The organism is Variovorax sp. OV700 (assembly GCF_900099805.1).
In the GTDB taxonomy this organism is placed as follows: domain Bacteria; phylum Pseudomonadota; class Gammaproteobacteria; order Burkholderiales; family Burkholderiaceae_C; genus Variovorax.
Genome location: NZ_FNDR01000003.1, coordinates 54,535 through 110,363, shown reverse-complemented (window position 1 = coordinate 110,363; position 55,829 = coordinate 54,535). Strand labels below are relative to the sequence as shown.

56 protein-coding genes and 1 tRNA gene (2 of these 57 only partly in view) are annotated in these 55,829 nt (G+C 66.2%); 26 read left to right on the top strand and 31 right to left on the bottom strand.

From position 1 onward, the window contains the following. Positions 1-634: the 5' end (the start) of a glycoside hydrolase family 15 protein gene (locus BLR24_RS07670; protein WP_254787206.1), read on the bottom strand. It extends 797 nt beyond the left edge of the window; 634 of the gene's 1,431 nt are visible here — the first part of the coding sequence; it begins with the start codon at positions 632-634; the stop codon falls past the left edge of the window. Positions 635-642: 8 nt separating this feature from the next. After that, on the bottom strand, positions 643-1,938 hold the full coding sequence (locus tag BLR24_RS07665) for a glucoamylase family protein (protein ID WP_093015154.1): 1,296 nt from the start codon (positions 1,936-1,938) through the stop codon (positions 643-645). Positions 1,939-2,070: 132 nt separating this feature from the next. Here BLR24_RS07665 and BLR24_RS07660 point away from each other — a divergent pair, with 132 nt between their 5' ends. Beyond that, entirely contained in the window at positions 2,071-4,215 is a 2,145-nt protein-coding gene (locus tag BLR24_RS07660; RefSeq protein ID WP_093015151.1) for a glycoside hydrolase family 3 N-terminal domain-containing protein, read from the top strand. Here BLR24_RS07660 and BLR24_RS07655 read toward each other — a convergent pair. After that, positions 4,199-5,149: a LysR family transcriptional regulator gene (locus tag BLR24_RS07655; protein WP_093015148.1), complete on the bottom strand. Its 951-nt coding sequence runs from the start codon at positions 5,147-5,149 to the stop codon at positions 4,199-4,201. The genes BLR24_RS07660 and BLR24_RS07655 overlap by 17 nt on opposite strands. 92 nt (positions 5,150-5,241) lie before the next feature. On the opposite strand from BLR24_RS07655, the gene BLR24_RS07650 reads away from it, so the two are divergent. Next, positions 5,242-6,222: an MBL fold metallo-hydrolase gene (locus BLR24_RS07650; RefSeq protein WP_093015145.1), complete on the top strand. Its 981-nt coding sequence runs from the start codon at positions 5,242-5,244 to the stop codon at positions 6,220-6,222. Between the two features lie 18 nt (positions 6,223-6,240). On the opposite strand, the gene BLR24_RS07645 is transcribed toward BLR24_RS07650, so the two are convergent. From BLR24_RS07645 to BLR24_RS07585, 13 genes are all read right to left on the bottom strand, one after another. Further along, entirely contained in the window at positions 6,241-6,882 is a 642-nt protein-coding gene (locus tag BLR24_RS07645) for a response regulator transcription factor (RefSeq protein ID WP_093015142.1), read from the bottom strand. A gap of 4 nt (positions 6,883-6,886) precedes the next feature. Beyond that, on the bottom strand, positions 6,887-8,251 hold the full coding sequence (locus BLR24_RS07640) for a cache domain-containing protein (protein WP_093015139.1): 1,365 nt from the start codon (positions 8,249-8,251) through the stop codon (positions 6,887-6,889). Positions 8,252-8,308: 57 nt separating this feature from the next. Beyond that, positions 8,309-9,247, bottom strand: a complete 939-nt coding sequence (locus BLR24_RS07635) for a VTT domain-containing protein (RefSeq protein WP_093015137.1) — start codon at positions 9,245-9,247, stop codon at positions 8,309-8,311. Between the two features lie 37 nt (positions 9,248-9,284). After that, on the bottom strand, positions 9,285-10,295 hold the full coding sequence (locus BLR24_RS07630; protein ID WP_093015135.1) for an aldo/keto reductase: 1,011 nt from the start codon (positions 10,293-10,295) through the stop codon (positions 9,285-9,287). A gap of 88 nt (positions 10,296-10,383) precedes the next feature. Continuing rightward, positions 10,384-11,940: an alkaline phosphatase D family protein gene (locus BLR24_RS07625; protein ID WP_093015133.1), complete on the bottom strand. Its 1,557-nt coding sequence runs from the start codon at positions 11,938-11,940 to the stop codon at positions 10,384-10,386. Positions 11,941-12,065: 125 nt separating this feature from the next. Then, complete coding sequence (locus BLR24_RS07620) at positions 12,066-13,325, bottom strand: MFS transporter (protein ID WP_093015131.1); 1,260 nt, start codon at positions 13,323-13,325, stop codon at positions 12,066-12,068. Positions 13,326-13,445: 120 nt separating this feature from the next. Next, positions 13,446-14,138: an urea ABC transporter ATP-binding subunit UrtE gene (gene urtE, locus BLR24_RS07615; protein WP_093015129.1), complete on the bottom strand. Its 693-nt coding sequence runs from the start codon at positions 14,136-14,138 to the stop codon at positions 13,446-13,448. A 12-nt stretch (positions 14,139-14,150) separates the two neighbouring features. After that, on the bottom strand, positions 14,151-15,029 hold the full coding sequence (gene urtD / locus BLR24_RS07610) for an urea ABC transporter ATP-binding protein UrtD (protein WP_093015127.1): 879 nt from the start codon (positions 15,027-15,029) through the stop codon (positions 14,151-14,153). Beyond that, on the bottom strand, positions 15,026-16,249 hold the full coding sequence (urtC, locus tag BLR24_RS07605) for an urea ABC transporter permease subunit UrtC (RefSeq protein WP_093015125.1): 1,224 nt from the start codon (positions 16,247-16,249) through the stop codon (positions 15,026-15,028). The genes urtD and urtC overlap by 4 nt, the downstream gene beginning before the upstream one ends. Next, the gene (gene urtB / locus BLR24_RS07600; RefSeq protein ID WP_093015123.1) at positions 16,246-17,793 is read right to left on the bottom strand and encodes an urea ABC transporter permease subunit UrtB; all 1,548 of its coding nucleotides are present in this window, start codon (positions 17,791-17,793) and stop codon (positions 16,246-16,248) included. The genes urtC and urtB overlap by 4 nt, the downstream gene beginning before the upstream one ends. 186 nt (positions 17,794-17,979) lie before the next feature. Beyond that, the gene (urtA, locus tag BLR24_RS07595) at positions 17,980-19,248 is read right to left on the bottom strand and encodes an urea ABC transporter substrate-binding protein (RefSeq protein WP_055803051.1); all 1,269 of its coding nucleotides are present in this window, start codon (positions 19,246-19,248) and stop codon (positions 17,980-17,982) included. A 142-nt stretch (positions 19,249-19,390) separates the two neighbouring features. Continuing rightward, entirely contained in the window at positions 19,391-20,875 is a 1,485-nt protein-coding gene (locus tag BLR24_RS07590) for an MFS transporter (protein ID WP_093015121.1), read from the bottom strand. A gap of 64 nt (positions 20,876-20,939) precedes the next feature. After that, positions 20,940-21,326, bottom strand: a complete 387-nt coding sequence (locus tag BLR24_RS07585) for a nuclear transport factor 2 family protein (protein WP_093015119.1) — start codon at positions 21,324-21,326, stop codon at positions 20,940-20,942. A 129-nt stretch (positions 21,327-21,455) separates the two neighbouring features. Here BLR24_RS07585 and BLR24_RS07580 point away from each other — a divergent pair, with 129 nt between their 5' ends. Then, a complete protein-coding gene (locus BLR24_RS07580) occupies positions 21,456-22,382 on the top strand; it encodes an AraC family transcriptional regulator (RefSeq protein WP_093015117.1) in 927 nt (308 codons plus the stop codon). Between the two features lie 23 nt (positions 22,383-22,405). On the opposite strand, the gene BLR24_RS07575 is transcribed toward BLR24_RS07580, so the two are convergent. Next, positions 22,406-23,449 carry an extracellular catalytic domain type 1 short-chain-length polyhydroxyalkanoate depolymerase gene (locus tag BLR24_RS07575; RefSeq protein WP_093015115.1) on the bottom strand — a complete coding sequence of 348 codons (1,044 nt, stop codon included), beginning with the start codon at positions 23,447-23,449 and terminating at the stop codon, positions 22,406-22,408. Positions 23,450-23,498: 49 nt separating this feature from the next. Beyond that, complete coding sequence (gene ppk2, locus BLR24_RS07570) at positions 23,499-24,419, bottom strand: polyphosphate kinase 2 (RefSeq protein ID WP_093015113.1); 921 nt, start codon at positions 24,417-24,419, stop codon at positions 23,499-23,501. A gap of 150 nt (positions 24,420-24,569) precedes the next feature. Here ppk2 and BLR24_RS07565 point away from each other — a divergent pair, with 150 nt between their 5' ends. From BLR24_RS07565 to BLR24_RS07535, 7 genes are all read left to right on the top strand, one after another. Beyond that, positions 24,570-25,631 carry a transporter gene (locus tag BLR24_RS07565; RefSeq protein WP_093015111.1) on the top strand — a complete coding sequence of 354 codons (1,062 nt, stop codon included), beginning with the start codon at positions 24,570-24,572 and terminating at the stop codon, positions 25,629-25,631. Positions 25,632-25,727: 96 nt separating this feature from the next. After that, positions 25,728-26,585 carry a 3',5'-nucleoside bisphosphate phosphatase gene (locus BLR24_RS07560; RefSeq protein WP_093015109.1) on the top strand — a complete coding sequence of 286 codons (858 nt, stop codon included), beginning with the start codon at positions 25,728-25,730 and terminating at the stop codon, positions 26,583-26,585. Beyond that, positions 26,582-27,559, top strand: a complete 978-nt coding sequence (locus tag BLR24_RS07555; protein ID WP_093015107.1) for a DMT family transporter — start codon at positions 26,582-26,584, stop codon at positions 27,557-27,559. Before BLR24_RS07560 ends, BLR24_RS07555 begins: the two co-directional genes overlap by 4 nt. Positions 27,560-27,577: 18 nt before the next feature. Further along, positions 27,578-28,213: an L-threonylcarbamoyladenylate synthase gene (locus BLR24_RS07550; protein ID WP_093015105.1), complete on the top strand. Its 636-nt coding sequence runs from the start codon at positions 27,578-27,580 to the stop codon at positions 28,211-28,213. A 43-nt stretch (positions 28,214-28,256) separates the two neighbouring features. Beyond that, on the top strand, positions 28,257-28,928 hold the full coding sequence (locus BLR24_RS07545) for a site-2 protease family protein (RefSeq protein WP_093015103.1): 672 nt from the start codon (positions 28,257-28,259) through the stop codon (positions 28,926-28,928). A 10-nt stretch (positions 28,929-28,938) separates the two neighbouring features. Continuing rightward, on the top strand, positions 28,939-30,267 hold the full coding sequence (locus tag BLR24_RS07540; RefSeq protein WP_093015101.1) for a tryptophan--tRNA ligase: 1,329 nt from the start codon (positions 28,939-28,941) through the stop codon (positions 30,265-30,267). A 72-nt stretch (positions 30,268-30,339) separates the two neighbouring features. Then, on the top strand, positions 30,340-30,942 hold the full coding sequence (locus tag BLR24_RS07535; protein WP_093015099.1) for a response regulator transcription factor: 603 nt from the start codon (positions 30,340-30,342) through the stop codon (positions 30,940-30,942). Between the two features lie 256 nt (positions 30,943-31,198). On the opposite strand, the gene BLR24_RS07530 is transcribed toward BLR24_RS07535, so the two are convergent. From BLR24_RS07530 to serS, 3 genes are all read right to left on the bottom strand, one after another. Further along, on the bottom strand, positions 31,199-32,614 hold the full coding sequence (locus tag BLR24_RS07530) for a surface-behavior sensor histidine kinase ShkS (RefSeq protein ID WP_093015097.1): 1,416 nt from the start codon (positions 32,612-32,614) through the stop codon (positions 31,199-31,201). A gap of 243 nt (positions 32,615-32,857) precedes the next feature. Continuing rightward, positions 32,858-32,947, bottom strand: a tRNA-Ser gene (locus BLR24_RS07525). Between the two features lie 68 nt (positions 32,948-33,015). Further along, positions 33,016-34,365 (bottom strand): serine--tRNA ligase, encoded by a 1,350-nt coding sequence (gene serS, locus BLR24_RS07520; protein ID WP_093015095.1) that lies wholly within the window; start codon positions 34,363-34,365, stop codon positions 33,016-33,018. Between the two features lie 61 nt (positions 34,366-34,426). On the opposite strand from serS, the gene BLR24_RS07515 reads away from it, so the two are divergent. Further along, positions 34,427-34,828 carry a VOC family protein gene (locus BLR24_RS07515; RefSeq protein WP_093015093.1) on the top strand — a complete coding sequence of 134 codons (402 nt, stop codon included), beginning with the start codon at positions 34,427-34,429 and terminating at the stop codon, positions 34,826-34,828. A 7-nt stretch (positions 34,829-34,835) separates the two neighbouring features. Here BLR24_RS07515 and BLR24_RS07510 read toward each other — a convergent pair whose 3' ends face one another. The 3 genes from BLR24_RS07510 to BLR24_RS07500 are packed head-to-tail and all read right to left on the bottom strand — an operon-like array spanning position 34,836 to position 37,203. Beyond that, a complete protein-coding gene (locus BLR24_RS07510) occupies positions 34,836-35,798 on the bottom strand; it encodes a threonine/serine dehydratase (RefSeq protein ID WP_093015091.1) in 963 nt (320 codons plus the stop codon). Further along, on the bottom strand, positions 35,795-36,763 hold the full coding sequence (gene ispH / locus BLR24_RS07505; RefSeq protein WP_093015089.1) for a 4-hydroxy-3-methylbut-2-enyl diphosphate reductase: 969 nt from the start codon (positions 36,761-36,763) through the stop codon (positions 35,795-35,797). Before ispH ends, BLR24_RS07510 begins: the two co-directional genes overlap by 4 nt. Then, the gene (locus BLR24_RS07500) at positions 36,760-37,203 is read right to left on the bottom strand and encodes an FKBP-type peptidyl-prolyl cis-trans isomerase (RefSeq protein WP_093015087.1); all 444 of its coding nucleotides are present in this window, start codon (positions 37,201-37,203) and stop codon (positions 36,760-36,762) included. Before BLR24_RS07500 ends, ispH begins: the two co-directional genes overlap by 4 nt. A gap of 108 nt (positions 37,204-37,311) precedes the next feature. On the opposite strand from BLR24_RS07500, the gene radC reads away from it, so the two are divergent. After that, the gene (radC, locus tag BLR24_RS07495; protein ID WP_093015085.1) at positions 37,312-37,989 is read left to right on the top strand and encodes a RadC family protein; all 678 of its coding nucleotides are present in this window, start codon (positions 37,312-37,314) and stop codon (positions 37,987-37,989) included. Beyond that, a complete protein-coding gene (locus BLR24_RS07490; RefSeq protein ID WP_093015083.1) occupies positions 37,989-38,645 on the top strand; it encodes a Smr/MutS family protein in 657 nt (218 codons plus the stop codon). The genes radC and BLR24_RS07490 overlap by 1 nt, the downstream gene beginning before the upstream one ends. Positions 38,646-38,791: 146 nt before the next feature. On the opposite strand, the gene BLR24_RS07485 is transcribed toward BLR24_RS07490, so the two are convergent. Beyond that, positions 38,792-40,015, bottom strand: a complete 1,224-nt coding sequence (locus BLR24_RS07485; RefSeq protein ID WP_093015081.1) for an NAD(P)/FAD-dependent oxidoreductase — start codon at positions 40,013-40,015, stop codon at positions 38,792-38,794. Between the two features lie 33 nt (positions 40,016-40,048). Beyond that, positions 40,049-40,471, bottom strand: a complete 423-nt coding sequence (locus tag BLR24_RS07480) for a group II truncated hemoglobin (RefSeq protein WP_093015079.1) — start codon at positions 40,469-40,471, stop codon at positions 40,049-40,051. A 175-nt stretch (positions 40,472-40,646) separates the two neighbouring features. Here BLR24_RS07480 and BLR24_RS07475 point away from each other — a divergent pair, with 175 nt between their 5' ends. The 5 genes from BLR24_RS07475 (at position 40,647) to BLR24_RS07455 (ending at position 44,832) form a co-directional block, all read left to right on the top strand. Continuing rightward, the gene (locus BLR24_RS07475; protein ID WP_093016273.1) at positions 40,647-41,474 is read left to right on the top strand and encodes an ABC transporter substrate-binding protein; all 828 of its coding nucleotides are present in this window, start codon (positions 40,647-40,649) and stop codon (positions 41,472-41,474) included. Positions 41,475-41,639: 165 nt separating this feature from the next. After that, complete coding sequence (locus BLR24_RS07470) at positions 41,640-42,335, top strand: amino acid ABC transporter permease (RefSeq protein WP_093015077.1); 696 nt, start codon at positions 41,640-41,642, stop codon at positions 42,333-42,335. Positions 42,336-42,348: 13 nt separating this feature from the next. Beyond that, positions 42,349-43,071: an amino acid ABC transporter permease gene (locus tag BLR24_RS07465; protein ID WP_093015075.1), complete on the top strand. Its 723-nt coding sequence runs from the start codon at positions 42,349-42,351 to the stop codon at positions 43,069-43,071. After that, a complete protein-coding gene (locus BLR24_RS07460) occupies positions 43,068-43,811 on the top strand; it encodes an amino acid ABC transporter ATP-binding protein (RefSeq protein ID WP_093015073.1) in 744 nt (247 codons plus the stop codon). Before BLR24_RS07465 ends, BLR24_RS07460 begins: the two co-directional genes overlap by 4 nt. A 40-nt stretch (positions 43,812-43,851) precedes the next feature. Then, entirely contained in the window at positions 43,852-44,832 is a 981-nt protein-coding gene (locus BLR24_RS07455; protein WP_254787205.1) for an isopenicillin N synthase family dioxygenase, read from the top strand. Here the strand turns inward: BLR24_RS07455 and BLR24_RS07450 are convergent. The 3 genes from BLR24_RS07450 to BLR24_RS07440 all read right to left on the bottom strand — a co-directional run bounded on the left by BLR24_RS07450 (position 44,775) and on the right by BLR24_RS07440 (position 47,210). After that, positions 44,775-45,110, bottom strand: a complete 336-nt coding sequence (locus tag BLR24_RS07450; RefSeq protein ID WP_093015071.1) for a hypothetical protein — start codon at positions 45,108-45,110, stop codon at positions 44,775-44,777. The genes BLR24_RS07455 and BLR24_RS07450 overlap by 58 nt on opposite strands. Continuing rightward, complete coding sequence (locus BLR24_RS07445; RefSeq protein ID WP_093015069.1) at positions 45,107-45,787, bottom strand: HAD family hydrolase; 681 nt, start codon at positions 45,785-45,787, stop codon at positions 45,107-45,109. The genes BLR24_RS07450 and BLR24_RS07445 overlap by 4 nt, the downstream gene beginning before the upstream one ends. A 79-nt stretch (positions 45,788-45,866) precedes the next feature. Continuing rightward, positions 45,867-47,210, bottom strand: coding sequence for an MFS transporter (locus tag BLR24_RS07440; RefSeq protein WP_093015067.1), 1,344 nt, complete (start codon positions 47,208-47,210; stop codon positions 45,867-45,869). Positions 47,211-47,391: 181 nt separating this feature from the next. Here BLR24_RS07440 and cyoA point away from each other — a divergent pair, with 181 nt between their 5' ends. From cyoA to BLR24_RS07400, 8 genes are all read left to right on the top strand, one after another. After that, on the top strand, positions 47,392-48,426 hold the full coding sequence (gene cyoA / locus BLR24_RS07435; protein ID WP_093016269.1) for a ubiquinol oxidase subunit II: 1,035 nt from the start codon (positions 47,392-47,394) through the stop codon (positions 48,424-48,426). A 2-nt stretch (positions 48,427-48,428) separates the two neighbouring features. Then, positions 48,429-50,435, top strand: a complete 2,007-nt coding sequence (gene cyoB / locus BLR24_RS07430; protein WP_175543222.1) for a cytochrome o ubiquinol oxidase subunit I — start codon at positions 48,429-48,431, stop codon at positions 50,433-50,435. After that, positions 50,428-51,105: a cytochrome o ubiquinol oxidase subunit III gene (gene cyoC, locus BLR24_RS07425; RefSeq protein WP_093015062.1), complete on the top strand. Its 678-nt coding sequence runs from the start codon at positions 50,428-50,430 to the stop codon at positions 51,103-51,105. The genes cyoB and cyoC overlap by 8 nt, the downstream gene beginning before the upstream one ends. Continuing rightward, complete coding sequence (gene cyoD, locus BLR24_RS07420; RefSeq protein WP_093015059.1) at positions 51,102-51,503, top strand: cytochrome o ubiquinol oxidase subunit IV; 402 nt, start codon at positions 51,102-51,104, stop codon at positions 51,501-51,503. The genes cyoC and cyoD overlap by 4 nt, the downstream gene beginning before the upstream one ends. Next, positions 51,500-52,342, top strand: a complete 843-nt coding sequence (locus tag BLR24_RS07415; protein ID WP_093015056.1) for an SURF1 family protein — start codon at positions 51,500-51,502, stop codon at positions 52,340-52,342. Before cyoD ends, BLR24_RS07415 begins: the two co-directional genes overlap by 4 nt. Beyond that, complete coding sequence (locus tag BLR24_RS07410; RefSeq protein WP_254787204.1) at positions 52,326-53,738, top strand: ATP-binding protein; 1,413 nt, start codon at positions 52,326-52,328, stop codon at positions 53,736-53,738. The genes BLR24_RS07415 and BLR24_RS07410 overlap by 17 nt, the downstream gene beginning before the upstream one ends. Beyond that, on the top strand, positions 53,722-54,276 hold the full coding sequence (locus tag BLR24_RS07405; protein WP_093015050.1) for a response regulator transcription factor: 555 nt from the start codon (positions 53,722-53,724) through the stop codon (positions 54,274-54,276). The genes BLR24_RS07410 and BLR24_RS07405 overlap by 17 nt, the downstream gene beginning before the upstream one ends. Positions 54,277-54,357: 81 nt before the next feature. Beyond that, on the top strand, positions 54,358-55,044 hold the full coding sequence (locus BLR24_RS07400; RefSeq protein ID WP_093015046.1) for a PAQR family membrane homeostasis protein TrhA: 687 nt from the start codon (positions 54,358-54,360) through the stop codon (positions 55,042-55,044). A gap of 293 nt (positions 55,045-55,337) precedes the next feature. Here BLR24_RS07400 and BLR24_RS07395 read toward each other — a convergent pair whose 3' ends face one another. Further along, positions 55,338-55,562 carry a SlyX family protein gene (locus tag BLR24_RS07395; protein WP_093015042.1) on the bottom strand — a complete coding sequence of 75 codons (225 nt, stop codon included), beginning with the start codon at positions 55,560-55,562 and terminating at the stop codon, positions 55,338-55,340. A gap of 40 nt (positions 55,563-55,602) precedes the next feature. Then, positions 55,603-55,829, bottom strand: partial view of an ABC transporter permease gene (locus BLR24_RS07390; protein WP_093015039.1) — the final stretch only. It continues 2,290 nt past the right edge of the window; the window shows 227 of its 2,517 coding nt (coding positions 2,291-2,517); its start codon lies beyond the right edge, outside the window — the gene reads right to left on this strand; the stop codon is at positions 55,603-55,605.

Sequence of the window (55,829 nt, the reverse complement as noted above, 5' to 3'; positions counted from 1 at the left end):
AGCGACGCAGCGTGAAGTCGAGATCGAAGCGGATCAGCTCGGAAACTTGCGCCAGCAGCGGCGCGTCGAGGTGCCCGCCGGCCGCCCAGCGCAGCAGCGCCAGCGCGCGCAGCGGCGCGCCGTCGTGCTGAGGGCGATTCCATCGGCAGACATCGAGCGTGCCGTCGGGGTTCACTCGCGTCTCGGCGGCCACCAGGTCGCCGAAAGCTTTCGCTAGATCATGGTCCTCGCGCAGGTACTGCAGGAGCTCGGGGGCCACGCACGCGCTGCGGTCCTCCACCGCGGCAGCCGCGCGGCCGTCGAGGCGGTTCAGGTCCAGGCTGAATCGAACGAAGTCGTGCAGGTGCTGCAGAGCTTCGTCGCCGACGCGCCCTTCAGCGTAGAGCAGGCGCAGCGCATCGATGACGACGGCGGAATCGCGAAACCAATGAAAGAAGTAGTCCGGGTCCGGGTTGTAGTCGGCGAGGACGGGCGAGGCGACGATGGCGCCGGTCATTGGCTGCACGGTCTGGCCGAAGCCCGGCCGCTGCTTGACGATCGACACCGGCGAGATGCTGGACAGCATCGCCGTCGCCGAATGGCGCAGCTGTGTTTCGAGCCAGGACTCGAACGCCGGATCTTGCAGACTCGCCACGCTGGACTTCATGCTTCCGGTGGCACGAGATGCGGGCTGCTGAAGTCCAGGCGCCGCAGCCCGGCCTGCACCTCGGGCACGCTCATGAACAGTTTCCACAGAAGGCCCGTGCGATGGTTCTCCATCATCACGACGATGGGGCCTTGATCGATCGCAAGATAGGTGTCTGCGAACCAGCCTCGCTGCTCGCAGAACGCATCGACGAAGCCGTAGTCTCTCCACAGCCGCTCGCCATGCACGCTGAGGAAATGCCGCACCACCCGCATCACCTCGGTGGGCGCGTACGGCAGGCTGGCCAGCGCGGCCGTCGGTGAAATGGTGCCGTTGTCGATGTCCGGAGCGTGCGCGAGGTAGCCATGGGGGTCGTCGCTCGCGGTCAGCCCCCAGCACGATTCGCCGTAGCCCGCGTGGCCCTGGGGGTTGGCGAGGCAGTGGGCACGGTTGATCTGGACGTGGCGGCGGTTCAGATCCCAATACTCGGCGTAGCGATCCTTCAAGCCGCGCGGATCGAGGCCGCAGAACGAGTAATGCGTGAAGAACAGCGGGCCGCCGTAAGGCATGCCAAGCGGAATCTCGATGCCGTAGTACGACTGGCCGTTGAGGAAGCCTTCGCCCGCCGCGAAGCCGCGGTGGTACACCCGCGGATCGATCGCATGGCGGGGCGCGGCCGCGGCCAGCACGTAGGTGATGAGGCACTCGTTCCAGCCGCGCACTTCATGGTTCATTGCCCAGCCGTGTTTCGGGCTCCAGTGCCAGTACAGCACGTCCTGCCCGCCCTGGGTGAACCAGTCCCATTCGACCTCGTGCCACAGCGTGTCGAAGTCGGCGCGCAACCGACGCGCCATGGCCGTGTCCTCGCTGAAATACTGGCGCGCACACAGCAGGCCCATGCAGAGGAACGAGGTTTCGACCAGATCGCCCGCGTCGTCCTTGGGGCTCATCGGGATCGTTTCGCCGCTCGCCCCGTCCATGAAGTGCGGGAAGGCGCCGTGGTATCGCCTGGCGCGCATGAGCGCGTCCCGCATGCGCCCCAGGCGCTCCAGCGCTGCGTCCCGAGTGACCCAGCCGCGCTCCACCGCGACGATCAAGGCCATGATGCCGAAGCCCGTGCCGCCGATCGCCACCCTCTCGTCGGCCAAGTCTTCGCCCGTGGCGCCGACGAGCGTACGGCGGTCGAGCGCAAGGCCGCTGGCGGCATCCGCACCGTCCCAGAAATAGCGGAAGGTCTGCCGCTGCACGGCGTCGATCAAGGCTTCATCGGGCAGGGCTGCCAGTGCCCTCGGGTTCTTGTCATCCTTCAGCACGAACGGCTCCTTTCGTTGTCATCTCGATAACACGTTTGGTTTCACCGAATTGTCGACAGCGCAACGCGGCCGAGGGCTCTCCGCCCGCAGCATGCCATCATTAAGGCCCTTGGGTTCTATTCGAAATCCCTGATGAGCCGCATCGACACCCTCATGGCCCGGATGACGCTAGCCGAAAAGCTGGGTCAACTGACGATGACTGCCTCCAGCTACACGGTCACCGGGCCGGTGCTCGCGGGGGACTCCACGCAGTCGATCATCGACGGCACCGTCGGCAATCTGCTGAACATGGTCGGCGCCGGTCCCACGCACGAGATGCAGCGGCTGGCGGTCGAGAAGTCGCGGCTTCGCATTCCGCTCTTGATCGGCCTGGACATCATTCATGGCCATCGCACGCTCTTTCCAATCCCGCTTGCCGAAGCCGGCACCTTCGACGAAGACCTCTGGGAGCGCACGGCGCGGGAGGCCGCGCGCGAAGGCGCTGCCGACGGCCTGGCGATGACTTTCGCGCCGATGCTCGATGTATCGCGCGATCCCCGCTGGGGCCGCACCGCGGAAGGACCCGGCGAAGACCCCTGGCTGAACGCCCGCATCGCAGGGGCCAAGGTGCGCGGCTTCCAGGGGGCCGATCTGTCATCGGCCGAATCGCTGGCCGCCTGTGCGAAGCATTTCGTCGCGTACGGCGCAGTCAACGCGGGGCGGGAGTACGCCGCCGTGGACATCTCCGAGCGCACCTTGCGCGAGGTGCATCTGCCGGGCTTCGCAGCAGCGGTCCGTGCCGGCGTCGCGACGCTGATGCCCGCCTTTACCGATCTCAACGGCGTGCCGATGACGGCGCACATTCCCTTGCTGCGCGACTGGCTGCGCGGCGAGATGGGCTGGGACGGCGTCATCGTCAGCGACTACAACGCGATCGCGGAATTGATCAAGCACGGCGTCGCGGCCGATCTCGTCGATGCCGCGGTACTGGCGCTGAAGGCCGGCGTCGACATCGACATGATGGCCGACGCGTACCGCAAGGGCCTGCCGGTCGCGCTCGAGCAGGGACGGGTGACGATCGAGGAGATCGACGCCAGCGTGCGCCGCGTGTTGCGGCTCAAGGAGCAGCTCGGCCTGTTCGACGACCCTTACCGTCGCGGCGCGACACCGGAGCCCGCGGCGGTTGTCGCCGAACGGCACGCGCTGTCGCGCGACGCCGGGCGCAAGGCCATCGTCATGCTGAAGAACGAGCGGGACACCCTGCCCTTGCCTGCTGCACCGAAGGCACTGTGTGTCGTCGGCCCGCTGGCCGACGCAAACACCGAGATGAAAGGCCCGTGGTGGGGCGCCGGCGAACACGAGCCGGCCGTCAGCGTGCTTGCCGGCTTGCGCGCCGCGCTGCCGCAGACCGACATCCGCCATGCACCCGGCGTCGCCATCGAGGGCGGCGACGACAGCGGCATCGAAGCTGCCATTGCGCTGTGCGACGGCGCCGACGCCGTCCTGCTGTGCCTGGGCGAGCGCGCCACGATGAGTGGCGAGGCGGCGAGCCGCGCCACGCCCGCGCTTCCCGGCCGACAACAGGCTCTGGCCGAAGCGGTGACGGCACGTGCACGCGCGCTCGGCATCCCCGTCATCGCGATCCTGTTCTCGGGCCGCCCGCTCGTCGTCCCCTGGCTGGCCGAACACGCCGATGCGCTGCTGGCTGCATGGTTCCTCGGCATCGAAGCCGGCCATGCGATCGCCGACGTGGTCACGGGGCGGGTAACGCCCGGCGGTCGCACGCCGATGAGCTGGCCGCGCGCCGTCGGGCAGGTGCCGATCTTCTTCGGCCAGCGCCCCACCGGCCGGCCGATCAATCCCGCCGACTACTTCACGAGCAAGTACCAGGACGTCGAAAACACGCCGCTGTATGCCTTCGGTCACGGCTTGACCTACGGCCGGTTCATCTACGACGAACTTCAGGTCGAGCCGCAGCGCGTGCGCGAGCAAGACGCGCTGAAGATCAGCGTCAAACTGCGAAATGTTGGCGCGCGCGAGGCTGAAGAGACTGTCTTCCTGTTCGTTCGCAGCAAGCGAAGCCGTGTCACCCGGCCGTTGCTGGAACTCAAGGGCTACGCGAAGCTGCGATTGATGCCTGGCGAAGCCGGCTCGGTGAACCTGGAGCTGCCGGCGGCCGAGTTGCGCTACCTCGGGCCGGACCTGCAGCCCTTGTTCGAGGCGGGCGAAGTCGAGATCTTCGTCGGGCCAAGTGCCGAGGAATCAGGGTTGCTGCGCCAGACTATTGAACTGTGTTGAAACGATCCCGCCCGGAGGCCTTGTCGGTAAGCAGTTCCCATTCGCCGCGAAGGCTCTTAAGAGCGTAGTCGGCAAAGTGGCGTACACGAGGGGCCAGATGCAATGCATGCGGGTACACGACATGCAGCGGTGCGCTGGGGATGCCGTATCGCCCCAGCACGCGCACCAGCGTTCCATCCCTCAGCTCCGAGCCTACATCCCATATTGACTTGAGAAAGATCCCGCCGCCGGCCAGCGCGAGCGCTTTGGCCGCGTTGCCGTCATTGCACAGGAAGGTCGCGTTCACCTCGGCCGAGACCGGTTTTCCTTCGTGCTGGAAGAGCCAGTGCCGCGTGCTTCGCGTGCCGTAGAGAATGCAGTTGTGCGCTGAGAGCGCAGCGGGCGTGTCGGGAGAGCCGAAGCGCCGCAAATAGTCCGGCGCGGCGCACAGGACGAGCTCGCTGTCGGCGATGTGGCGTGCCGTCATCGTCGAGTCGTCGAGCACCCCGAAGCGCAGCGCCAGGTCAATGCCTTGCTCCACGAGATCCACGACGTCGTCGCTCAAAACGAGCTCGATCCTCAACGCCGGATGCATGGCCTGGAACTGCGCCGCCAGCGCTGCGAGATAGCGTGTGCCCAGCATGCGCGGTGCCGTCACCCGCAGGTGTCCTTCGATGTCGGTGCGGCTGTGCTGCATCACCGCCTCGGCCTGCTGCACCTCCGCAAGGATGCGTACGCAATGCAGGTGGAAGCGTTCGCCTTCCTGCGTCATTGATTGCCGCCGTGTGGTCCGATTGAGCAGGCGCACGCCCATGCGCGCCTCGAGGGTTGCCAAGCGCTTGCTGACTACTGCCAGAGACAGGCCCAGCTCGTTCGCGGCCCCCGTGAGACTGCCGGCACTGGCGACCTTGTCGAAGATCGTCAGCTCGACCAGATTGTCAATCATTGTTTCCATATCGTTGATTGTGAAATCACAAACTCAATATTTATCAATCATATGGAGATAAATATACTGCCTTTCACCACTTACTTAACAAGAGCCCCACGATGAAACGCACATTCCTTGCGGCCTTCATGGCCGCCGCTGTCGCCACCAGCCTGGTCGCCCCGGTCTCATTCGCGGCCGAGGCGCCTCCGACCAAGGTGAGTCGCTATCAAGCCGGCTACTACCACTTCAAGCTCGGCGACTTCGAGGTCGCGGCGCTTTCCGACGGCACGCTGCCGATCCCGACGCTGAAGTTGCTGACCAACGCTCAGCCCGGCGAGGTGAAGTCGCGCCTGGCGGACACGTATCAGACGACCGAGGTCGATGCCTCGGTCAACGCCTACCTGATCCGGGCGGGCGACCGCCTGATCCTGATGGACGCCGGCACCGGCGAGCTTTACGGCCCGACGTTGAACAAGCTCGAGGCCAGTCTCAAGGCGGTGGGCGTCACCCCCGAGCAGATCACCGACATCCTGATCACGCACATCCACACCGACCACACCGGTGGCTTGATGGATGGCAAGCGCCTCGTGTTTCCCAACGCCACAGTCCACGTCGAGCAGAAGGAGGTCGCGTACTGGCTGAATCCCGAAAATCGCGCCCGGGCACCCGAGGCGGCGAAGAAGTACTTTGACGAGGCTTCGGCCAAGGTGCAGCCCTATGTCGATGCCGGCAAGGTGAAGACGTTCTCCGGCGCCACCGAGCTGTTCGCCGGCATCCGTTCCATCCCCGCTCCGGGCCACACACCGGGCCACACGTTCTACGCGCTCGAGAGCAAGGGCGAGAAGCTGGTGTTCTGGGGCGACCTGGTTCACGTGGCGGAAGTTCAGATGCCCAACCCGGGCGTGACGATCGTCTTCGACGTCGATCCCAAGGCCGCCGCAGCAACCCGCAAGAAGGCGTTCGCCGACGCGGTCAAGGGCCGGTACTGGGTCGCGGCCGACCACATCTCGTTCCCCGGCGTCGGCCATCTGCGCCGCGACGGCTCGGGCTACCGGTGGATCCCCATGACCTACGTGAACGACCACTACGAGGCGAAGTGAACATCCGACAGCAACAGCTCACCCGCCCCCAAACTCCCGCGCATGCTCCACCGCATACTTGATGAGTTCCGCCTGCCCTTCGATCCCAAGCCGCCTTTTGATACTCTGTCGATGCGCCTCCACAGTGCGCACGCTCAACCCCAAATCCCGCGCAATCTGCTTGCTTGATTCGCCACGGCCTAGAGCACTGAGAATCTCGCTCTCACGCGGCGTGAGCAGCGGCCTTGGCGCCTGGTTGCGAAACAGCTTCTTCGACACGGCCGGGCTCAGGAATGTGCCGCCACCCGACACGGCTTCGATGGCCGCGACGATCTCAGCCGCTGGCGCGTCTTTCAGCACGTAGCCGCGCGCGCCCACCTGCAGGGCCTTTTGCACGTACTCGGGGTTGTCGTACATGCTGAGCATCACCACGTGCGGCGCGGGCTGGCGTTGCAGCACCAAGGCGGCCAGGTCGATGCCGTTCATTTCTTTCATGCCGACATCCATCAGCAGCAAGTCGGGCTTGAGCGATTCGATCAAGGCCAGCGCCTCGGCTGCGCTTCCGGCCTCGCCGACGATCTCGAGGTTGGGCATGGCGCCGAGCCGCGCGCGCAGGCCATCGCGCACCAGCGGATGGTCGTCGACCAGAAAGAGGCGAATGGGGGCGGCGTCTTTTGTCATCTGGCTACTCAGGCTTGGCGCTGCGGGTCGGCACTTCGGCCACGATCGTGGTTCCGCCTTCGCCGGAAGTCACGCGGAGGCGCCCGCCGATGGACTCCATGCGTTCGCGCATGTTGCGCAGGCCGATGCCGCGCCGCGGGTCGAGCTGCATGGCGTCGACGTCAAAGCCGATGCCGTCGTCGCCAATCTCGAGCCGCACACCTTCGTCGTCGAAGAAGCCCAGGTCGATGTGCACGCGGTGCGCCTTGGCGTGCTTGCGCACGTTGGTGAGCGCCTCTTGCGTGACGCGGAAGAGCGCGGTCTTGGCTTCTTGCGAGAGTTCGTAAGCTTCGCCCTCGATCATGATCGACGCATCGATGGTGCCCTCTTCGGCAAACTCGTCGCCCAGGCGCTGGAGCGCGGCGGGCAGGCCGAGGGTGTCGAGCAGCGCGGGCCGCAGGCGATGCGAGATGCGGCGCACTTCGAGCAGCGAATCGTTGAGCCGTTGCAGTGCCTTGGCCAGTGCAGGTGGCGCGGTCTGGCTTTCGCGGTCGAGCGCTTCCACGGCGGATTCGATGAGCAGCTTGGCCGACACCAGCGTTTGGCTGGTGCCGTCGTGCAGTTCGCGCGCGAGGTGGCCGCGCTCTTCTTCCTGCGACTGCACCACGCGGCGAGCCAGCAGCCGCAGCTTGGCTTCGGCCACGCGATGCTCGCTCAGGTTGAGCAGCAGGCCGGTGGCGCTCACCACTGCGAGGCACAGCGCCGCAATGCCTGCAATCCAGAGCAGCGTGGTGGTGACGTTGGTGCTCATCTGGCGATCGAGCGCCTGCATCGTCGTTTCGATGTCGTCCAGGTAAAGGCCGGTGCCGACCATCCAATTCCAGCGCGGCAGCGCCGTGACGTAGCCGAGCTTGGGCGCCATCTGCTCGCTGGAGGGCTTGCGCCATTCGTATTCGACAAAACCGCCGCCGGCGCGCGCACCGGCAATCAGGTCCTGGATGGTGAAGCGGCCGTGGGCGTCGCGCAGGTCCCAAAGGTTCTTGCCGACGAGGTCAGGCTGGCGCGAATGCATGAGCGAGCGGCCCTGCATGTCGTAGACGAAGAAGTAGCCGTCGTCGCCATAGTCCAGCGCGGCCAGGCGGCGCAGGGCTTCGGTGCGGGTTTCGTCGTCGTCCAGGCCCGCGTCGTACAGCGGGCGCACGGTGCTCACGGCCAGGTCGACATAGCTGCGCAGTTCGCTACGCCGCTGGTCCATGTAGCTTTTCTCGATGAGCGCGCGTTCGCGCCGCGCCAGGTCATGCTCCTGGTGGCGCACCGCCAGGGCCACCAGCACCAGCGCAACCAGCAGCGGTGCCACAGCCAGCGCGACGATCTTGGTGCGGAGGTTCATCGGGGGGCAAGACTACCACCGGGCGCGGCCATGAGCCGGTCGCCTGACGGCGCTCACTCAATGCACGCTGGTGGGCCGGCCCGAGGCCACCCAGGCGTCGAGCCCCCCGGTCAGCGGCAGGGCCCGCCGCGCACCACGCGCCAGCAGCACGCGCGCGGCCAATGCCGCCGACACCTCGTTGGGGCAGTTGCAGTAGACGACCACGTCGCGCCCGCCGACGAGCGGCAGCTCGGGGTGCCGCTGCTGCAGCGACTTGAGCGTGTACGGCAGCGCACCGGGAATGCGGCGCGGGTCGACCTGCACGCCCGCCTCGCCGCGCACGTCGATCACCAGCGGCGGCGTCTCGCTGGCGAGCAGATCGTGCAGCTCGTCCACGTTGATGCGCGGCATGCCGGTGAGCCGCATGAAGGCGCGGCGGCGCCAGTAGCGCACCGCCAGCGTCACTGCCAGCACCACCACCAGCGCCAGGGTGGCAATGCCGCCGGCCTGGGCCAGCATGGCCAGCACGTCCTGGATCTGATCGCGAAAGATCCAGCCCAGCCCGAGGAAAAGGCCGGTCCACACCAGCGCGGCGCCAATGTCGAAGACGATGAAGCGCCACACCGGCATGCCCAGTGCACCAGCCATGGGCGGCGCCACCACCGAGACGCCCGGCACAAACTTGGCAGCCACCAGCGAGAGCCCGCCCCAGCGGCCGATGAGCGATTCGCCGCGCCGCACGCAGGAGTCGGGCGACAGCGAGATGCGGCACAGAAGGCGCATGAAGCGGTAGCCGAAGCGACGCCCGGCATAGAACCAGGCGCCGTCGCCCAGCAGGTTGGCCAGCACCGCGGCCAGCACCACGCCCGCCACCGAGACGTTGCCGGCCGCCAGCAGTGCGCCCGACACCACCAGCACGGCGGCCGCGGGCACCGGCAATCCGAGGCGCGCGGCAAAGCTTGCCGCGAAGACGATCGCGATCGCGTTCTGCACCAGCAGCGACATCAGCTGTGCCATGGCAGCAACGCGGGGTTGGGGTTCACTCCTTCGGGGCCTAGCGGGGCGCGTCGCCCTTGCGGTATTCAGCCGTGAGCTCGTCGAGCTTCTGCTTCAGCGCAGGGTCCAGCTTGTATGCGGCCGCGGCCAGCGTGGCGTCGAGCTGTTCGGGCCGGCTGGCGCCGAGCAGTGGCGCCGTGATGAGCGGGTTGGCCATGACCCAGGCCACCGCCAGCGTGGCCAGCGGCACGCCGGCTTCGTCGGCCAGCTTGTGCAGCTGCGTCACAGTGTTGAAGCTGCGATCGTTCCAGTAGCGGTCTTGATACATGCCGCCGGCGGTGCCGAGGGTGAAGCGGGTGTTCTCCTCGGGCTTGGCACCCGGCTTGTACTTGCCGGTGAGCAAGCCGCCGGCCAGCGGGTTGTAAGGAATCACGCCCAGGCCCTCTTCGCCCGCCAGCGGCAGCAGCTCGCGCTCGATCTCGCGGAACAGCAGGCTGTAGCGCGGCTGCACCGACACGTAGCGCGTGAGCTTGTGCAGCTCGGCCTTGCCAAGCGCGCGGCCCAGCCGGTAGGCCAGGAAGTTGGACACGCCGATGTAGCGCGCGCGGCCCGACTTGACGATGACGTCGAGCGCCTCCAGGCTCTCCTCGAGCGGCGTCTCGCGGTCGTCGCTGTGCAGCTGGTACAGGTCGACGTGGTCGGTCTGCAGCCGCTTGAGCGAGGCATCGATGGCGTCGAGCAGGTGCTTGCGCGAGGCGCCCTGGTCCCAGCTGTTGGGGCCGACCTTGCCCACCGCCTTGGTCGCCACCACGAAGCGGCGACGGCCTGTGGGGCCCTGCTTCTGCAGCCAGCGGCCGATGATTTCTTCAGTGCGGCCGGTGGTTTCGACGGTGCCGCCAAGCGGGTACACGTCGGCCGTGTCGAGAAAGTTGATACCACCTTCGGCGGCCTTGTCCAGAATGCGGTGCGACACCGCCTCGTCGGTCTGAAGGCCGAAGGTCATGGTGCCGAGCGCTAGCCGCGACACGGTAAGGCCCGTGCGGCCGAGACGGGTGGTGGGAATGCTCATGGTGGTCTCGATCGAGAGAGATGACGGAGAGGAAGGGCGGCGGCCATCATAGACACGGCTACGCAAACCTGCTGACACCCCCGATATTTCAGGTAGCTTCGAGATGCACGCCGGGCGCGCCGCGCTCCACCGCAAAACGGGCCATCGGGGCGACGGCGCTGTCTGCGGATTTCTCGTCTTCCACGGCGCGAAACTCGACGGTGCAGCCGCGCGCATCGAGCGCCATGTGCGCATAGCCGCGCTTGTCGCCTCGGCCGTAGCGCAGGTGGTCGTTCTTGGCGAGCAGGTTGGCCACGTTGGCGGCACTGGGCCCTTCGGAGGTGATGGCGCCGCCGACGAATTCGGTTGCCACCGCCGGGCCCTGCGGCTCGCGGCGCAGGTCGGCGGCCCAGAAGGCGTGCACGTCGCCGCTGATAACCAACGCATCGCCGCCGCGCGCCTTGTTGGCGGCCAGGCTGTCGAGCAGGCGCGCGCGGGACGCGGCATAGCCGTCCCAGCCGTCCATCCAATAGCCGTGCTCAGGGCCGCGCTTGCGGTCGGCCTCGGCCATCAAGGTGGGCTGTGCAATGACCGTCCAGCGCGCGGGCGGCGCGGCCAGTTCGTTCGCAAGCCACGCTTCCTGCTTCTTGCCCAGGAAGCTGCGCTCCGGCGAAAGCCGGTCTGCGCAGTCGGCCAATGGCGACGCACTGCGTCCCGCCAGGCAGGCGTGGTGCGAGCGGTACTGCCGCCCATCGAGCAGGAACACATCGAGCATGCGGCCGAAGCGATGCCGGCCATAGATGGTGGCTGCGGCACCGGTCGGCCGCATGCTGGCGGGCACGGGCATGTGCTCGTACCACGCTTGGTAAGCCGCGGCGCGGATGGCAAGAAACTGCGCGGGGTCGATGGTGCGCGGCGACACGTCGTCGGTGTAGTCGTTGGCCACCTCATGGTCGTCCCAGGTCACGAGCCAGGGGAAGGCGGCATGCGCGGCCTGCAGGTGCGGGTCGGTCTTGTAGAGCGCATAGCGGTCGCGAAACTCGCCCAGCTGCGTGGGAATGCCGCCCTGGTGGTGGCGCACATGGCGCGAACCCCATGAGCTTTCATAGATGTAGTCGCCCAGGTGCACGACGAAGTCGAAAGGCTGCGCGGCCATGTCGCGGTAGGCTGCGTAGTAGCCCTGTTCGTACTGTTGGCACGAGGCGAAGGCAAAGCGCGATGGCTGCGGCGCTGCATCGTTGTCGGCCGGCGCGGTGCGGGTGCGTCCGACGGGGCTTCGCACGCCTTCGGCCGTGAAGCGGTACCAATAAGGCCGGCCGGGCGCGAGGCCCCGCACTTCGGCGTGCACCGAATGCGCGAGCGCCGCAACGGCCGTGGCCCTGCCCTCCGCGGCAATGCGTGCAAAGCCTTCGTCGTGCGCCACTTCCCATCGCACGTCGACCGGTGCCTCGCCCATGCCGCCGCCCTGCAGCGGGTCGGGTGCGAGACGCGTCCACAGCACCACGCCGTCGGATCTTGGGCTGCCCGATGCCACGCCGAGTGTGAAGAGTTCGCGTGCGCTTTGTTGCTGCGCATTCAGCTGCAGGAACGGATGGCCCAGCGATGCGGCGGCCATCCCGCCGAGCAGCAGGCGGCGGCGCTGCAAGACAGGCCGGGCCGCGCTCATGTCATTGCGCGCGCCACCGGGGCGAAGTCGGATCCGTCGATGGTGATCTGGCGCACGGGCATGGTGAGCCATTGTGCAATGTCTTCGCGCGGGTCGATGACCCAGGCGCTCACCGCGCGTTCGATCTACGAAGCGCTCGGCGCGCGCTGAGTCGCGCCAGGCCGCTCGCTGGCACGTGCACTCGTCACCGCCCACCAAAACACGCCCATGCCGGCCAGCGCCAGCAAGGCGCCGACCCAGCCGGTCGAGGTCCAGCCCAGGCCCGCGGCAATGGCCACGCCGCCGAGCCATGCGCCGAGCGCATTGGCCATGTTGAAGGCCGAGTGGTTGAGCGCGGCGGCGAGCGTCTGCGCGTCGCCGGCCACGTCCATCAGGCGGATCTGCAGGGCCGGGCCGATGGCGACAGTAGTGCCGATGAGGAACACGTTGAACGCCGCTGTGTAAACGTTGTGCGCCGCGAAGGTGAACACGGCGAGCACCAGCGCTGCATAGACGAGCAGGCCGCCAATGGTGCGCATGAGCGACTTGTCGGCCAGGCGCGAACCGACGAGGTTGCCGGCGACCATGCCCAGGCCGAACAGCGCGAGCACGAAGGGCACACCGCCAAGCGGCAGGCCCGCCACCTCGATCAGCGTGGGCTTGATGTAGCTGAACACCGAGAACATGCCGCCGAAGCCGATGGCGCCAATGCCGAGGGTGAACCACACCTGCTTGCGCTTGAGCGCGCCCAGTTCGCGCCAGGGACTGGCGCCTGCGGGCGCCGCAAGGTCGGGAATGTCCCGGCGCAGCAGCACCACGGCGATGAGCGCGATGACACCCACGAACACGAAGGCCGCGCGCCAGCCGAACAGCTGGCCGAGCCACGCGGCAATGGGCACGCCGACCAGCGTGGCGCCGGTGAGCCCCAGCATCACGAGGCCCACGGCCCGCGCGCGGCGCCCAGGTGGTGCGAGCGTGGCCGCCACGAGCGCGGCAACGCCGAAGTAGGTGCCATGCGGCAGCCCGGTCGCAAAGCGCAGCAGGTTGAGCGACACGTAGCCCGGCGCCATGGCGCTGGCGAAGTTGCCGGCGGCAAACACGGCCATGAGCGCAATCAGCAATGCGCGGCGGCCCCACCCCGCGGCAAGCACCGCGAGCACTGGCGCGCCGATCACCACGCCGAGCGCATAGGCGCTGATGACGTGGCCGGCCTGCGGGATGGTGACCGCGATGTCTTTCGCCACCTCGGGCAGCAAGCCCATGATCACGAATTCGCCGGTGCCGATGGCAAAGCCGCCCACGCCGAGCGCCAGCACGGCCCGCAGGAAGTCGACGCGCGATGCGGAAGAAGAGGAAACGGAAATGTCGGTATCCGCGCTGTCCAGCGCGGGTGGGGAGGCGTTCAAGGCCAGGCTCCTGGGAGGTGCCCGGCGGTGACGGGCAGAGGCCCGATTTTAGGGTAAACCCTGAATTTCTGCCGATACGGCGATGCTGGCCGGCTGGTACTGCCGTGCCGCCCCGGCTGCTTAAATCGCGACGAGCTGGCGCACGCCCTGCGCTTCCATGTCCTTGCCGAGCCCGCGCGCAATCACTTCGCCGCGTTCCATCACGAGGTAGTCGTCGGCAAGCTCTTGAGCAAAGTCGTAGTACTGCTCGCACAGCACGATGGCCATGTCGCCTCGGTCGGCCAGCATGCGGATGACGCGGCCGATGTCCTTGATGATGCTGGGCTGGATGCCTTCGGTCGGCTCGTCCAGGATCAGCAGCTTGGGCTTGGGGGCCAGCGCACGCGCGATGGCCAACTGCTGCTGCTGCCCGCCCGAAAGATCGCCGCCGCGGCGGTTGATCATCTGCTTGAGCACGGGGAACAGCTCGAACAGTTCCGCCGGAATGGGCGTGCTGCCGCTCTTGTAGGCCAGGCCCATGCGCAGGTTTTCTTCGACCGTGAGGCGGGCAAAGATCTCTCGGCCTTGGGGGACAAAGCCGATGCCCGCTCTTGCTCTTTCATACGGCGTGGACTTGTGGATCGGCTTGCCTTCAAGCTCGATGCTGCCGCTCTTGATGGGGACGAGACCCATCAGCGACTTGAGCAGCGTGGTCTTGCCCACGCCGTTGCGGCCGAGCAGCACGGTGACCTTGCCGAGCGTGGCCTCGAAGCTCACGTCGCGAAGAATGTGGGAGCCGCCGTAGTACTGGTGGATGTTCTTGACTGTCAGCATGAAATCGATTCCTCAGCGGCCAAGGTAAACCTCGATCACGCGCTCGTCGGCCTGCACTTCGTCCAGCGTGCCTTGAGCGAGCACCGATCCATCGCACAGCACCGTCACGATCTCGGAGATCGTGCGGATGAAGCTCATGTCGTGCTCCACCACCATCAGCGAATGCTTGCCCTTGAGCGTGAGGAACAGCTCGGCGGTGCGGGCCGTTTCTTCGTCCGTCATGCCGGCCACAGGCTCGTCGAGCAAAAGCAGCTTCGGGTCCTGCATCAGCAGCATGCCGATTTCGAGCCACTGCTTCTGGCCATGGCTCAGGTTGCCGGCCAGGCGAGAGACGCTGTCGGCCAGGTGAATGGTCTGCAGCACTTCGGCGAGCCGGTCGCTCTGCGCCGAGTCGAGCTTGAACAGCATCGACGCGCGTACGCCCTTGTTGGTCTTGAGCGCGAGTTCGAGGTTCTCGAACACGGTGAGATGCTCGAACACCGTCGGCTTCTGGAACTTGCGGCCGATGCCCAGCTGCGCAATGTCGGCTTCGCGGTGGCGCAGCAGGTCGATGGTGCTGCCGAAGAACACCGTGCCCGAGTCGGGCCGCGTCTTGCCGGTGATGATGTCCATCATCGTGGTCTTGCCCGCACCGTTGGGGCCGATGATGCAGCGCAGCTCGCCCGGCGCAATGTCGAGCGACAGCTTGTTGATGGCCTTGAAGCCGTCGAAGCTCACGCTCACGTCTTCGAGATAGAGGATGCGGCCGTGCGTCACGTCGACCTCGCCCGGCGTTGCGATGCGACCGAAGTCGGCGGAACGGCCGCCCGATTCGGTGCTGCTGCTCACATAGGGAATGCCTTTGGCGCGTGCGGCGCGCTCGGCGCCGGCTTCCATCAGGTCGGGCGTCATGCGCGCGCTCCCTTCACTTCGGGCACCACCAGCGGCGCGTGCAGCGCCTCAGGCTCCATGCCTTGCGCGGCGGCCATGGCGCGCTGCGCTTCTTCGCGGCCAGCGCTTGGCACGGCCTTTTCGCGCGACAGCCATTTCTTCACCAGGCCCACGATGCCGTTCGGCAGGAACAGCGTGACAGCAATGAACAACGCCCCCAAAAAGTACAGCCAATACTCGGGGTACGCCACCGTGAGCCAGCTCTTCGCGCCGTTGACGATGAAGGCGCCGATGATCGGCCCGATGAGCGTGGCACGCCCACCCACCGCGGCCCAGATCGCGATCTCGATGGAGTTGGCCGCGCTCATCTCGCCCGGGTTGATGATGCCGACCTGCGGCACATACAGCGCGCCGGCCACGCCGCACATGATGGCGGAGATGACCCAGATCGTGAGCTTGTAGGGCAGCGGGTTGTAGCCCGAGAACATCACGCGCGTTTCGGCATCGCGGATCGCCTGCAGCACGCGGCCGAACTTGCTGCCGACGAGCCACTTGGCAAACAGGAAGAAGCCGAGCAGCGTCAAGCCCGTGAGCGCGAAGAGCGTCATGCGCATCTCTTGCGTGGCAATCGGAATGCCAAGGATGCGCTTGAAGTCGGTAAAACCGTTGTTGCCGCCAAAGCCCGTCTCGTTGCGGAAGAACAGCAGCATCGCCGCGAAAGTCATGGCCTGTGTGATGATCGAGAAATACACGCCCTTGATGCGCGAGCGGAACGCGAAGAAGCCGAATACGAAGGCAATGAGGCCCGGCACCGCAACGATGAGGACGAGCGTGGCAATGAAGCTGTCGCTGAAGGTCCAGTGCCAGGGCAGCGTCTTCCAGTCGAGAAACACCATGAAGTCCGGCAGGTCGCTCTTGTAGTTGCCGTCGCGGCCGATCTGGCGCATGAGGTACATGCCCATCATGTAGCCGCCCAGCGCAAAGAAGAGACCATGGCCCAGCGAGAGAATGCCGGTGTAGCCCCAGATCAGGTCCATGGCCAGCGCGCAGATGGCGTAGCACATGATCTTGCCGACCAGCGCCACCGCGTAGTCGCTCATGTGCAGCGGGCTTCCGGCCGGCACCACCATGTTGAGCACCGGCGCCACGGCGCACACCACGATGAGCGTGACGAAGAAGGCTGTCCAGCCCTTGCCGCTCATGAGCGGCCCTTTGGTTGGAAGTACGACCTTGCTGCTCATGCTTCTGCGCTCCGGCCCTTCATGGCGAAGATGCCCTGAGGTCTCTTTTGAATGAAGATGATGATGAAGACAAGCACCGCGATCTTCGCGAGCACCGCGCCCGCCCAGCCTTCGATGAACTTGTTGAGAATGCCGAGCCCCATGGCCGCATACACCGTGCCCGCGAGCTGGCCCACGCCGCCCATCACGACCACCATGAAGCTGTCCACGATATAGCTCTGGCCGAGGTCAGGGCCCACGTTGCCGATCTGGCTCAGTGCGCAGCCCGCGAGGCCGGCAATGCCGGAGCCGAGCGCGAAGGCATAGGTGTCGATGCGTGCCGTGTTCACGCCCATGCACGCGGCGATCGGGCGGTTCTGTGTGACGCCGCGCACGAAGAGGCCGAGCCGCGTGCGGCCGATGAGCCAGCCCATCGCAAGCAGTACCAGCACCGCGAAGATGATGATGCAGATGCGGTTCCACGGCAGCGTAACGTTGCTCAGCATGGTGAAGCCGCCGCTCATCCAGCCGGGATTTTCCACGCCGACGTTCTGCGCGCCGAACAGCGAGCGCACGAGCTGCTGCAGCATCAGGCTGATGCCCCAGGTGGCGAGCAGTGTTTCGAGCGGCCGGCCGTAAAGAAAACGGATCACGCCGCGTTCGAGCACCGCGCCTACCAGCGCCGAACTCAGGAATGCCACCGGAATAGCCGCCACCAGGTACCAGCCGAAGGCCGCCTCGGGCATGTAGCGCTGGAAGATGCCCTGCATCACGTAGGTGGCGTAGGCGCCGATCATCATCAGCTCGCCGTGCGCCATGTTGATGACGCCCATCAGGCCGTAGGTGATGGCCAAGCCCAGCGCAGCAAGCAGCAACACCGAGCCCAGGCTGATGCCGCTGAACACCGCGTTGATGCGGTCGCCCCACACCAGCGAGCCGTCGATGCTGGCAATGGAAGCGACGATGGCGGCCTTGACGTCCGCTTCGGTCTCGTCGGCCAGGCGTTGGTTGAGCAGCAGCTTGGTGTCGGGGCTGCTGTTGGCGCCAAGCTCCTTGGCCGCGGCAAGGCGCTTGGCCTTGTCGGCGCTGGTGAGCATGCTGGCCGCGCGCACTAGCTGGAGCTGCGCCTTGATGGCGGGATTGGTCTCGGCGGCCAGCGCCTTCTCGACCATCGGGATGCGCGATTCGTCGGGCTCCTTGAAGAGCGCCTGCGCGGCTTCGGCGCGCACCGTGTCGTCCTTGCTCGTGAGCTTGAGCGCGGCCTGTGCGGCATCGAGGGCACCGCGCATCAGGTTGTTGTTGACCACGTCCTCGGCCGTGTCGGGCACCTTCAGCTCGGCGCCCGTCACGGGGTCGTAGCCCTTGTCGTCCTTCATCACGAAGACCTTGTCTTCGGAATACTTGACCGCATCCTCGGACATGGCCTGGATGAAGGCGGCGGTTTTCTCGTCGGCCGTGAGAACGGCCTTGTTGAGCGCGTTGATGCGCGATTCGGATTCGCCGGAGGCGATGGCCTTGGCTTCGTCGGCGGTCAGCGCATGGACGGCCGATGCCATGAGCAGCATGGCGGCGAGTGCGCAGTGAAGGGATCGTCGAAGCATGGTGAAAGTGGAAGTTGGGATTGGCTCCCTCCCCTTCCGGGGGAGGGTTGGGGTGGGGGCACGCAGCGCCAACACAGGCGCAGTGACCGGATCGACCGCCGCTTGCCCCCACCCCTGCCCTCCCCCAGCGGGGGAGGGAGGAAACGCGCTTTACAGCGACTTGCCAGCCGGCTGGTCAGGCTTCTTGTCGTTGCCTTCGATGTACGGGCTCCACGGCTTGGCCTTGACCGGGCCCGGCGTCTTCCACACCACGCTGAACTGTCCGTCGGCCTTGATCTCGCCGATGAACACGCTCTTGTGCAGGTGATGGTTCTTCTCGTCCATCTTCGAGACGATGCCCGAAGGGGCCGTGAACGTCTGGCCGGCCATCGCCGCGATCACCTTGTCGGTGTCGGTGCTCTTGGCCTTCTCGACCGCTTGCTTCCACATGTGGATGCCGATCCACGTGGCTTCCATCGGGTCGTTGGTGAGCGGCTTATCCTTGTGGCCGGCAATGTTCTTGGCCTTGGCGTAGTCGCCCCACTGCTTGATGAACGCCGTGTTGGTCGGGTTCTTGATCGACATGAAGTAGTTCCATGCGGCCAGGTGGCCGACCAGCGGCTTGGTGTCCACGCCGCGCAGTTCTTCTTCACCCACCGAGAAGGCCACCACTGGCACGTCCTTGGCCTTGAGGCCGGCGTTGCCCAGTTCCTTGTAGAACGGCACGTTGGAGTCGCCGTTGATGGTCGACACCACGGCCGTCTTGCCGCCGGCCGAGAACTTCTTGATGTCGGCGACGATGGTCTGGTAGTCGCTGTGGCCGAAGGGGGTGTACTTCTCGTCGATGTCGGTGTCCTTCACGCCCTTGCTCTTCAGGTAGGCGCGCAGGATCTTGTTGGTGGTGCGGGGGTACACGTAGTCGGTGCCCAGCAGCACCCAGCGCTTGGCGCCGCCGCCTTCTTTGCTCATCAGGTAGTCGACGGCCGGAATGGCTTGCTGGTTAGGCGCGGCGCCCGTGTAGAACACGTTCTTCGAGAGTTCTTCGCCTTCGTACTGCACGGGGTAGAACAGGAGGCCGTTCATTTCCTCGACCACCGGCAGCACCGACTTGCGCGACACCGAGGTCCAGCAGCCGAAAATCACCGAGACCTTGTCCTGGCCGAGCAGCTGCTTCGTCTTTTCGGCGAACAGCGGCCAGTTGGAAGCCGGGTCGACCACCACGGGCTCGAGCTGCTTGCCCAGCACGCCGCCCTTCTTGTTGATGTCCTCGATAGCCATCAGCACCGTGTCTTTCAACACGGTTTCCGAGATGGCCATCGTGCCCGACAGCGAGTGCAGCACGCCGACCTTGATGGTGTCGGCGGCAAAGGCCGGCGCAGCGGAGATGCTGGCCAGGGCGACGGCGGCGGTGAGCGCCTTGAGTGTGAAACGACGTTGCATGTGGACTCCTGCTCCAGGGTGGTTGAAACCTTTGTCGCCGGCTGGCCGGACGATGGAGGGGAGTCTGCGGATTCGCCCGCTCGCTAGAAATACGCCGGGTGGCGTACACGGAGGTACTCAGGTGCTGCTGGCCGGACCGCTGTCAGTCCTTCGCCGCCTGCATCCGGCTGCCGCGCCGGTGCAGCACCGCCACCAGCAAGGCCGACACCACCAGATAGCCCAGCGCCACCGCAAACGCTGCGCCATGGCCGGCCGCATCGGCCGTGCTGCCCAGCCGTCCATAGAACAGGATGCCGATCAACGCCACGCCCAGCGCGTTGCTCGCTTGCTGCACCATCGCCAGCACGCCCGAGGCCACGCCCGCGTGCTGCGGCGGCAGACCGGCCAGCACGGTGGACACCAGCGGCGCCATCACCATGCCGAGACCGGCGCCCTCGACCACGAGCAGCGGCACCATCCACGCGGCCACGTGCGAATGGCCCAGCCATCCCGACACGTTGACGAGCTGCAGGGCATGACCTGCGGCCAGCACCAGGGCACCGAGCGCGATGGGCGGCTTGCCGCCAAAGCGGCGTGCCAGGCGCGCGCCGGCCATCGAGGTGGCGAAGAAGCCGATCGCCAGTGCCGTGAAGACGAGGCCCGAGGTGAGCGGGTCCAATGCGAGGCCTTGCTGCAGGTACAGGGCCAGCACGAAATAGAGCGATGCATTGCCCACGTAGAAGGCCAAGGTGGTGAGTAGCCCCGTGACGAAGCGACTGTTGGCCAGCAGCGCGGGCGCCACCAGCGGTACGCCGCCGCGCGCCGCGAGGCGGCGCTGCTGGTACGCGAACACGGCCAGCAGCGGCACGGCAGCCGCAAGGCACAGCCAGCTCCACAGCGGCCAGCCTTGCTCGCGGCCTTCGACCAGCGGCAGCACCACGGCCACCGAACCAGCGGCGGCCAGCAGCATGCCGGCGATGTCGAGCCGGCTCCCGGCACTGTTGCCGCTGTTCGCCAGTGGCGGAATGACGCGCGGTGCAAGCAGCAGCGCGCAGAGGCCGATCGGCAGGTTGATGAGAAAGCAGCTGCGCCAGCCGAGCCCGCCGAGGTCGGCATGGATCAGCAGTCCACCGACCAGTTGGCCGAGCGTGGCACCCATGCCCAGCGTGAGCCCGTAGGCCGCGAAGGCACGCGCACGGCTCTCACCCGTGTAGGCCAGGCCGATCATCGCCAGCACCTGCGGCTGCAGCAACGCGCCGGCCAGGCCCTGCAGCACGCGGGCCGACACGAGCAGTTCGGCACTCGGCGCCAGGCCGCACGCAGCCGAAGCCAGCGTGAACAGCAGCAGGCCCAGCATGAACATGCGGCGGCGGCCGAACAGGTCGCCGAGCCGGCCGCCGGTGATCAGGCCCGCGGCCGTGGCCAGGCCGTAGCCGGCCACCACCATCTGCAACGTGCCCGCCGAGGCGTGGAGTTCGCGCTGCATCGAAGGCAGCGCCACGTTGACGATGAAGAAATCCAGCACCACCAGGAAGGTGCCGCTGAGCATGACCCACAGGGCCCATCGGCCGGGCTGCGCCATGCCGCCGGCCGCAGTGGAGTTGAGCGATGCAGCTGCCGATGCAGCGATGTTCGATGACTGGGACATGATGGTTTCGAGTGTTGAGATGGAGCGGCGCCGGCGCAATGACCTCGGAGGTCATGGCAGACACTCAGGCAGCGGGCGAGGGCAGGATGAACTGGTAGTCCGCCGCGATGCGCCCGTCGGCCGCGAGCACGAGAAACTCGAGGCCGAGCGCGGCAATGGGTCCGCCCTCGGCCGGAGCCATGTGCCAATGGAACATCACGGCGTCATGCAACCGCTGCGTGTCGCCCGACGAGGCAAAACGAAAACCGCCATCGCGCACGTTCTTCTCGTACGAGCCGCTGATGCGCTGCTCGAGCCCCTCGTAGCCCTTGACCTGCAGAGTGCGCACGAAGTGCTCGCCGTCAGGCACCCAGAGCTGGGCAATGGCGGCACGGCGCGTGTCGGGGTCGGGCTCGTTCCAGACGGCGACATAACGGTCGGCGAGTTCGGCAAAAGAGGTGCGGGTGGTCATGAGCTGGATCCTTGGGTTCGACTCGACGGAGCCGAAGTTCGAGACCGCAGTTTGTGGCGCAGCGAGTGGACAGTGAATGCCTGGAAAGCCGACAATCTTGTCCATTCGTCCACCGCGACAGGAGCTTTCATGGACCCGCTCGACGACGTGTTCGCCGCCATGCGCGTGCGCAGCGCGCTTTATGCGCGGCTCGAGGCGCGCACGCCATGGGGCGTGAGCCTGGCGGGTGGCGAGAGCGCGCGCTTCGGCTTGGTGGTGCGCGGCAGCTGCCTGCTCGAGGTGCCGGGCGTGGCGCAGCCGGTGGCGCTGGCCGCGGGCGATTGCTATGTGCTCGCGCACGGCACCCCCTATGTGCTTCGCGACCATCCGGACACGCCGGCCGTGAGTTGCGCCTCGGTGGTGCGCGACCGCATTGGCGGTGTCGTGGAGCTGGGCGGCACGGGTACCGCGGCGTCGGTGATCTGTGGCTGGTTTCACTTCGACCAGCGCGCGGCCCGGCCGCTGCTCGATCTGCTGCCGGTGCTGCTGCACGTGAAGATGGAGCAGGCACGCGCCATCGCGCTGCAAGGCACCTTGCAGTTGCTTGCGATGGAAACGGGCGAGCCGGGCCTGGGCTCGGGGCTGCTCGTGAGCCGGCTGGCCGACATTGTCTTCGTGCAGGCTGTGCGCGCGCATGTCGCGGCAGACGGTCCGCAGCAAACGGGGTGGCTGGGCGCACTGGCCGACGCGCGCATCGGGCCCGCGCTGCGCGCCATGCACAAGGACATGGCGCGCGACTGGACGGTGGAAACGCTGGCCTCGGCCGCCAGCCTTTCGCGCTCGGCGTTTGCGCAGCGCTTCCGCGAGCGGGTGGGCCAGGCGCCGCTGGAGTACCTCACGCAGTGGCGCATGTTCAAGGCCGGCAGCATGCTCGGCCAGGGCCATGCCGCGGTCGGCACCATTGCCGGCGCGGTGGGCTATGAATCGGAAGCGGCGTTCAGCAAGGCCTTCAAGCGCACGATGGGCATGGCGCCGGGCGCCTGGCGTGCGGCGGCACGCGATGGCGCCATGGCTTAGGTGCTTTAAAAAAAAAGCGTCGCTCAGGCCTTGGCCACAAGCTTGAACTGCGCCGCTGCATAGGCCCAGACCATGCGCGTGGCATCGGGCCCTTCCGGGTCGCTGAAAAGCAGCCGGGAAGCGCCGCCGCTCCATGCGTGCCCGAGGCGCGCAATCTCGCACAGCGTGACCACCGCGCGGCCTTTGTGCCGGAACTCGGTCACTTGCATGGGGTGCCGTTTGCCGCGCTGGAGCATGCGCGGCTTCCCCGGCTTGGCGCCGAGGGCCGTGGCCCACACGGCGGCGCTGTTGACGGCATTGCTCGGCGCCACCACGGCATCGGCGGTGCCATGCAGCACCAGCATCGGCGGCAAGGTCGCGAAGACGGCGGCCGCGCCCATCGCCTTGCCGACCGCGGTGGACGGCATGGGCGGCGTGTGCTGCCCGCGCATCGCGCCGAGGGCCGTTGCCGACGACTTTGCCGCACCTGGGGCCACGCCCGAATGCATGACCACGGCGCGAAAGCGCAGCGGATAGCGCGTGGCCAGCAGCGCCGCCATGCTGGCACCGGCCGAAAGTCCGGCCAGTGCAATGCGCTCGCGGTCGACCGGATACAGCACGCAGGCCTGGTCGATGGCCGCCATCAGCGTGGCGGCCTCGGCATCGGCCTTGCCCGAGCGGCGCTCATACCAGTTCCAGCAGCCTTGGGGATGGGCCAGCCTGTCTTGCTCCAGGTACAGCACCAGGAAGCGCTGCCGCACGGCCAGCGTATTCATGCGCGTACTGGCTGCAAAGTCGCGCCCCGTCTGGCCGCAGCCGTGCAGCATGACCATGAGCGGCAGCTTCTCGCCGGGTGCGAGCTTCAGGTCGGCCGGACGGAACAAGTGATAGCCGCGTGCACCGCCGGGGCCCAGCGCCATGCCGCTGAGCCAGTCGCCCCTGCCCGGGGGCGGCTTGAGCCGCTTGGCGGTCGCGCGCTGCACTTGGCCCGTCACGCGCTTGCTGTTGCCGAGCGTGAGCTTGGTGAGTGCCTTCAGATTGCGCTCGTAGGCGCGGGCGAACAGGGATGCAGTGGAACGACGGACCATGGGCGCAGTGTGAGGGCAAAGCGCCGGCCGGCCAAACGGCTGCCAAGCCTCAGTAGATTTCCGGCACGATCATGTGGGCCGGCACGGGTTGGCGCAGGTAGTCCGCATGGCGCTCGCGCGCCGGCAGGTCGACCGGCGGATGCGGCACCTCCCGGTAGGGCAGCTGTCCCAGCAGGTGGCTGATGCAGTTCAGCCGCGCCTTCTTCTTGTCGACCGCCTGCACCACCCACCAGGGCGCTTCGGGAATGTGCGTGCGCTCCAGCATGATCTCCTTGGCCTTGGTGTATTCCTCCCAGCGGCGGCGGCTTTCGAGATCCATGGGGCTGAGCTTCCATTGCTTGAGCGGATCGTGAATGCGGCCGAGGAAGCGCATGTGCTGCTCGTCGTCGGTGATGGAGAACCAGTACTTGATGAGCTTGATGCCGGAGCGCACCAGCATCTTCTCGAACTCCGGCACGGTGCGAAAGAACTCTTCGTATTCGTCGTCGCTGCAAAAGCCCATTACGCGCTCGACACCGGCGCGGTTGTACCAGCTGCGGTCGAACAGAACCATCTCGCCGGCGGCCGGCAGGTGCGCGGCGTAGCGCTGGAAGTACCACTGCGTGCGCTCGCGGTCGTTGGGCGCGGGCAGCGCGGCCACGCGGGCCACGCGCGGGTTCAGACGCTGGGTGATGCGCTTGATGACGCCGCCCTTGCCCGCCGCGTCGCGGCCTTCGAAAAGAATGACCACCTTCTGCTTGCTGTGCTGCACCCAGTCCTGCAGCTTCACGAGCTCGCCCTGCAGGCGGAACAGCTCCTTGAAGTAGGCCTGGCGGGCGGCCTTGTCGGTTGTGTGCGCCGCGGGGTCAAGCCCGTCGATGTTGCGGTCCTCGATCTCCAGCTCGAGCTCTTCGTCATAGCTGTCGATCAGGTCGCGGGCGATGCGTTGCATCAGGTCTTCGTGGTCTGGAAGTGCGCTCGTCAGCATCATGGCAAGGAGAAGGGGTGAGGTAGAACAAAGCATGCTGCCCGCCGCATATGACCATCGCGTGACAGCCTGCAATCCACCGACACGAAGTTGTCATAAATGGCGAACACCATCCGGGGCACACCCTTTTGTCTTTCCTGATCCACACGCACCTTGCCGGCACTCCATGACCTGGCCGCCAATTCGTACGGCGGCGACGAAGCCGGGCTGATCTGCGGCTACCTGTTCGACGCCGACGCGCCGGAGCCCGTGCGGGCCATCGATTCGGCGCAGGCTGCGGCCTGGCTGGACACCGGTTCGGTACGAGACGGCCCGGGCGCCGCGCCGGGCCGCGCGAGTTCCCCCGGATTCCTCTGGTTGCACTTCAACCTGAGCCACGCCCAGGCCGAGCGCTGGCTGTTGCGCCATGCGCAGCTCTCCGACACCTTCTACGAAACACTGCACGAGGGCCTGCCCTCCACGCGCATCGAGCGTGCCGACGATTCGCTGATCGCGGTCATCAACGACGTGCACTTCGAGTTCAGCTTCGAGCCCTCGGACATCTCCACGCTCTGGATCAGCGTGGGGCCGCGCCTGGTCGTCACGGCGCGCGCCAAGCCGCTGCGCTCGGTCGATGCGCTGCGCACGGCAGTCAAGGCCGGGGACGCTCCGCGCTCGAGCACGGAGCTGCTCGAGCACCTGCTGCGCGCGCAGGCCGACGTGCTGGTGAAGATCGTGCGCGGCGTCACTTCGCGCATCGACCGCATCGAGGACGAGCTGCTTGCCGGCCGGCTCGACCACAAGCGCGCGCGGCTCGGCGTGCTGCGCCGGCTGCTGGTGCGGCTGCAGCGTTTGCTGGCGCCGGAACCCGCCGCCCTCTTCCGCCTGCTGCAAGGTCCGCCAGGCTGGATGGCCGAGCCCGACGTGCAGGAGCTGCGCGGATCGACCGAGGAGTTCTCGGTGGTGCTGCGCGACATGCAGGCACTGCAGGAGCGCATCAAGCTGCTGCAGGAAGAAATTGCCGCCAACGTGAACGAGGACAACAACCGCAGCCTGTTCGTGCTGACCGTGGTGACCGTGCTCGCGCTGCCGATCAACATCCTCGCGGGCCTGTTTGGAATGAACGTGGGCGGCATTCCGCTGGCCGAGCACAAGCACGGGTTCTGGATCGTCGTGGCAATCGTCGCGAGCTTTACCGCAGTGGCGGCCTGGGCGGCTTTCCGCAAGAAGCGCTGAACCGCATCGGCAATTGCAGTAATGCTATTTATTTAATAGCAACGGCAATAGCAACCATGCGCCTGCATCGATTTCCAGACCCAATAGAATGACGATGTGTCCACCATTCTCAATGCCGATCTGCACTGCCATTCCGTGGTCTCCGACGGCACCCTGACGCCTGAAGAACTGGCCGCGCGCGCGGCGGCCAACGGGGTCGAGCTGTGGGCGCTCACCGACCACGACGAGGTGGGCGGCCAGCACCGCGCAGCCGCCGCGGCGCGCGCCAACGGCATCCGCTATCTCACCGGCACCGAGATCTCGGTGACCTTCGCCAACGAGACCGTGCACATCGTCGGCCTGGGCTTCGACCCCGACGACGCTGCGATGACGCAGGGCCTCTACGACACGCGCGGCGGCCGCGGCAAGCGCGCGCAGGAAATGTCCGAGGGGCTGGCCAAGGTCGGCATCCATGGCGCCTATGAAGGCGCGCTCAAGTTCGTCGGCAACCCGGAGCTGATCTCGCGCACCCACTTTGCGCGCTTCCTGGTCGAGCAGGGCCACTGCCGCGACACGTCCGAGGTGTTCCGCAAGTACCTGACCGAAGGCAAGCCCGGCTACGTGCCGCACCGCTGGGCCTCGCTGAAGGATGCGGTGCACTGGATCACGGCCGCCAAGGGCATGGCCGTCATCGCGCACCCGGGACGCTACAAGTTCACGGCGAACGAGGAATACGCGCTGTTCCTCGAATTCAAGGCGCATGGCGGGCAGGCGATCGAAGTCGTCACCGGCAGCCATACGACGGCCGAATACGTCGAGTACGCCGACAAGGCGCTCGAGTTCGATTTCGCCGCTTCGCGCGGCAGCGATTTCCACAGCCCCGACGAAAGCCACTGCGATCTCGGCAAGCTGCCACCGTTGCCCGGCGCACTCACGCCGGTGTGGGAACTGCTCAGCGACCGCATCCAGCAGTGAGCCAGAGCCCCGGGCCCGGCATCGACAGCGCAGCAACGGCGGCACTGGCGAACGCCCGCGTCATGTCGCGCCGGGCGCGCGACACCGAATCCGAGCGCATCCTCGCGGGCATCGGCCTGGTGCTGGTGGCTGTGGCCTGCTTTGCCACGCTCGACACCGCCACCAAGACTTCCACCGCCGCCGTGCCGATCCTCATGGGCGTGTGGTTCCGCTACGCCTTCCAGGCCGTGGCCACCACGGCGGTGCTGCTCCCGCGGCATGGCACGGCGCTGCTGCGCACGCAACATCCGCGCTACCAGTTGCTGCGCGGCGCGCTTCTGCTGGTGTCGAGCACACTGGCCTTCCTCAGCCTGCGCTACATGCCGCTGGCCGAATTCACGTCGATCGTGCTGGTCGCGCCGCTGGTCATCACGCTGCTCGCGGCCACCACGCTCAAGGAGCATGTCTCACCGCTGCGCTGGGTGCTGGTGGCCGGGGGATTCATCGGCACGCTGGTCATCCTGCGACCGGGCGGCGGCGCATTCAGCTGGGCCGTGCTGCTGCCGGTGGGGCTGGTGCTGACCAATGCATGGTTCCAGGTGCTCACGAGCAAGCTGGCGCAAACCGAAAATCCGCTGACCATGCATTTCTATACCGGCTGGGTCGGCGCGCTGATCGCCTCGCTCACGCTGCCCTTCGTGTGGATGGCCCTGCCCTCGTGGCACTGGTGGGCCTTGCTGTGCCTCATGGGTTTCATGGGCACGGTGGGGCATTTCATTCTCATCCTGGCCTACCAGCGCGCACCGGCCTCGACGCTCACGCCGTACCTCTATGCGCAGATCGCCTTTGCCATGCTGGGCGGCCGGCTCGTTTTTTCGCACGTGCCGGACCGCTTCTCGCTCATTGGCATGGCGATGATCGCGGTCTGCGGCGCGGCCGGCGCGTGGCTCACCGTGCGTGAGCGCCGGGTGCCCATCGAACCGGCGGAATCCTGATCAGGAGCTTTTTTCTTCATGGCCCAATACTTCGAAGTCCATCCCGACAATCCCCAGCAACGCCTCTTGAAGCAGGCCGCGGCGCTGCTGCAGCGCGGAGAGATCGTGGCCGTGCCCACCGATTCGAGCTACGCGCTGGCCTGCCATCTCGACGACAAGGACGCGGTCGACCAGTTGCGCCGCATCCGCCAGGTCGACGAGAAGCATCACCTCACGCTGCTCTGCCGCGACCTGAGCGAGCTGGCCAACTACGCGCGTGTCGACAACAAGCAATACCGGCTGCTGAAGGCCGCCACGCCCGGGCCCTACACCTTCCTGCTCGAAGCCACCAAGGAGGTGCCGCGGCGCGTGAGCCATCCGCAGCGCAAGACCATCGGCCTGCGCGTGCCCGACCACAAGGTGCTGCTCGAACTGCTGATGCTGCACGGCGCGCCGCTTTTGGCCACCACGTTGATCGCGCCCGGCGAAACCGAGGCACTGAACGACGCGCAGACCATTCGCGAGCGCTTCGAGAAGCAGATCGGCGCGGTCATTGACGCGGGCGCCTGCCCGTCGCAACCCACTACCGTGGTCGACCTCACGCCCATGGGCACGGGCGACGATCCGGTCGTGGTGCGGCAAGGCCGCGGCGCGCTGGCGGTGCTCGGCCTCTGACAAGCGGCACTGAAGCTTTGACTCTGTCTGACACAATCGCACAGTGGATATTTCCAACCTGATACAGACGGTACTTATTTACGCACTGCCCGTGGTCTTCGCGATCACGGTGCATGAGGCGGCGCACGGCTATGTGGCACGCCATTTCGGCGACAACACGGCCGAAGTGATGGGCCGCGTCACGCTCAACCCGTTGAAGCACATCGACCCCATCGGGACCATCCTGATGCCGCTGATGCTGTACTTTGCCACTTCTGGAGCCTTTCTCTTCGGATACGCCAAACCGGTGCCGGTGAACTTCGGGCGCCTGCGCCATCCGAAGCGAGACATGATCTGGGTGGCGCTGGCCGGGCCAGCATCGAATTTCGTGCAGGCCATTCTTTGGGCGCTGGTCCTGGTCGGGCTCATCGCAGCCGGCGTGGATGAAACCTTTTTCATCAAGATGGCGCAGGGCGGCGTGCTGGTCAACCTCGTGATGTGGGCTTTCAACTTATTTCCGCTGCCTCCGCTGGACGGCGGCCGCGTGCTCGCGGGCCTGCTTCCCAACGGTGCGGCGCAGAATTTCCTGGCGCGCATCGAGCCCTTCGGCTTCTTCATCGTGATGGGCCTGGTGCTCGCGGGCATCGTCAGCACCTTCTGGCTGCGTCCGCTGATGGACTTTGGCTACACCGTCATCAACCTGCTTATCTCACCGCTCACGGCTTTGCTGCGTTAAGTTCCTCTTCATGGCTACGTCTTCTTCCGCTCCCCTGCGCGTCCTGACCGGCATCACGCCGTCCGGCACGCCGCACCTTGGCAATTACGTCGGCTCGATCCGCCATTCGGTGCGGCAGAGCGTCGCGCCGGGCGTGGAGAGCTTTTTCTTCCTGGCCGACTACCACGCGCTCATCAAGGTGCAGGAGCCGGCGCTCATCCAGCGCTCGACGCTCGAGATTGCCGCCAGCTGGCTGGCCTGCGGACTCGACCCGGAGCGCGTCACCTTCTACCGCCAGTCGGACGTCGTCGAGATCCCCGAGCTGACCTGGTTCCTCACCTGCGTGACCGGCAAAGGCGTGCTCAACCGCGCCCATGCCTACAAGGCGCAGCTCGACAAGAACATCGCCAAGGGCGAAGACCCGGATGCCGACGTGACGGCCGGCCTCTTCATGTACCCGGTGCTGATGGGCGCGGACATCCTGATGTTCAACGCGCACAAGGTGCCCGTGGGGCGCGACCAGGTGCAGCACATCGAAATGGCGCGCGACATGGCGCAGCGTTTCAACCACCAGTATGGCGAGCACTTCACGCTGCCCGAAGCCGAGATCGACGATGCGGTGGCCACCCTGCCCGGCCTCGACGGCCGCAAGATGAGCAAGAGCTACGGCAACACCATTGCCATGTTCGCGCCGCGCGCGCAGCTGCAAAAGCAGATCGCCAGCATCGTGACCGACTCGCGCGCGCCCGGCGAGCCCAAGGACACCGAAGGCTCCGCGCTGTTCCAGATCTACCAGGCCTTTGCCAGCGCCGAAGAAACCGAGGCGCTGCGCAAGGCCTATGCCGAAGGCATCGGCTGGGGCGACGCGAAGCAGATGCTGTTCGAGCGTATCGACCTCGAAGTGGCGCCGCTGCGCGCGCGCTACGAAGCGCTGATGAACGACCCGGCGGAGATCGAGCGCATCCTGCTCATCGGCGCCGAGAAGGCCCGCAAGCTGGCCCGCCCCTTCATGGCCGAGCTGCGCCATGCCGTGGGCCTGCGCAATCTGGCAGCCGGCGCCGGCAAGGGCGGCGCCCGCAAGGCCAAGGTTGCCAAGCCGAGTTTCAAACAGTACCGCGAGCGCGACGGGCTGTTCTATTTCAAGCTGCTCGATGCGCACGGCACCGCCTTGCTGCAGAGTCGCGGTTTTGCCTCGCCGCAGGAAGCCGGCCGGGCCATTGCCGCCCTGCAGCAGCAGCGCGGCGCGGCATTGGCCGAGCTGGCCGACCAGCTCGAGCCGGCCGGGCCGGAAGAATTACGCGCCGCGAACGAGGCGCTGGAGGCACTGGCGGAAGCAACGGCCCCTACCAACGGGAGTTGATCCGGCAACATCCGTCGGCTTACCCGCCGAGGAAAGACGAAAGAAGACGGTGCGAACACTAAGGAAGAAAACATGAGCATTTATGTCATCGACGACCACCCCCTGATGCGCGACGCCATCGTGATGGTGTTGCGGCGCCTGCGGCCGGCCGAGAATATCGTCGAGCTCGAGCGCCTCGACAAGCTCGCGAGTTCGGTCCAGCAACGCGGTGCGCCCACCCTCTTCTGCCTGGACCTGAAGCTGCCCGACACCAACGGCGTTTCGGGCGTGGTCGCGGTCAAGCAGGTCTACCCCAACGTGCCGATCGCCGTGTATTCGGCGGCGCCGGCCGGGGACATGGAAGACGCCTGCATCGAAGCGGGCGCCGACACCTACATCGAGAAGTCGGCCAGCTCGGCCGAGCTGACCGCGGCCCTGCGCGGCCTGCTGATGGCCGGCTCCGAAGAAGGGGACGAGCCCGCGCTGGCCAGCAACAGCAAGCTCTCCAAGCGCCAGACGCAGCTCATCGCCATGCTCGACAAGGGCATGAGCAACCGCGACATCGCCACCGACCTGGAGATCAGCGAGCACACGGTGAAGGTGCACCTGTGGCGCTTGTTCCGCCGGCTGGGCGTGAAGAGCCGCACGCAGGCCCTGCACTATGCGCGTACCAATGGGTTAATTTCGAGTAACTAGGCTCGAGACTAGGCTCGCCCCCAGTCTTCGCGCACTTCGTGTCGCTTCGCCAACCCCCTACCGGGGGCAACACCTGAGGCCCGGCAAAGCCGGTTCCTCGGTAGAGCTTGGCTCTCCCCCAGTCTTCGCGCACTTCGTGTCGCTACGCCAACCCCCTTCCGGGGGCAACACCAGCGGCCCGGCAAAGCCGGTTCCGCGGTGTTTCTGGAAGGATTCAAACCGCGCCTCGTGCGCGGTTTTTTATGCAACAGGAGGCTCAGCCGCCGGAGGCGCTGACGCGGGCTTGGGCGACGGCTTCGTCGGCGTCGTGCAGTGCGACGCGGAACACGCTGCCGCTGCCGAGGCGGGAGCGGACGCTGACGGGGTGGCCGAGGACGTGCGAGAGGCGGGCGACGATGGCTAGGCCGAGGCCGAAGCCGTCGGAGGTGCCGGCGTGGTCGGCGACCTTGTAGAACTCCAGGAACACGTCGCGCAGGTGTTCGGGCGCAATGCCGATGCCGGTGTCCCACACCTCGATGCGCAGGCCGTCGCGCGTTTGCCGCGAGGCCAGCAGCACGCCGCCGTCGGCGGTGTACTTGATGGCGTTTGCAAGCAGGTTGCCGATCATGCGGCGCACGCGGATCGGGTCGGTGAGGAAGCTGCCCCCGGTCACGTGCACGCGGAAATCGAGGCCACGGCTTTCGGCCACTGGGCGGTATTGCAGTTCGAGGTCATGCAGCAGCTCGGCCACGTCCACGCGCTCGATGTGCAGCCGGACCTGGCCCGAGTCGATGCGCGCCAGGTCGAACATGGAGTCGAACAGCGCGTTCACGGCATGGGTGGCGCGAACGATCTTGGGCGCCAGTTCGAGCACCAGCTCCGGCTCATTGCGCAGCCAGTCGGCGTACAGGGACAAGGCCAGCACGGGCTGGCGCATGTCGTGCGCAGCGCTGGCCAGGAAGCGGTTCTTCATGGCCACGGCCGCCACCGCGGCCTGGCGCTGCTGCGTGAGCGACTTGATCAGGATGTGGTTGTGGAACAGCAGCTCCAGGCTGTTGCGCGCCGACTCGTGGATGTTGCGCCCCGCGCGCAGCAGCAGAAACCAGTGGAGGATCGGCAGGATCGGCATCAGGAAGCCGTACTGGAAATGCGGCTCCACGATATTGATACTGACGAGCCGGATCAGAACTGCCCCGAGCATCGTGATGAACAGCGTATTGACGTAGCGCTTGAGCAGCGGTGGGTGCAGCGCCAGCCCGTTGAGCGGAAAAGTGCCGACGCCGGCCACGATGAGCCAGCTCATGAACTGGTTGACCTGCGGCGTGCGCTCGAAGAACAGCAGGACCGACGCGCCCCAGACCACCGCGCTGGTGCTCCAGATGAAGCCGTAGCGCTCGGTGAACTGCTGCTGCGCGGCTGCGCTCCGGCCGGCATAGCGCACTGCGTAGACCTTGGCGCCCCAGGCCCGACAGGCGGTGGCAATGAAGCCGGCTGCCAGCCACGTGAGCAGTTCCCAGTGCGGGATGTAGCTCCAGTTGAGGCCGACCATCAACGGCATGAGCGCCGCCGAGACCATATACGACCCTCGCGCGGACCGCATCAGGCTGCGGATCAGCTCGCCGCGTACCCACGATTCGGCTTCATCGGCCGAAGCCGGGACCGGTGTCACGCTCGCGATCGACGCATTGGCCATGTGGCGTTGAGCCCTCTTTTTAGTTTTCGACTACAGGAACCGCCCGCAATTGCGGGGAATGAAGAGGTGGCGATCTTAACGGGCGGATGCGGCCCTCCCGGGTATCGGCACGGCACCTTGATGGGGCCCGCGAACGAAGCGCAAAGGCCGGGAAACGAAAGTTTTGTTTGCCGGCGCAGGCGGCCGGGCAAAGGCAGATGGCGGAAGACAGGCAAAAAAATAGCCCCTTTGCGGGGCCATTCCTGGAGGAGAGGGAGGGATTCGAACCCTCGGTACTATCGCTAGTACGCCTGATTTCGAGTCAGGTACATTCGACCACTCTGCCACCTCTCCGGTGCTGTCGAGCCTACGATTCTAGCAGACAAAAACGGGGGTTTTGAAGCCCCCTCGACCCTGCCCGATCAGCCGCGCAGCAGTTCCTTCCCACCCAGGTAGGGCCGCAGCGCGGCAGGAATGTTGATCGAGCCGTCTTCGTTCTGGTGATTTTCGAGCACTGCGACCAGCGTGCGGCCGACCGCCAGGCCCGAGCCATTGAGCGTATGGACGAGCTCATTCTTGCCCTGCGCATTCTTGAACCGGGCCTGCAGGCGGCGCGCCTGGAAGGCTTCGCAGTTGGACACCGAGCTGATCTCGCGGTAGGTGTTCTGCGCCGGCAGCCAGACCTCCAGGTCGTAGGTCTTGGTGGCGCCGAAGCCCATGTCGCCGCTGCACAGCAGCACCACGCGGTACGGCAGCTCCAGCGCCTGCAGCACGGCTTCGGCGTGGCCGGTCATCTGCTCGAGCGCCTCGTAGCTCTTTTCGGGGTGCGCGATCTGCACCATCTCGACCTTGTCGAACTGGTGCTGGCGGATCATGCCGCGCGTGTCGCGGCCCGCGCTGCCGGCTTCGGAGCGGAAGCACGGCGTGTGGGCCGTGAGCTTGATCGGCAGCTGCGCCTCGGCCACGACCTCGTCGCGCACGAAGTTGGTCAGCGGCACTTCGCTGGTGGGAATGAGATAGAGCGACCGCCTGGAAAGTGCCATTATTTCTTCATCGTGCAACGAGGCAAGCCCTTTGTACGCGTCTGCACGAAACAAGTCCCCCTCGAACTTCGGCAGTTGCCCAGTCCCGCGGAGCGAATCATCATTGACGATGTAGGGCACGTAGCACTCGGTGTACCCGTGCTTCTCGGTCTGGGTGTCGAGCATGAACTGCGCAAGCGCGCGGTGCAGCCGGGCAATCGGCCCTTTCATTACGCTGAAGCGCGAGCCCGAGAGCTTGGCGCCCATTTCGAAGTCGAGCCCGAGCGGCGCGCCCAGGTCGACATGGTCCTTGGCGGCAAAGGCCAGCGGCGTTGCATTGGCGCCGGCGCCGCCCTGCGGGCTCCAGCGGCGCATTTCGACATTGCCGGTTTCGTCCTCGCCGACCGGCACGCTGGCATGCGGCAGGTTGGGCACCGCCAGCAGCAGCGCCTGCAGCTCGGGCTGGATTTCTTCGAGGCGCCTGGATTGCGATTCCTGCTCGGCCTTGAGCGCGTTGACTTCGGCCATCAGCGCATCGGTCGATTCGCCCTTGGCCTTGAGCGGGCCGATCTGCTTGTTCAGCGTATTGCGGCGGGCCTGGATTTCCTCGGTGCGGGTTTGCAGCGTCTTGCGCTCGGCCTCGAGCGCGCTGAACGCCGCCACGTCGAGGTAGGGCTGGTTTTTCTTGCGTTTTTCGAGGCCGGCGACGGCGGAGGCCAGGTCCTTGCGGAGCAGAGTGATGTCAAGCATGGGGGGATTTTAGGTGGGCGTAGCATCTCCTTCCCCACAGTTCAACCGAAGGGAAAAAGCGATGCAAGCCTATCTGACATTCAACGGCAACGCGGCCGAGGCAATGGCCTTCTATGCCAAGGCGCTGGACGGCAAGGTCATCTTCAGCATGACCTTCGGCGAAAGCCCCATGGGCGCCGAAACGCCTGCCGAATACAAGAACAAGATCATGCACGCCGCGCTCGAAGCCCGGGGCCACAAGCTGATGGCCTCCGACATGCCGCCCGGCAAGCCTTTCGAGGGCCACAAGGGCTTCTCGCTCTCCGTGCAGGCCAACAGCGTGGACGAAGGCAAAAAGCTGTTCGACGCGCTGGCCCAGGGCGGCCAGGTCACGATGCCCTACGGCCCGCAGTTCTGGGCCGTCGGCTTCGGCATGCTGACCGACAAGTTCGGCGTGCCGTGGATGGTCAACTGCGAGAAATAAAAGGACTTCAGGCGACGCTGGCCGGGTCGACGTTCGCGCCGCAGACGATCAGGCACACCTTCTCGCCCTCACGGGGCACGTATGCGCCGGTCTGCAGCGCCGCCAGCGGCAGCGCGGCGGCCGGCTCGACGGCGAGCTTGAGCTCCTTCCACAGCCACTGCTGCGCGGCACGGATGGATTCGTCGGACAGCAGCAGCGCGTCCTGCACGTATTGCTGGGTAATTTCCCATGAGATGGCGCCGATGCGGCGCGCGCCGAGCGAATCGGCAGCGATGCCACCCACCTCGACGTCGACCGGCTCGCCGGCCTCACGGGCGCGGAACAGCGTGGGCGCCTTCTCGGGTTCGAGCGCCACCACGCGGGCGCGCTTCTGGAACCAGCCGGCGAGGCCACCGATCAGGCCGCCGCCGCCGACGCTCACGAGCACCGAATCGGGCAAACCGCCCTCTGCTTCGATCTCGACGCCGAGCGTGCCCGCGCCGGCCACGACTTCGGGCTGGTCGTAGGCATGGGTCAGCAAGGCGCCGGTTTCCTTCTGGCGCGTGAGGCAGGCGGCCAGCGCGTCGGGGTACAGCTCGCCGACCACGATCACCTCGGCGCCCAGCGCCCGCAGCCTGGCGCGCTTGGCTTCGGGCGAAACGCCGGGCAGGAACACTTGGCAGCGCACGCCCAGGGCCTTAGCCGCCGCCGCAGTGGCAATGCCGGCGTTGCCGCCCGAGGCCACGACTACGCCGCTCTCGGGAATGTCGTTGGCCAGCAGGCGATTCATCATGCCCCGCGCCTTGAAGCTGCCACTCACCTGCATGTGCTCGAGCTTGAGCCACAGCTCCACGCCGGGCACCTCGATGCCGAAAGCGGAAGCCGGCAATTTCCAGAGCGGCGTCTGGCGCAGGAAGGCGCCGGAGCGCTCGCGCAGCCTGCGGGCGGCGCCGTCTATTTCAGAGCGCCAGTCGGTGTTTTCGTGAATCAAGAGATGTGTCCCGGAGGAGGAATGTCGTCGAGCTTGAGGCCCTTGGGGAGTGGAAACTTGATGGTTTCCTCGATGCCGTCCATCTTGCGGACCGACACCGCGCCGAGCGCCCTCACCCGCTCGATCACCTCGCGCACCAGCACTTCAGGGGCCGAGGCACCGGCCGTGAGGCCGATGCGGCCCTTGCCCTCGAACCACTCGGGCTTGAGCTCGTCGGCCGAATCGACCATGTAGCTTTCGGTGCCCAGGCGCTCTGCCAGTTCGCGCAGCCGGTTGCTGTTGGAGCTGGTGGGGCTGCCGACCACGATCACCAGGTCGACCTGCGGGCTCATGATCTTGACCGCGTCCTGGCGGTTCTGCGTGGCGTAGCAGATGTCCTGCTGCTTGGGCTCGCGCACCTTCGGAAAGCGCGCACGCACCGCCGCCGCGATTTCGGCCGCATCGTCCACGCTGAGCGTGGTCTGCGTGACGACGGCGAGCTTGTCGGTCTGCGCGGGCGCCACTCTGGCCACGTCTTCCACGTCTTCCACCAGATGGATGCCGCTCGAAAGCTGGCCCATGGTGCCTTCGACCTCGGGGTGCCCCTTGTGGCCGATCATGATGAACTCGTAGCCTTCCTTGGCGAGCTTGGCGACCTCGACGTGCACCTTGGTCACCAGCGGGCAGGTGGCGTCGAAAACGTCGAAGCCGCGGTCGCGCGCCTCCTGCTGCACCGCCTTGCTCACGCCATGCGCGCTGAACACCAGCGTAGCGCCGGGCGGCACGTCGGCCAGGTCTTCGATGAAGATCGCGCCCTTGGCCTTGAGCTCGTTCACCACATAGGTGTTGTGCACGATCTCGTGGCGCACATAGATGGGCGCACCGAACTTGGCAAGGGCGCGCTCGACGATCTCGATGGCGCGGTCCACGCCCGCGCAAAAGCCGCGCGGCTCGGCGAGGATGACTTCTTCGAGGCTCGGGTTCATAGCACTCCGATCAGGCGCACCTCGAAGGTCACGGGCTGCCCGGCCAGCGGATGGTTGAAGTCGAAGCGCACCGCGGTCTCGTTCGATTCGACCACCGCGCCCGCGTAGCTGCCCGTGCCGTCGGGCGTGGGGAACTGCACCACGTCGCCGACCGCGTATTGCTCGTCGGGGTCGCCCATCTGCGCCAGCAGCTTCCTGGCCACCCATTGCTGCATCTCGGGGTTGCGCTCGCCAAAGGCCTCGCCGGCGGGCAGCTCGAAGGTGGCGTGCGTGCCCTCTTCCAGGCCCATGAGCCGCTGCTCCATGGCGGGCGAAAGCTCGCCGGTTCCCAGCGACAGGGTCGCGGGCTTGTCGTCGAACGTGTTGATGATGTCGCCCGCCGGACCGGCCAGCCGGTAATGCAGGGTCAGGAACGAGCCGGAAGTCACAACGTGGGACATGGGTGCAGTGGAGGTGGGCAAAGACAAGGTGGGTGTCCCGATAAACTGGACTGCATTTTAAGGAGCGGGCGCGTTCGCCTGCCCTTTCAGGGTTTCACCAGGTTTCCGATGGCATTCAAGGATCTCCCCGCCCACGCCCGCCCGCGCGAAAAACTCATCGCACGGGGCGCCGGCGCGCTGGCCGACGCCGAGTTGCTGGCGTTGCTGCTGCGCACGGGCGTGGCCGGAAAAAACGTGCTCCAGCTGGCCCAGGAGCTGCTCGACCACTTCGGAGGCCTTTCAGGGCTGCTCCAGACCGGCGCCGAGGATCTGAAGGTGATCAAGGGCATGGGCGGCGATGCCAAGCGCGCCGAACTCATCGCGGTGCTCGAACTGGCGCGCCGCGCCATGGCAGAGCGCCTCAAGGAGCGAGCGGTGTTTGACTCGCCCGAGGCAGTCAAGCAGTATCTGCAGCTGCACATCGGTTCGCGCGCCTACGAGGTGTTTGCGGTGCTGTTTCTCGACGCGCAGCACCGGCTGATCGTGCTCGAGGAGCTGTTTCGCGGAACGCTGACCCAGACCAGCGTCTACCCGCGCGAAGTGGTCACGCGCGCGCTGCACCACCGGGCCGCGGCCGTGGTGCTGTCGCACAACCATCCCAGCGGCAGCATCGAACCCTCCCGGGCCGACGAGTCGCTGACGCAAACGCTGGGCGCCGCGCTCGCGCTGATCGACGTGCGCGTACTCGACCACGTGATCGTCAGCGCCGGCCAGGCTTTTTCGATGGCCGAGAAAGGGCTGCTCTGATGGCTTCCCGCACGCCGCCCATCAAGAATCTCGCGGACCTGAAGCAGGTGCAGCGCGCGCTGGCCGAAACCCGCGAGCGCGAAGCGGCCGCAGCCGCCGTCAAGGCCGCGGCGGAACGCAAGCGCGCCGCCGAGAAAGACCTGTTCGCGCGCGCCATCGGCGCCACGGAGCCGCTTCGCCGCAAGGCCGCGGTGCCGCTCGCGCCCGAGCCGCCGGCGCCCATCCCGGTACAACACCAGCTCGACGAACAGCGCGTGCTGCGCGAATCGCTGTCCGACGAATTCGACGTGACCACCCTGCTCGACGTCGACGACGCCATGAGCTTTCGCCGCCCGGGCATCGGCACCGACGTGACCGCGCGGCTGCGCAAGGGCGACTGGAGCATCCAGGCACAGGTCGACCTCCACGGTCTGCGCAGCGACGAGGCGCGCGAGGCGCTTGGCGGCTTCATCCGCAACGCCTACAAGCAGGGGCTGCGCTGCGTGCGCGTGGTGCACGGCAAGGGCCTGGGCTCACCGGGCAAGCAGCCGGTGCTCAAAACCAAGGCGCAGCGCTGGCTCATTCAGAAGAACGAGGTGATCGCCTTCGTGCAGGCCAAGCCCGCCGAGGGTGGCGCGGGCGCCCTGGTGGTGCTGCTGGCGCCAGCGCGGCGCTGAATGGGCCCACCCCCGTCCCTCGCTCACTTCGTGTAGCTCGACTCCCCCCTCAAGGGGGCAACACCAGCGGCCCGGCAAAGCCGGTTCCGCGGTGTCCCTCGCCCACCCCAGCCTCGTTCACTTCGAGGCTGCCACCGGGGTGACGGCTATGCCAGGTGATTCTTGAGCGGAACGGCCGCGTCGGCCACCGCTTCGGGCGCGGGGCTGCGCCCCGCCTCGAGCAGCTTGCGACACATCATGTGATCGACCGGCGCGTTGATCGATTCGACGCACACCAGCTGTCCATCGACATAGTGGAACAGCGAGAACGCATCGGGCTTGGGGCCCGGCCGGCGCACGCTGGTCGACCCCGGCGTGCCTTCGGCCGGCACTAGGCCGACCATCTGCAGGCGCAGGCTGCCCTGGTCGGACCAGAACCAGGGCACGGCATCGTGCGGCCGTGCGGCGCCGGTCAGCGTGGCGACAGCGGTGCGCGCCTGGTCGCTCGCGTTCTGCACCGATTCGAGCCGCAGTGCGCGCCCCGCGCGCCGATCGGGAAAGCGCGTGCAATCGCCCACCGCAAGCACGTCGGCCGCGCTGGTCTGCATGTGGCCATCGACCACGATGCCGTCGGCGCATTCGATGCCGGCGGCCTGCGCCAGTGCGGTTTCGGGCACGGCGCCAATGCCGAGCAGCAGCAGGTCCACCGGTTGCTTCACGCCGTTGACCTGGAGCGAAAGCAGCCGCTCCCCTTCGACCTCGAATGCGCCGGTGCGCGCGCCAAGCACGACGTCGATGCCCGCCGCGCGATGCGTTGCCAGCACATGGGCCGACAGCTCGGGCGACACGGCACGGCCCAGCAGGCGCGGCGCGCTTTCGATCACCTGCACGCTCTTGCCGAGCGCCTTGGCCGTGGCCGCCACTTCGAGCCCGATGAAGCCGCCGCCCAGCACCGTGACCTGCTGCGTATCGGCGAGCCGCGAACGCAGGCGATGCGCTTCATCGGCGGCGCGCAGGCTGACAACGTTCTCCAGCCCTGGCTTCAGGTCCGGCATCTGGCGCGCACGCGTGCCGGTGGCCAGCACCAGCCGCTCCCAGGGCAGGACGGCGCCGGAGCGCAGCGTGACGGTGTGCGCCTCACGGTCGATGGCGACTGCTGCGTCGCCCAGGTGCAGCGTGATGCCCGCGTCGCGGTACCAGTCGGCGGCCTTGTGCGGCTGAGTGGTTTCCTCGGCGCTCTTGAGAAACGCCTTGGACAAAGGCGGGCGATGGTAGGGCTCGCAAGCCTCCTCGCAGACGAGGTGCACGTTCGCACCCAGCCCCGCCTGGGCCAATCCGGCGCAAAGCTGGGCCGCGGCATGGCCGCCGCCGATGATGACGATGGAATTCATTGAAGAGAGTCTCTTTCGGAGTCGTTGTATGTTCTATTGCTCGCCGCGATTGCGCATCCAGTCCGCGGTCTGGAAGAAGGAGTCGCGCAGGCGTGCGCGCAAGCCTTCGGGCACACCGGTCTCACCCATCGCCTGGTCCATGCAGGCCAGCCACTGGTCGCGCTCCTTGATGCCGATGCTGTGCCCGCCGATGCTCTGCGGCAGATGGCGAGCGCGCAGCATCGGATGCCCGAAGCGGTCGGTGTAGTGCTGCGGGCCGCCGAGCCAGCCGCACAGGAACCAGAAGAGCCGCTGGCGCGCATTGTCGAGGCTGGTGCCGTGCACCGCGCGCAGCTGCGCATAGGCCGGCTCGAGCTCCATCAAGTCGTAGAAGCGATCGACCAGCGCCTGCACCCTGGGTTCGCCGCCGATCCATTCGAAGGGCGTGTCGACGGGTGGCTTTTCGTGAATCTGCATGGCGGGAGTATCTCTCCAGCAGCCGCCCCGGGCTGCACGAGGCTTGAATTCCCGCGAATCGCAGTACCGGCATCAGGACCATTTGGGCGTCCATATGCATATGTCGATTGAGGATTTAATAATCCACGGTTTTATTGATATGGTGCCGTCCTTGCTTTCCCAGAAGGAGAAGAACATGCGCTTGAACCTCATTGCCGCGGCCCTCGCGGCCTCCGCGCTGCTGACGGGCATCGCTGCCCACGCGGACCAGCTCGCCGACATCAAGAAAAAAGGCGAACTCGTGGTCGGCGTGCTCGGAACCGACGAGCCCGCCACTTTCATCGATCCAAAGACGCGCCAGATCGTCGGCTACGAAGTCGACCTGGTGAACGCCATCGCCAAGAAGATCGGCGTGAAGCCGGTGCTCAAGCAGATCGCGGTGGCCGCACGCATTCCCGAACTGCAGCAGGGCCATGTGGATCTGGTGGCCGCAGGCCTCACGCACAACAAGGAGCGCGAGGCGCAGATCGACTTTTCGCTCACCACCTTCGTCACCGGACAGAAGGCCGTCGTGAAGAAGGACAGCGGCATCAGCGACGTGCCGCAGCTCGCCGGCAAGAAGGTGCTCACCATCCGCGGCGGCACGCAGGAGCCCAACATCCGCAAGGCCGTGCCCACGGCCGAGGTCGTGACCTTCGACACCAGCCAGCAGGCCTTCCAGGCGCTGCAGCAAGGCAAGGGCGTGGGCTATGTGGACGATGAGGCCGCGCTGCTGCGCAGCTACGCCAAGCTGGGCCCGCAGAAGGCCCAGTACGTGGTGCTCAAGCAGAACCTGAGCACCGAGGCGCTGGCCATCGGCATCAAGAAGGGCGAGAGCGGACTGAAGGCGGTGGTGGACGAGACCCTGCGCGAGCTCGAGAAGTCGGGCGAAGCGCAGAAGATCTTCGTCAAGTGGTATGGGCCGAACACGGCTTCGGGCTTCCAGACGCGCGACTTCAAGCTCGAGAGCGACAAGATCGACTGATCTCGGGTTTTCTCCTTCCCCCTCTGGGGGAAGGCAGGGATGGGGGCAAGCGGCCGTTGTTCAGGCCGCGATGTTGCCGACGCCGCCGTGCCCCCACCCCAACCCTCCCCCAGCGGGGGAGGGAGCCAAGCCAATCCGTCGCGGCAGTGATACTGTCGCCCCCCAATGCCCCTGTTCGACTATTCGTTGCTGCTCACCGGCAAGTACCACGACATGCTGGTCGCGGGCTTGCTGCTGTCGCTGCAGCTGCTGGCGGCCTCGCTGGTGCTGGCGCTGCCCATCGCGCTGGTGGTGGCGCTGCTTCGGCTGTCCCCGCTCGCGCCGCTGCGCTGGCTCGGCTTTGCGTACGTCGAAGTCATACGCAATGTTCCGCTGCTCGCCCACATGCTGTTCTGGTACTTCGGCGCGCCCGAGCTGCTGCCGGAGGGCATCAAGCAATGGCTCTATGCGGGGCACATCGAGGCCTACAGCGCCATCATTGCGCTTTCGCTCTATACGGCAGCCTTCATGGCGGAAGACATCCGCAGCGGCATTCGCGCGATTCCCACCGTGCAGTTCGAGGCCGGCCGCGCGCTGGGCTTCGGCTTTCTGGGCACCATGCGCCGCGTGGTGCTGCCGCAGGCGCTGCGCGTGACGGTGCCGCCGCTCATCTCGCAGACGCTGAGCCTCTGGAAGAACACCTCGATCGCCACCGTGATCGGCGTGGCCGAGCTGATGTACCAGGCCGGGCAGGTCGAGAGCGCGACCTTTCGCAGCTTCGAGTCGTTCGCGTTCGCGAGCGCGGCCTACCTGACGGTGTCGCTCGCGATCACCGGCCTTGCCACCTGGTACCACCACCGCTATCCGGTGCGGACCATCTAGAAATGTTGATGAGATGCTAGAGATCATCAACGACTACTGGGTCTATTTCCTGATCGGGCAGTACCCGAACGGCCCGCTCGGCGGGCTTGTACTCACGCTGCTGCTCGCCTCCTCTGGCCTCGTGCTCGCGCTGCCGCTGGGCATCGTGCTCGGCCTCGCCCGCGTGAGCCCGTGGCGCTGGCTGCGCTGGCCGGTCACGGGCTTCGTCTTCGTGGTGCGCGGCCTCCCCTTGCTGATGGTGATTTTCTGGGCCTACTTCTTCTTGCCGAGCGTGACGGGCGTGAAGACCGACCAGTTCACCACCATGCTGATCGCGCTCGTGGTGTTCGACGCAGCGTACCTTGCCGAGATCGTGCGCGCCGGCATCCAGGGCCTGCCGCGCGGCCAGATGGAAACCGCCCGCGCGCTGGGCCTGGACTATGGCCGCGCGATGCGTCTCGTGGTGCTGCCGCAGGCGCTGCGCAGCATGCTGCCCTCGCTGGTGAACCAGTTCGTCTCGACCATCAAGGAAACCTCGCTCGGCTACATCATCGGGCTGGCCGAGGTGTCGTTCATCGCGACGCAGATCAACACGCAGGTGTTCACCAAGCCGGCGCAGATCTACCTGATCCTGGGCCTGACCTATTTCATCCTCTGCTTCGGGCTATCTCGTTTCGCCTACTGGCTCGAGCGCCGTCTCGCGCGGCGCGGCATGTCCGTGGCCAACCCCGCTTCGGCCCCCAAGGTGTCCGCATGATCGAACTCCAGAACGTCAACAAGTGGTACGGCAGCTACCAGGCCCTGGTCGATATCGACGAGACCATCCACAAAGGTGAAGTGGTCGTGGTGTGCGGCCCCTCGGGCTCGGGAAAGTCGACGCTGATTCGCACCTTCAACCGGCTTGAGCCGATCCAGTCGGGCCGCATCCTTTTTGAAGGCAAGGACATCCATGCGCCAGGCACCGACGTGAATGCGTTCCGCTCGCGCATCGGCTTCGTGTTCCAGCAGTTCAACCTGTTCCCGCATCTCACGGTGCTGCAGAACTGCACGATGGCACCGATGCAGCTGCGCGGCCTCACGCGCAAGGAGGCCGAAGAGCGCGCAATGGCGCTGCTGCTGCGCGTGGGCCTTGCCAACAAGGCGGATGCATGGCCCAGCGAGCTCTCAGGCGGCCAGCAACAGCGCGTGGCGATTGCGCGCGCGCTCGCCATGCAGCCTCCGCTGATGCTGTTCGACGAGCCCACCAGCGCGCTCGACCCTGAGATGGTCGGCGAGGTGCTGCTCGTGATGCGCGACCTCACGCGCGACGGCATGACCATGGTCTGCGTCACGCACGAGATGGGCTTCGCGCGCGAGGTGGCCGACCGCGTGATCTTCATGGACGAGGGCAAGGTGCTCGAACGTGCCACGCCCGACGACTTTTTCAACCGGCCGCAGCATCCCCGCGCGCAGCAGTTTCTTTCGGACATCCGTTCGCCCTTCGCGCGCGGCGCGTGACATCCTCTCTACGATCGTGACTGATACGCACACGCTTCCCGTGATCGATGTCGCCCCGCTCGTGGCCGGCACGCCCGAACGCGACGGCGTGGCCGCGCAGATCGGCGCTGCCTGCCGCGCGCACGGCTTCTTCTATGTCACGGGCCACGGGGTCGATGCGGCGCTGGTACAGCGGCTCGAAATGCTGAGCCACCGCTTCTTCGAGTTACCCGAAGAAACCAAGACGCAATGGCGCATGGCCCTGGGCGGGCGTGCCTGGCGCGGCTTCTTCCCGCTCGGCGGCGAACTCACCTCGGGCCGGCCCGACTGGAAAGAAGGCCTCTACCTCGGCACCGAACTACCCGCCTCGCACCCGCTGGTGCAGGCGAAGACACCGGTGCACGGGCCCAACCTTTTCCCCGACGTGCCGGGCTTGCGCGAAACCATTCTCGACTACATGGCGGCGGTCACGCAGCTGGGCCACCGGCTGATGGAAGGCATTGCACTGAGCCTCGGCCTGCCGGCGGCGTACTTCGCCGAGCGCTATACGGCCGATCCTCTCATCTTGTTCCGCCTGTTCAACTACCCCTCGCAGCCGGTGCCCGAAGGGCTCGACGTGCAATGGGGTGTGGGCGAACACACGGACTACGGCCTGCTCACCATCCTGCACCAGGACGACGTGGGCGGCCTTGCGGTGCACACGCCCAGCGGCTGGATCGACGCGCCCCCGATTCCAGGCTCCTTCGTCTGCAACATCGGCGACATGCTCGACCGCATGACCGGCGGTCTCTACAAGTCGACGCCGCACCGCGTGAGGCGCAACACCTCGGGGCGCGACCGGCTCTCGTTCCCGTTGTTCTTCGACCCGAATTTCGAGGCGCGCGTGCAGCGCATCGAAGGCCTCGCGGGTGCCGAGGCGCTAGACGACAGCGCCGAGCGCTGGGACCGCGCCAACGTGCACGCATTCAGCGGCCGCTACGGCGACTACCTGCTCGCCAAGGTGTCGAAGGTTTTCCCGCAGTTGCGCGACGAAGTACTCTGAGGTGCTCTCGATGGAAGGCTGGCGGGGGTGTCGATGAATTCATCTTCCCAGTTGCCGACATCCGCATCGGGATCGGAAATGGGCACGAGCTTGTCGCTGCGGCAATAGAAGGTCCAGCCCTCGAACAGCACGTCGTAGTAAGTGCCGGGCAGGTAGCGCTCGCTGGGCGCCTCGTAGGGCGCGGAGACCACCTCCACGATGCGTCCGACGGCGCGCTCGGTCATCGGCGACGCGAGGCAGCTGTCGAGCACGTGGCAGAGGGTCCCGATCTTGATCATGTGCGTATCACCTGGCCGGGAAACCACCGCGGCACATGGGCAACGGCCTCGTGAAGGGAGTCGAGCACATGGAAGGCCCGCTCGACAATCGAAGCTGGCGGGTGCTTGAGATCAGGCACGATCACGACCCTGAGGCCTGCCGCCAGTGCGGCCTTGGCGCCGTTTTCGCTGTCTTCGAAGGCCACGCATTTCGCCGGGTCCACGCCGAGGCGCTCGGCCGCGAGCAGGTAGAGCGCCGGATCGGGCTTCGCCCGTGCCACCTCGTCGCCACCTGCAAAAGCGTCGAAGTGATGGAGCACGTCGAGGCTGCCGAGGCAGGCCTGGATCTGCCCGCTGGTTGAAGACGATGCCACGGCGCAACGCGTTCCGCGCTGCCGCAGCGCACCCAGGAACTCGGCTGCGCCGGGCTTGATCGGAAACATCGGAAGGCCATCGGCGCGCTGCAGTTGCAGCAGTTTGCGAACGTGGCCGATGGCATGGCGATAGGCGTCGGGCCCGCCGAGCAGCGTGCCGAGAATCAGCTCGGACTCCGCGGTGGCGAGGCCCACCACCTGCAGATACTGGCTGTGCGAAAGCTCGATGTCGAGCGTGCGGGCCGCTTCGATCCATGCAGCCATGATGGGCCGCTCCGAATCGATGAGCAGCCCGTCCATGTCGAAGATGGCAGCGGCAAACATGGCGCGATCCTAAGCCTGTGCGCCGGAAAACAAAAAGGGGCCGCCCGGCCCCTTTGGAGAAACGGCCGAGATCCGCCGCTCAGTCGCGCACCAGCGCCCGGTTCAACCCCAACGCCGCCAGCGTGCCGACCGCGCCCGACAGCAGATACACGCTCACATAGGCCAGCCCGAAATTCGCCGACAGGCCGAGCGCCACCAGCGGGGCAAAGGCGGCACCGATGAGCCACGCCAGGTCGGCCGTCAGTGCGGCACCGGTGTAGCGGTACTTGGGCTCGAAGTTTGAGGTCACCGCGCCTGCCGCCTGGCCATAGGAGAGTCCCAGCAGCACGAAGCCCAGCAGAATGAAGATGTCCTGGCCGATGCGGCCGCCGTCGAGCAGCGTGGGTGCAAAGCCGCTGAACACCGCAATCATCGCGGCCAGGCCGCCCAGCGTGAAACGACGGCCCACACGGTCGGCGATCACGCCCGAGGCCACGATGCCGCCGGCGCAGAACACCGCGCCGATCATCTGCACCACCAGGAATTCGGTGATCGACTGGTCGGAATACAGCGTGATCCAAGACAGCGGGAACACTGTGATCAGGTGGAACAACGCATAGCTTGCCAGCGCCGCAAATGCGCCGATCAGCAGGTTGGCGCCCTGCGAGCGGGTCAGCTCGACCACGCTGGTGGGCTGCAGCTCGCGCTCTTCGAGCAGGCGGGAATATTCCTCGGTTGCCACAAGCCTGAGGCGAGCGAACAGCGCCACTACGTTGATCGCGAAGGCCACGTAGAAGGTGTAGCGCCAGCCCCAGTCGAGGAAGTCCTTGAGGGGCAGGTTGGCGTACAGGTAGGCGAACAGCGCGCTGGCCACGAAAAAGCCGAGCGGCGCCCCAAGCTGGCCCAGCATGGCGTACCAGCCGCGGCGGTTCTGCGGCGCATTGAGCGCCAGCAGCGAAGGCAGACCGTCCCACGAGCCGCCGAGCGCAAGGCCCTGGGCAAAGCGGAAGACCGACAGCAGCACGATCGACGTGAATCCGATGCTCGCGTAGCCCGGCAGGAAGGCGATGCCCGCGGTGGAGGTGCCCAGCACGAACAGCGCGATGGTCAGCTTGGCCTCTCGCCCGAACCGTCGCTGGATGGCCATCGAAATGACAGTTCCGAACGGCCGTGCAATGAAAGCGAAGGAGAAAACCACGAATGCGTAAAGGGTTCCCTCCAGACGCGCCTCGAACGGAAAGAACACCGCCGGGAACACCAGCACCGAGGCAATACCGTAGACGAAGAAATCGAAATATTCCGAAGCACGGCCGATGATCACGCCCACGGCGATCTCGCCGGGTGCGATGTGCGAGTGATCGGCGTCGCCCTGGCTGGCGCCGTTTCCGGACGTGTTCGGCACAGGCTGTGCGCCTTGCGGACTGATGCTGGACGTCGTCGTCATTGCGTTTTGTAATTCGGGTGTCACCGGCAGTGACAAGGTAGACCATTGAACAGAGGTTCCAAGCGTCTCACCGAATGGGGATTCCCGCCATAGGACAAAACGTCCAATAGGCGGCGGGGGCCTTTGGTCGTAGATTGTGGAGTCTTTGCGCAGCCCACGCACCTCTTTCTTTCTCTTCGGCATGCCCACCCTCCACTCCCTTCGCCGATGGCTCCTGTTGCTCCCCCTCGCCTTGCTGGCGGGCTGCAACACGGTGCTCATGAACCCTTCCGGCGACATCGCCAACCAGCAGGGACGCCTGATCGTCGTCTCTACCGTGCTGATGCTGATCATCATCATTCCGGTGATCGCGCTGACCATCTTCTTCGCCTGGCGCTACCGCCAGTCGAACAAGGAGGCCGACTACAGCCCCGACTGGGACCATTCCACCCAGCTCGAGCTCGCGATCTGGGCCGCGCCGCTGCTGATCATCATCGCGCTGGGCGCCATCACCTGGATCAGCACCCACACGCTCGACCCCTATCGGCCGCTGAGCCGCCTGGACGCCGAGCGCCCGGTGCCCGCCGAAGCCAAACCGCTGGTGGTCGAAGTGGTGGCACTCGACTGGAAATGGCTCTTCATCTACCCCGAACAGGGCTTTGCCACGGTGAACGAAATGGCTGCGCCGGTCGACCGGCCGATCACTTTCAAGATCACGGCCACGTCGGTGATGAATTCCTTCTTCATTCCCGCACTGGCCGGGCAGATCTACGCCATGCCGGGCATGGAAACCAAGCTGCACGCGGTCATCAACAAGCCGGGCGAGTTCGAGGGCTTCTCGGCCAACTACAGCGGCGCGGGCTTTTCGGGCATGCGCTTCAAGTTCCACGGCCTGACCAACGACGGCTTCGAAGAGTGGGTGAAGAAGGCCAAGGCCGGCAAGGACGGCGAGCTCTCCCGCGAAACCTACGTGAAGCTCGAAGCGCCGAGCGAGCGCGACCCCGTGCGCCATTACGCCAGCGTGGCGCCCGACCTGTATGACGCCATCCTCAACCGTTGCGTCGACCGCAACAAGATGTGCATGAAGCAGATGATGGCCATCGATGCCGAAGGCGGCCTGGGCAAGCCCGGCGCCTTCAACGTGGCCACCAAGGCAACCGCCTGGCAGCCCGACAGCATCAATTCCAGTTCGCCGACGCGCAAGTACGTCACGGCAATGTGCACCACCGAAGAATGACGATGTTCGAGAACCTTGACCTGACGAAGCTCATCTTCGGCCGCCTCACGTGGGAGGCGATTCCCTACCACGAGCCCATCCTGCTTGCGACCTTTGCGGCCGTGGTGCTGGGCGGCCTTGCCGTCCTCGGCGCCCTGACCTACTTCAAGCTGTGGGGCACCCTGTGGCACGACTGGATCACCAGCATCGACCACAAGAAGATCGGCATCATGTACATCATCCTCGGGCTGGTGATGCTGCTGCGCGGCTTTGCCGACGCCCTGATGATGCGGGCTCAGCAGGCCTTCGCCTTCGGCGACAACGCCGGCTTCCTGCCGCCGCACCACTATGACCAGATCTTCACCGCCCACGGCGTGATCATGATCTTCTTCGTGGCCATGCCACTGGTCACGGGCCTCATGAACTTCGTGGTGCCGCTGCAGATCGGCGCGCGCGACGTGGCTTTTCCGTTCCTGAACAACTTCAGCTTCTGGATGACCACCTTCGGCGCGGGCCTGGTGATGGCCTCGCTCTTCGTCGGCGAGTTCGCCAAGACCGGCTGGCTGGCTTATCCGCCGCTGTCGGGCATTCTCTTCAGCCCCGACGTGGGGGTCGACTACTACATATGGTCATTGCAGATAGCGGGGGTCGGAACCCTGCTCTCCGGCGTCAACCTGCTGGCCACCATCGTGAAGATGCGCGCGCCCGGCATGACGATGATGAAGATGCCGGTGTTCACCTGGACCGCCCTGTGCACCAACGTGCTGATCGTGGCCGCCTTCCCGGTGCTGACCGCCGTTCTCGCGCTGCTGTCGCTCGACCGCTACGTCGGTACCAACTTCTTCACGAACGACCTCGGCGGCAACGCCATGATGTACGTGAACCTGATCTGGATCTGGGGCCACCCCGAGGTGTACATCCTGATCCTGCCGGCCTTCGGCATCTTCTCTGAAGTGGTCTCCACCTTCTCGGGCAAGCGCCTCTTCGGCTATGCGTCGATGGTCTACGCCACGGTCGTGATCACCATCCTGTCGTACCTCGTGTGGCTGCACCACTTCTTCACCATGGGCTCCGGCGCCAGCGTGAACTCGTTCTTCGGCATCACGACGATGATCATCTCGATCCCGACGGGCGCGAAGATCTTCAACTGGCTCTTCACCATGTACCGCGGCCGCATCCGCTTCGAGCTGCCCATGATGTGGACCATCGGCTTCATGATCACCTTCGTGATCGGCGGCATGACGGGCGTGCTGCTCGCGGTGCCCCCGGCCGACTTCGTGCTGCACAACAGCCTGTTCCTGATCGCCCACTTCCACAACGTGATCATCGGCGGCGTGCTGTTCGGCATGCTCGCAGGCATCACCTACTGGTTCCCCAAGGCCTTCGGCTACAAGCTCGATCCGTTCTGGGGCAAGTGCTCGTTCTGGTTCTGGATTGTCGGCTTCTGGTTCGCCTTCATGCCGCTGTACATCCTGGGCCTGATGGGCGTCACCCGCCGCATGAGCCACTTCCAGGACATGTCGCTGCAGATCTGGTTCCAGGTCGCCGCCTTCGGCGCCGTGCTGATCGCGCTGGGCATCGCGTCGTTCCTGATCCAGCTGGTGGTGAGCTACATCCGCCGCGATTCGCTGCGCGACACCACGGGCGACCCATGGAACGGCCGCACGCTCGAGTGGTCGACCTCGTCGCCGCCGCCAGCCTACAACTTCGCCTTCACGCCGCGCATCCACGACAACGACGCCTGGACCGACATGAAGAAGCGTGGCTACGAGCGGCCCCTCGACGGCTTCACGCCCATCCACATGCCCAAGAACACGGCGGCCGGCTTCATCATCGCGGCCCTGGCAGCGACCTGCGGTTTCGCGCTGATCTGGCAGATGTGGCTCGTGGCGGGCATCGGCTTCGTCGCCATGCTGGCCGCCGTGATCATTCATACCTTCAACTACAAGCGCGACTACTACATCCCCGCGGAAGACGTCGTTCGCACCGAGGACGATCGCACTCGCCTGCTGGGAGCCGCCCATGTCTGATACCACCGCTCTGCAAACTCCCGCGGGCCACCACATCCAGGCCGGCGCCCACAGCGACCAGACGGGCAAGCCGCCCGTGTTCGAGCTGTTCCACGTCGGCAACGACCACCATCCCGAAAACGGCACGCTGCTGGGCTTCTGGCTCTACCTGATGAGCGACTGCCTGGTCTTCGCGTGCCTGTTCGCGACCTACGGCGTGCTGGGCCGCAGCTACGCGGCCGGCCCCTCGGGCGCCGACCTGTTCGACCTGCCGCTGGTGGCCATCAACACCTCGCTGCTGCTGTTCTCGTCCATCACCTATGGCTTCGCGGTGCTCGAGATGCAACGCAAACGCATGGGCGGCACGCTGGCGTGGCTGCTCATCACCGGTCTCCTGGGCGCGGGCTTCATCGGCCTGGAGCTGTACGAGTTCGCGCACCTCCTCCATGAAGGCGCGGGCCCGCAGCGCAGCGCATTCCTCTCGTCGTTCTTCGCGCTGGTCGGCACCCACGGCCTGCACGTGACCTTTGGCATCGTGTGGCTCATCGTGCTGATGATCCAGCTGCCCAAGCACGGTTTCACCGCCGCCAACCGCCGCCGCCTGATGTGCCTGTCGATGTTCTGGCACTTCCTGGACGTGGTCTGGATCGGCGTCTTCACTTTCGTCTACCTGATGGGATCGATGCAATGAGCGCCCCCACCACCAACGCCGCACACGGCCATGATGCGCACGACGACCATCACGACGACGGCCCCGTCAGCCACAGCACCTTCAAGGGCTACATGACCGGCTTCGTGCTGGCCGTGATCCTCACCGCAATTCCGTTCTGGCTCGTGATGGGCAAGGTGCTCCCCAGCACGCACACCACCTCGCTCGTCATCCTGGGCTTTGCCGCGGTGCAGATCGTGGTCCACATGATCTACTTCCTGCACATGGACGCCAAGTCCGAGAGCGGCTGGAACATGCTGGCGCTGATCTTCACGATCGTGCTCGTGGTGATCACGCTGGCCGGGTCGCTCTGGGTCATGTACCACATGAACGCCAACATGATGCCAATGTCGGTGCACGACATGAAGAACATGCCTTGACACCCCCGCCGCCAGACCACAGCACCCCAAGCCTCGATACACCGGCCGGCCGCCAGCGCTCCGCGGCGGCCCGGGCGGCGCTGGCGGTCTGCGCGGCACTGGCTTTTGCCGGCTTCTTCGCGCTCGGCACCTGGCAGGTCGAACGCAGGGCCTGGAAGCTCGATCTCATCGCCCGCGTTGAGCAGCGCGTGCACGCCGCGCCCGCCGACGCCCCCGGGCGCGAGCGCTGGCCGCAGGTCAACGCGGCCGACGACGAATACCGGCGCGTGCGCCTCGCCGGCACCTTTCTCCACGACAAGGAAACCCTGGTGCAGGCCAGCACACGGCTCGGCGCCGGCTTCTGGGTGCTCACGCCCCTGCGCGCAGCCGATGGCAGCATCGTGCTGGTCAACCGCGGCTTCGTGCCGCCCGATGCGCAGGGCCGCTCGGCGCGCGCGGCCACCGAGCCCCAGGGCGAAACCACGGTGACCGGGCTGCTGCGCATCACCGAGCCCCATGGCGGCTTCCTGCGCAAGAACGAACCAGCCGCGCAGCGCTGGTTCTCGCGCGACGTGCAGGCCATTGCCGCGGCGCACGGCCTCGGCAACGTGGCACCGTACTTCGTCGATTCGGATGCCGCGCCCTCTTCGTCCAGCGCGGCCCCTGCCTGGCCCGCCGGCGGGCTCACGGTCATCGCCTTTCCCAACAGCCACCTTGTCTACGCCATCACCTGGTATGGCCTGGCACTGATGGTCCTGGGCGCCGCAGGCTACGCCTGGCGCGAGGGGCACAGGCGCCGCAACGGCGAAAATGCCGCCAATGCCCAAGCCAGCGCCCGTCCAGATGCCCACCGCGACTGAACCCCTTGCCGTCGCGGGGGAACTGCACGCGCCGCGCGCGGGCGTGGCAAGCCTGGACAACGCCACCGGCCACAAGAACATGCAGCAGCTGATCCAGCTGCGCTGGTTCGCGGTGGTCGGGCAGGTGGCCACCATCCTGCTGGTGCACTACGGCTTCGGCATCCGGCTGCCGCTCGACCACATGCTGCAGGTGCTGACCTGCCTTGCGCTCTTCAACGGCGTGAGCCTGCTGCGCTCGCGCAGCCTTCGCCGCGTGACCAACGGCGAGCTCTTTCTCGCACTGCTGGTCGACGTGGCCACCCTCACCGCGCAGCTCTACCTGAGCGGCGGCGCCACCAACCCGTTCGTCTTCCTCTACCTGCTGCAGGTCATTTTGGGCGCGGTGCTGCTCAAGGCGTGGTCGACGTGGACCATCGTGGTGGTCACCAGCCTCTGCTTTGCGGGGTTGGCGCTTTTCTCGCGTCCGCTCGCGCTGCCGCTCGACCACGACCGCGGGCTCTGGAGCCCGTACGTGCAAGGCATGCTGATCTGCTTTGCGCTCAACGCGGCGCTGCTGGTGGTGTTCATCACCCGCATCAGCCGCAACCTGCGCGCACGCGATGCGCGGCTGGCCGACCTGCGCCAGCGCGCGTCGGAAGAAGAGCACATCGTGCGCATGGGCCTGCTCGCATCGGGCGCCGCGCACGAGCTCGGCACGCCGCTGGCCACGCTGGCGGTGATCCTCGGCGACTGGCGCCGGCTGCCGCATTTCAGCTCCGACCCCGAGCTGCTGACCGAAGTGGCCGAGATGGAGCTGCAGATCCAGCGCTGCAAGAGCATCGTGAGCGGCATCCTGCTGTCGGCCGGCGAGGCGCGCGGCGAGTCATCGGAAGAAACCACGGTGAGCACCTTCCTCGACGACCTGGTCGAGGAATGGCGCACCACGCGGCCGGTGGAGGAGTTCGACTACGACAACCGCTTTGGCCAAGACCTGCCCATGGTTTCCGATTCGGCCCTGAAGCAGATGATCTGCAACGTGCTCGACAATGCGCTGGAAGCCTCGCCGCACTGGCTGCGCTTCGAGGTGTCGCACGATGCCGATGCGCTGACCCTCACCGTGACCGATGCCGGCCCGGGGTTCCTGCCGTCCATCCTGAAGGAGTTCGGCAAGCCCTACCAATCGAGCAAGGGCCGGCCGGGCGGCGGGCTCGGGCTGTTCCTGGTGGTCAACGTGGCGCGCACCCTGGGCGGCCGCGTCGCGGTGCACAACCGGCCCGAAGGCGGTGCCATCGTGGCCATCACGCTGCCCCTTGCAGCCATCGTGCTGGAAGAACAGGAAGACGACGAAGAAGAAGCTGGCGAAGCGACGCCAGCCATCGACGCCATCGAAACGAAAGCCCATGACGGAAACCGCTGAAGCCGAGCGCCAGTTGCTGATTGTGGAAGACGACGCGGCCTTCGCGCGCACGCTCGGCAAGTCGTTCGAGCGCCGCAGCTATGCGGTCACGCACGCCAGCAATGCCGACGAGGTGGAACGCCTGTTGCAGACGCACGCGCCCGGCTACGGCTACGCGGTGGTCGACCTGAAGCTCAACGGCGAGGCCTCCGGCCTGGCGTGCGTGCAGATGCTGCACCGGCACAACCCCAAGATGCTGATCGTGGTGCTCACGGGCTTTGCGAGCATCGCCACGGCCGTCGAGGCGATCAAGCTCGGCGCTTGCCACTACCTGGCCAAGCCCTCGAACACCGACGACATCGAGGCCGCCTTCGGCCGCGCCAACGGCACCACCGAGGTGGAACTGACGAACCGATCGACCTCGATCAAGACGCTCGAATGGGAGCGCATCCACGAGACATTGGCCGAAACCGGCTTCAACATTTCCGAGACAGCACGGCGGCTTGGTATGCATCGGCGCACATTGGCGCGCAAATTGGGCAAACAGCAGGTCAAGTAACATGACTTGCCGGTTTCACGACATTCCGTGGAACCAATCTTGACCCAGGAGATTCTGTTTCCGATGCCGAATCTACAACCGATGCCATTGCAGCGAGCCCTTCTGGTCCACACAAATAAGCGACCTCCGCTGGCCCGCGACCAGACCACCCTGGAAGAGATCTTCAATGCGTTGAGCCACGGCCTCGGCCTGCTGCTCGCCATTGCTTCGCTGCCCATCCTGGTCTACAGCGCTGCGCAGAAGGGCCAGGCCGCGAGCATCGTCGGCGCATCTCTCTTTGCGGGCACGGCCATCGTGCTGTACCTGATTTCCACGCTGTACCACGCGCTGCCAATGGGAAGAGCCAAGGCTTGGTTCAACCGACTCGACCACGCCGCCATCTATCTTTTCATTGCGGGCAGCTACATGCCGTTCCTGTTCGGCGTGCTGCGAGGGCCGTGGGGCTGGACGCTGTTCGGCGCCATCTGCGCCGCGGCAGCGCTGGGCGTGGGCGCCAAGCTGTTCAACCGGCTGCGGCATCCGCTGTGGTCGACCGGCCTCTATGTGGCCATGGGCTGGATGGCATTGATGGCAGCGGTGCCACTGTACGAGCGCATGTCGCCCGCGGGGCTGGGCTGGCTCGTGGCCGGTGGGCTGTTCTACACGGCGGGTGCCGTGGTCTTCCTGTTCGACAACAAGGTGCGGTTTGCGCACTTTGTCTGGCACCTGTTCGTCCTGGCGGGCAGTGCGTGCCATTTCTTTGCGGTGCTCTGGCACTCGCAGGGGTGATCTTTTTGGCCGGTACCGTTCGTCAGGGCGCGTGCACAGGCCACCGGGTACTCCCCTCCGCGAATGTCCCCCGCCTTCGGCTCCTCCTTTATTTCGCTGCGGGGAGCACCCGGCGCCCTGTGCACACCGAGCGCGGCTGTGGTGCTGGCTGATCAACAGGTGCTCTGAACAACGCTCCCGCTGGCGGGGTGCCTTGCGCAGCGAAATAAAGGAGGAGCCCGAAGGGCGGGGGACATTCGCGGAGAAAGGTACCCCGTCGGCGGGAGCGCCGCCCTGAACAACAGAACCAGGACTCAGTAATGCGGCGGCAACTCGTCGCGAAGATTGCGCGCCGCCCCCTCCTGCCCCGCATTCTGGCTTTGCTGCTTCAATTGCGTGACCTGAAGAATGAGGCTGTCGATCTGCTGCTGTTGACGGTAGATCATCATGTTCAGCTGCTCGAGCAGGTCTTCGGCATAGCTCGACTTGATCTCGAGCTCGGTCAGCCGTTCCGCGAGTTCGTTCGGTGGATATTCCATGCCGCTATTGGACAGGAAGATTCACCGAGTTTCCTTCCTGCTACTCCGCCGCCCGCCGCAGCGTATCGACCACCGGCCTGCGCAGCACGTCGCGCAGCCCCCACCAGCCCGCCGCCAGCGCCAGCACCGCGCCCGCGAGCGCACCGGCCACCGGCACGATGGGCGACGCGGTCCAGGTGAAGTCGAACACATAGCGCGCTAGGCCCCAGCCAATGGCCGAGGCCACGATGCTCGCCAGGAAGCCCGCGAGCAAGCCGACGCCCACGA

Bases quoted from the DNA above. Each gene is read 5' to 3' on its own strand.
- BLR24_RS07660 (WP_093015151.1), top strand. From the start codon at position 2,071: ATGAGCCGCATCGACACCCTCATGGCCCGGATGACGCTAGCCGAAAAG.
- BLR24_RS07655 (WP_093015148.1), bottom strand. From the start codon at position 5,149: ATGGAAACAATGATTGACAATCTGGTCGAGCTGACGATCTTCGACAAG.
- BLR24_RS07650 (WP_093015145.1), top strand. From the start codon at position 5,242: ATGAAACGCACATTCCTTGCGGCCTTCATGGCCGCCGCTGTCGCCACC.
- BLR24_RS07645 (WP_093015142.1), bottom strand. From the start codon at position 6,882: ATGACAAAAGACGCCGCCCCCATTCGCCTCTTTCTGGTCGACGACCAT.
- BLR24_RS07640 (WP_093015139.1), bottom strand. From the start codon at position 8,251: ATGAACCTCCGCACCAAGATCGTCGCGCTGGCTGTGGCACCGCTGCTG.
- BLR24_RS07635 (WP_093015137.1), bottom strand. From the start codon at position 9,247: ATGGCACAGCTGATGTCGCTGCTGGTGCAGAACGCGATCGCGATCGTC.
- BLR24_RS07630 (WP_093015135.1), bottom strand. From the start codon at position 10,295: ATGAGCATTCCCACCACCCGTCTCGGCCGCACGGGCCTTACCGTGTCG.
- BLR24_RS07625 (WP_093015133.1), bottom strand. From the start codon at position 11,940: ATGAGCGCGGCCCGGCCTGTCTTGCAGCGCCGCCGCCTGCTGCTCGGC.
- urtE (WP_093015129.1), bottom strand. From the start codon at position 14,138: ATGCTGACAGTCAAGAACATCCACCAGTACTACGGCGGCTCCCACATT.
- urtD (WP_093015127.1), bottom strand. From the start codon at position 15,029: ATGACGCCCGACCTGATGGAAGCCGGCGCCGAGCGCGCCGCACGCGCC.
- urtC (WP_093015125.1), bottom strand. From the start codon at position 16,249: ATGAGCAGCAAGGTCGTACTTCCAACCAAAGGGCCGCTCATGAGCGGC.
- urtB (WP_093015123.1), bottom strand. From the start codon at position 17,793: ATGCTGCTCATGGCATCGGCCGTCCATGCGCTGACCGCCGACGAAGCC.
- urtA (WP_055803051.1), bottom strand. From the start codon at position 19,248: ATGCAACGTCGTTTCACACTCAAGGCGCTCACCGCCGCCGTCGCCCTG.
- BLR24_RS07590 (WP_093015121.1), bottom strand. From the start codon at position 20,875: ATGTCCCAGTCATCGAACATCGCTGCATCGGCAGCTGCATCGCTCAAC.
- BLR24_RS07585 (WP_093015119.1), bottom strand. From the start codon at position 21,326: ATGACCACCCGCACCTCTTTTGCCGAACTCGCCGACCGTTATGTCGCC.
- BLR24_RS07580 (WP_093015117.1), top strand. From the start codon at position 21,456: ATGGACCCGCTCGACGACGTGTTCGCCGCCATGCGCGTGCGCAGCGCG.
- BLR24_RS07575 (WP_093015115.1), bottom strand. From the start codon at position 23,449: ATGGTCCGTCGTTCCACTGCATCCCTGTTCGCCCGCGCCTACGAGCGC.
- ppk2 (WP_093015113.1), bottom strand. From the start codon at position 24,419: ATGATGCTGACGAGCGCACTTCCAGACCACGAAGACCTGATGCAACGC.
- BLR24_RS07550 (WP_093015105.1), top strand. From the start codon at position 27,578: ATGGCCCAATACTTCGAAGTCCATCCCGACAATCCCCAGCAACGCCTC.
- BLR24_RS07540 (WP_093015101.1), top strand. From the start codon at position 28,939: ATGGCTACGTCTTCTTCCGCTCCCCTGCGCGTCCTGACCGGCATCACG.
- BLR24_RS07535 (WP_093015099.1), top strand. From the start codon at position 30,340: ATGAGCATTTATGTCATCGACGACCACCCCCTGATGCGCGACGCCATC.
- BLR24_RS07530 (WP_093015097.1), bottom strand. From the start codon at position 32,614: ATGGCCAATGCGTCGATCGCGAGCGTGACACCGGTCCCGGCTTCGGCC.
- serS (WP_093015095.1), bottom strand. From the start codon at position 34,365: ATGCTTGACATCACTCTGCTCCGCAAGGACCTGGCCTCCGCCGTCGCC.
- BLR24_RS07515 (WP_093015093.1), top strand. From the start codon at position 34,427: ATGCAAGCCTATCTGACATTCAACGGCAACGCGGCCGAGGCAATGGCC.
- ispH (WP_093015089.1), bottom strand. From the start codon at position 36,763: ATGAACCCGAGCCTCGAAGAAGTCATCCTCGCCGAGCCGCGCGGCTTT.
- BLR24_RS07500 (WP_093015087.1), bottom strand. From the start codon at position 37,203: ATGTCCCACGTTGTGACTTCCGGCTCGTTCCTGACCCTGCATTACCGG.
- radC (WP_093015085.1), top strand. From the start codon at position 37,312: ATGGCATTCAAGGATCTCCCCGCCCACGCCCGCCCGCGCGAAAAACTC.
- BLR24_RS07490 (WP_093015083.1), top strand. From the start codon at position 37,989: ATGGCTTCCCGCACGCCGCCCATCAAGAATCTCGCGGACCTGAAGCAG.
- BLR24_RS07485 (WP_093015081.1), bottom strand. From the start codon at position 40,015: ATGAATTCCATCGTCATCATCGGCGGCGGCCATGCCGCGGCCCAGCTT.
- BLR24_RS07480 (WP_093015079.1), bottom strand. From the start codon at position 40,471: ATGCAGATTCACGAAAAGCCACCCGTCGACACGCCCTTCGAATGGATC.
- BLR24_RS07475 (WP_093016273.1), top strand. From the start codon at position 40,647: ATGCGCTTGAACCTCATTGCCGCGGCCCTCGCGGCCTCCGCGCTGCTG.
- BLR24_RS07470 (WP_093015077.1), top strand. From the start codon at position 41,640: ATGCCCCTGTTCGACTATTCGTTGCTGCTCACCGGCAAGTACCACGAC.
- BLR24_RS07465 (WP_093015075.1), top strand. From the start codon at position 42,349: ATGCTAGAGATCATCAACGACTACTGGGTCTATTTCCTGATCGGGCAG.
- BLR24_RS07460 (WP_093015073.1), top strand. From the start codon at position 43,068: ATGATCGAACTCCAGAACGTCAACAAGTGGTACGGCAGCTACCAGGCC.
- BLR24_RS07450 (WP_093015071.1), bottom strand. From the start codon at position 45,110: ATGATCAAGATCGGGACCCTCTGCCACGTGCTCGACAGCTGCCTCGCG.
- BLR24_RS07445 (WP_093015069.1), bottom strand. From the start codon at position 45,787: ATGTTTGCCGCTGCCATCTTCGACATGGACGGGCTGCTCATCGATTCG.
- BLR24_RS07440 (WP_093015067.1), bottom strand. From the start codon at position 47,210: ATGACGACGACGTCCAGCATCAGTCCGCAAGGCGCACAGCCTGTGCCG.
- cyoA (WP_093016269.1), top strand. From the start codon at position 47,392: ATGCCCACCCTCCACTCCCTTCGCCGATGGCTCCTGTTGCTCCCCCTC.
- cyoB (WP_175543222.1), top strand. From the start codon at position 48,429: ATGTTCGAGAACCTTGACCTGACGAAGCTCATCTTCGGCCGCCTCACG.
- cyoC (WP_093015062.1), top strand. From the start codon at position 50,428: ATGTCTGATACCACCGCTCTGCAAACTCCCGCGGGCCACCACATCCAG.
- cyoD (WP_093015059.1), top strand. From the start codon at position 51,102: ATGAGCGCCCCCACCACCAACGCCGCACACGGCCATGATGCGCACGAC.
- BLR24_RS07410 (WP_254787204.1), top strand. From the start codon at position 52,326: ATGCCCACCGCGACTGAACCCCTTGCCGTCGCGGGGGAACTGCACGCG.
- BLR24_RS07405 (WP_093015050.1), top strand. From the start codon at position 53,722: ATGACGGAAACCGCTGAAGCCGAGCGCCAGTTGCTGATTGTGGAAGAC.
- BLR24_RS07400 (WP_093015046.1), top strand. From the start codon at position 54,358: ATGCCATTGCAGCGAGCCCTTCTGGTCCACACAAATAAGCGACCTCCG.
- BLR24_RS07395 (WP_093015042.1), bottom strand. From the start codon at position 55,562: ATGGAATATCCACCGAACGAACTCGCGGAACGGCTGACCGAGCTCGAG.